General features: G+C 68.3%; 57 protein-coding genes, 1 tRNA gene and 1 pseudogene (1 of these 59 only partly in view). 33 read left to right on the forward strand and 26 right to left on the reverse strand.

The genetic code is table 11. From position 1 onward, the window contains the following. The first annotated feature begins 350 nt into the window (after positions 1-350). From DTS01S_RS20665 to DTS01S_RS20710, 10 genes and pseudogenes are all read left to right on the forward strand, one after another. Positions 351-1,082: a TorF family putative porin gene (locus DTS01S_RS20665; protein ID WP_016448601.1), complete on the forward strand. Its 732-nt coding sequence runs from the start codon at positions 351-353 to the stop codon at positions 1,080-1,082. Positions 1,083-1,105: 23 nt separating this feature from the next. Beyond that, the gene (locus DTS01S_RS20670) at positions 1,106-1,444 is read left to right on the forward strand and encodes a P-II family nitrogen regulator (protein ID WP_012202241.1); all 339 of its coding nucleotides are present in this window, start codon (positions 1,106-1,108) and stop codon (positions 1,442-1,444) included. A gap of 31 nt (positions 1,445-1,475) precedes the next feature. Then, positions 1,476-2,849, forward strand: a complete 1,374-nt coding sequence (amt, locus tag DTS01S_RS20675; protein ID WP_026062912.1) for an ammonium transporter — start codon at positions 1,476-1,478, stop codon at positions 2,847-2,849. Positions 2,850-3,046: 197 nt separating this feature from the next. Then, positions 3,047-3,418 (forward strand): annotated as a pseudogene (locus DTS01S_RS20680) (type II toxin-antitoxin system RelE/ParE family toxin). Further along, on the forward strand, positions 3,411-3,722 hold the full coding sequence (locus DTS01S_RS20685; protein WP_016448598.1) for a helix-turn-helix domain-containing protein: 312 nt from the start codon (positions 3,411-3,413) through the stop codon (positions 3,720-3,722). Before DTS01S_RS20680 ends, DTS01S_RS20685 begins: the two are co-directional and overlap by 8 nt. 136 nt (positions 3,723-3,858) lie before the next feature. Then, entirely contained in the window at positions 3,859-4,998 is a 1,140-nt protein-coding gene (gene glcE, locus DTS01S_RS20690) for a glycolate oxidase subunit GlcE (RefSeq protein WP_061288634.1), read from the forward strand. A 25-nt stretch (positions 4,999-5,023) separates the two neighbouring features. Continuing rightward, positions 5,024-5,806 carry a YoaK family protein gene (locus DTS01S_RS20695; protein ID WP_016448596.1) on the forward strand — a complete coding sequence of 261 codons (783 nt, stop codon included), beginning with the start codon at positions 5,024-5,026 and terminating at the stop codon, positions 5,804-5,806. 61 nt (positions 5,807-5,867) lie between these two features. Then, the gene (glcF, locus tag DTS01S_RS20700) at positions 5,868-7,118 is read left to right on the forward strand and encodes a glycolate oxidase subunit GlcF (protein ID WP_061288636.1); all 1,251 of its coding nucleotides are present in this window, start codon (positions 5,868-5,870) and stop codon (positions 7,116-7,118) included. Positions 7,119-7,202: 84 nt separating this feature from the next. Continuing rightward, on the forward strand, positions 7,203-8,069 hold the full coding sequence (locus DTS01S_RS20705) for a ProQ/FinO family protein (RefSeq protein WP_017407489.1): 867 nt from the start codon (positions 7,203-7,205) through the stop codon (positions 8,067-8,069). A gap of 309 nt (positions 8,070-8,378) precedes the next feature. Next, positions 8,379-8,897, forward strand: a complete 519-nt coding sequence (locus DTS01S_RS20710) for an AmiS/UreI family transporter (RefSeq protein ID WP_016448593.1) — start codon at positions 8,379-8,381, stop codon at positions 8,895-8,897. Between the two features lie 27 nt (positions 8,898-8,924). Here DTS01S_RS20710 and DTS01S_RS20715 read toward each other — a convergent pair whose 3' ends face one another. Beyond that, positions 8,925-9,824 (reverse strand): DMT family transporter, encoded by a 900-nt coding sequence (locus tag DTS01S_RS20715; protein WP_061288637.1) that lies wholly within the window; start codon positions 9,822-9,824, stop codon positions 8,925-8,927. Between the two features lie 63 nt (positions 9,825-9,887). Next, positions 9,888-11,189, reverse strand: a complete 1,302-nt coding sequence (lplT, locus tag DTS01S_RS20720; protein ID WP_016448591.1) for a lysophospholipid transporter LplT — start codon at positions 11,187-11,189, stop codon at positions 9,888-9,890. A 134-nt stretch (positions 11,190-11,323) separates the two neighbouring features. On the opposite strand from lplT, the gene alr reads away from it, so the two are divergent. Then, entirely contained in the window at positions 11,324-12,427 is a 1,104-nt protein-coding gene (gene alr, locus DTS01S_RS20725; RefSeq protein ID WP_016448590.1) for an alanine racemase, read from the forward strand. On the opposite strand, the gene DTS01S_RS20730 is transcribed toward alr, so the two are convergent. After that, a complete protein-coding gene (locus tag DTS01S_RS20730) occupies positions 12,428-12,868 on the reverse strand; it encodes a MarR family winged helix-turn-helix transcriptional regulator (RefSeq protein ID WP_016448589.1) in 441 nt (146 codons plus the stop codon). Positions 12,869-12,964: 96 nt separating this feature from the next. Between DTS01S_RS20730 and DTS01S_RS20735 the strand changes: the two genes are divergently transcribed. Further along, positions 12,965-13,780 (forward strand): siderophore-interacting protein, encoded by an 816-nt coding sequence (locus DTS01S_RS20735; RefSeq protein ID WP_016448588.1) that lies wholly within the window; start codon positions 12,965-12,967, stop codon positions 13,778-13,780. A gap of 68 nt (positions 13,781-13,848) precedes the next feature. On the opposite strand, the gene DTS01S_RS20740 is transcribed toward DTS01S_RS20735, so the two are convergent. Next, a tRNA-Met gene (locus DTS01S_RS20740) sits at positions 13,849-13,925 on the reverse strand. A gap of 142 nt (positions 13,926-14,067) precedes the next feature. Between DTS01S_RS20740 and radA the strand changes: the two genes are divergently transcribed. The 4 genes from radA to DTS01S_RS20760 all read left to right on the forward strand — a co-directional run bounded on the left by radA (position 14,068) and on the right by DTS01S_RS20760 (position 17,298). Further along, entirely contained in the window at positions 14,068-15,453 is a 1,386-nt protein-coding gene (gene radA, locus DTS01S_RS20745; protein ID WP_016448587.1) for a DNA repair protein RadA, read from the forward strand. A gap of 83 nt (positions 15,454-15,536) precedes the next feature. Further along, a complete protein-coding gene (locus tag DTS01S_RS20750) occupies positions 15,537-15,983 on the forward strand; it encodes a hypothetical protein (protein WP_016448586.1) in 447 nt (148 codons plus the stop codon). A gap of 44 nt (positions 15,984-16,027) precedes the next feature. Next, positions 16,028-16,966: a branched-chain amino acid transaminase gene (locus DTS01S_RS20755; protein WP_016448585.1), complete on the forward strand. Its 939-nt coding sequence runs from the start codon at positions 16,028-16,030 to the stop codon at positions 16,964-16,966. A 122-nt stretch (positions 16,967-17,088) separates the two neighbouring features. Further along, positions 17,089-17,298, forward strand: coding sequence for a zinc-finger domain-containing protein (locus DTS01S_RS20760; protein ID WP_012202256.1), 210 nt, complete (start codon positions 17,089-17,091; stop codon positions 17,296-17,298). A gap of 31 nt (positions 17,299-17,329) precedes the next feature. Here the strand turns inward: DTS01S_RS20760 and DTS01S_RS20765 are convergent, their stop codons facing one another. Further along, on the reverse strand, positions 17,330-18,190 hold the full coding sequence (locus tag DTS01S_RS20765) for a glycosyltransferase family 32 protein (RefSeq protein ID WP_061288639.1): 861 nt from the start codon (positions 18,188-18,190) through the stop codon (positions 17,330-17,332). Positions 18,191-18,320: 130 nt separating this feature from the next. Between DTS01S_RS20765 and DTS01S_RS20770 the strand changes: the two genes are divergently transcribed. The 4 genes from DTS01S_RS20770 to DTS01S_RS20785 are packed head-to-tail and all read left to right on the forward strand — an operon-like array spanning position 18,321 to position 22,682. Further along, positions 18,321-19,589 carry an O-antigen ligase family protein gene (locus tag DTS01S_RS20770; RefSeq protein WP_047468084.1) on the forward strand — a complete coding sequence of 423 codons (1,269 nt, stop codon included), beginning with the start codon at positions 18,321-18,323 and terminating at the stop codon, positions 19,587-19,589. Then, positions 19,586-20,707, forward strand: coding sequence for a glycosyltransferase (locus tag DTS01S_RS20775; RefSeq protein ID WP_013800191.1), 1,122 nt, complete (start codon positions 19,586-19,588; stop codon positions 20,705-20,707). Before DTS01S_RS20770 ends, DTS01S_RS20775 begins: the two co-directional genes overlap by 4 nt. Next, entirely contained in the window at positions 20,704-21,732 is a 1,029-nt protein-coding gene (locus DTS01S_RS20780) for a glycosyltransferase family 2 protein (protein ID WP_061288641.1), read from the forward strand. The genes DTS01S_RS20775 and DTS01S_RS20780 overlap by 4 nt, the downstream gene beginning before the upstream one ends. Then, complete coding sequence (locus tag DTS01S_RS20785; protein ID WP_061288643.1) at positions 21,729-22,682, forward strand: glycosyltransferase family 32 protein; 954 nt, start codon at positions 21,729-21,731, stop codon at positions 22,680-22,682. Before DTS01S_RS20780 ends, DTS01S_RS20785 begins: the two co-directional genes overlap by 4 nt. A gap of 22 nt (positions 22,683-22,704) precedes the next feature. On the opposite strand, the gene DTS01S_RS20790 is transcribed toward DTS01S_RS20785, so the two are convergent. After that, complete coding sequence (locus DTS01S_RS20790) at positions 22,705-23,124, reverse strand: hypothetical protein (RefSeq protein ID WP_061288645.1); 420 nt, start codon at positions 23,122-23,124, stop codon at positions 22,705-22,707. Further along, a complete protein-coding gene (locus DTS01S_RS20795; RefSeq protein WP_061288647.1) occupies positions 23,096-24,484 on the reverse strand; it encodes an MFS transporter in 1,389 nt (462 codons plus the stop codon). The genes DTS01S_RS20790 and DTS01S_RS20795 overlap by 29 nt, the downstream gene beginning before the upstream one ends. 89 nt (positions 24,485-24,573) lie before the next feature. Between DTS01S_RS20795 and DTS01S_RS20800 the strand changes: the two genes are divergently transcribed. Further along, entirely contained in the window at positions 24,574-25,485 is a 912-nt protein-coding gene (locus DTS01S_RS20800; RefSeq protein WP_061288649.1) for a LysR family transcriptional regulator, read from the forward strand. A gap of 338 nt (positions 25,486-25,823) precedes the next feature. After that, positions 25,824-26,261, forward strand: coding sequence for a hypothetical protein (locus DTS01S_RS20805; protein ID WP_012202265.1), 438 nt, complete (start codon positions 25,824-25,826; stop codon positions 26,259-26,261). A 15-nt stretch (positions 26,262-26,276) separates the two neighbouring features. On the opposite strand, the gene DTS01S_RS20810 is transcribed toward DTS01S_RS20805, so the two are convergent. The 3 genes from DTS01S_RS20810 to DTS01S_RS20820 all read right to left on the reverse strand — a co-directional run bounded on the left by DTS01S_RS20810 (position 26,277) and on the right by DTS01S_RS20820 (position 29,748). Continuing rightward, positions 26,277-27,503 carry an ATP-binding protein gene (locus tag DTS01S_RS20810; protein WP_016448576.1) on the reverse strand — a complete coding sequence of 409 codons (1,227 nt, stop codon included), beginning with the start codon at positions 27,501-27,503 and terminating at the stop codon, positions 26,277-26,279. Between the two features lie 8 nt (positions 27,504-27,511). Next, complete coding sequence (locus DTS01S_RS20815; RefSeq protein WP_016453613.1) at positions 27,512-28,273, reverse strand: response regulator transcription factor; 762 nt, start codon at positions 28,271-28,273, stop codon at positions 27,512-27,514. 104 nt (positions 28,274-28,377) lie between these two features. Next, a complete protein-coding gene (locus DTS01S_RS20820) occupies positions 28,378-29,748 on the reverse strand; it encodes an AmpG family muropeptide MFS transporter (RefSeq protein WP_407065216.1) in 1,371 nt (456 codons plus the stop codon). An 86-nt stretch (positions 29,749-29,834) separates the two neighbouring features. On the opposite strand from DTS01S_RS20820, the gene DTS01S_RS20825 reads away from it, so the two are divergent. From DTS01S_RS20825 to DTS01S_RS20835, 3 genes are all read left to right on the forward strand, one after another. Then, a complete protein-coding gene (locus DTS01S_RS20825) occupies positions 29,835-30,563 on the forward strand; it encodes a helix-turn-helix domain-containing protein (protein WP_061288651.1) in 729 nt (242 codons plus the stop codon). A gap of 72 nt (positions 30,564-30,635) precedes the next feature. After that, entirely contained in the window at positions 30,636-31,607 is a 972-nt protein-coding gene (locus DTS01S_RS20830; protein WP_061288653.1) for a DMT family transporter, read from the forward strand. Between the two features lie 81 nt (positions 31,608-31,688). Beyond that, positions 31,689-32,570 (forward strand): M48 family metallopeptidase, encoded by an 882-nt coding sequence (locus tag DTS01S_RS20835; protein ID WP_370671639.1) that lies wholly within the window; start codon positions 31,689-31,691, stop codon positions 32,568-32,570. 10 nt (positions 32,571-32,580) lie between these two features. Here the strand turns inward: DTS01S_RS20835 and DTS01S_RS20840 are convergent, their stop codons facing one another. The 5 genes from DTS01S_RS20840 to DTS01S_RS20860 all read right to left on the reverse strand — a co-directional run bounded on the left by DTS01S_RS20840 (position 32,581) and on the right by DTS01S_RS20860 (position 37,587). Further along, complete coding sequence (locus DTS01S_RS20840) at positions 32,581-34,038, reverse strand: aldehyde dehydrogenase family protein (RefSeq protein WP_046988067.1); 1,458 nt, start codon at positions 34,036-34,038, stop codon at positions 32,581-32,583. A gap of 23 nt (positions 34,039-34,061) precedes the next feature. Then, entirely contained in the window at positions 34,062-34,937 is an 876-nt protein-coding gene (locus DTS01S_RS20845) for a TauD/TfdA dioxygenase family protein (RefSeq protein ID WP_061288655.1), read from the reverse strand. Positions 34,938-35,034: 97 nt separating this feature from the next. After that, positions 35,035-35,790: an ABC transporter permease gene (locus DTS01S_RS20850; RefSeq protein ID WP_061288657.1), complete on the reverse strand. Its 756-nt coding sequence runs from the start codon at positions 35,788-35,790 to the stop codon at positions 35,035-35,037. Beyond that, the gene (locus DTS01S_RS20855) at positions 35,780-36,577 is read right to left on the reverse strand and encodes an ABC transporter ATP-binding protein (protein ID WP_061288688.1); all 798 of its coding nucleotides are present in this window, start codon (positions 36,575-36,577) and stop codon (positions 35,780-35,782) included. The genes DTS01S_RS20850 and DTS01S_RS20855 overlap by 11 nt, the downstream gene beginning before the upstream one ends. 14 nt (positions 36,578-36,591) lie before the next feature. Continuing rightward, the gene (locus DTS01S_RS20860; protein ID WP_061288659.1) at positions 36,592-37,587 is read right to left on the reverse strand and encodes an ABC transporter substrate-binding protein; all 996 of its coding nucleotides are present in this window, start codon (positions 37,585-37,587) and stop codon (positions 36,592-36,594) included. Positions 37,588-37,671: 84 nt separating this feature from the next. On the opposite strand from DTS01S_RS20860, the gene DTS01S_RS20865 reads away from it, so the two are divergent. Continuing rightward, positions 37,672-38,358, forward strand: a complete 687-nt coding sequence (locus DTS01S_RS20865) for a Crp/Fnr family transcriptional regulator (protein ID WP_013800207.1) — start codon at positions 37,672-37,674, stop codon at positions 38,356-38,358. Between the two features lie 13 nt (positions 38,359-38,371). Here DTS01S_RS20865 and DTS01S_RS20870 read toward each other — a convergent pair whose 3' ends face one another. Both DTS01S_RS20870 and DTS01S_RS29865 read right to left on the reverse strand, forming a co-directional pair. Continuing rightward, positions 38,372-39,010, reverse strand: coding sequence for an MBL fold metallo-hydrolase (locus DTS01S_RS20870; protein WP_012202273.1), 639 nt, complete (start codon positions 39,008-39,010; stop codon positions 38,372-38,374). Between the two features lie 86 nt (positions 39,011-39,096). Further along, positions 39,097-39,372 carry a zinc ribbon domain-containing protein gene (locus DTS01S_RS29865; protein WP_074922588.1) on the reverse strand — a complete coding sequence of 92 codons (276 nt, stop codon included), beginning with the start codon at positions 39,370-39,372 and terminating at the stop codon, positions 39,097-39,099. 325 nt (positions 39,373-39,697) lie between these two features. On the opposite strand from DTS01S_RS29865, the gene DTS01S_RS20880 reads away from it, so the two are divergent. From DTS01S_RS20880 to DTS01S_RS20890, 3 genes are read left to right on the forward strand one after another with little or no spacing between them, the layout of a single operon-like run. Beyond that, positions 39,698-40,813, forward strand: a complete 1,116-nt coding sequence (locus tag DTS01S_RS20880; RefSeq protein ID WP_061288660.1) for a Re/Si-specific NAD(P)(+) transhydrogenase subunit alpha — start codon at positions 39,698-39,700, stop codon at positions 40,811-40,813. A 1-nt stretch (position 40,814) separates the two neighbouring features. Next, entirely contained in the window at positions 40,815-41,159 is a 345-nt protein-coding gene (locus DTS01S_RS20885) for an NAD(P) transhydrogenase subunit alpha (RefSeq protein WP_061288662.1), read from the forward strand. Then, positions 41,156-42,580, forward strand: a complete 1,425-nt coding sequence (locus DTS01S_RS20890; protein WP_012202277.1) for an NAD(P)(+) transhydrogenase (Re/Si-specific) subunit beta — start codon at positions 41,156-41,158, stop codon at positions 42,578-42,580. Before DTS01S_RS20885 ends, DTS01S_RS20890 begins: the two co-directional genes overlap by 4 nt. A 70-nt stretch (positions 42,581-42,650) precedes the next feature. Here the strand turns inward: DTS01S_RS20890 and DTS01S_RS29870 are convergent, their stop codons facing one another. The 3 genes from DTS01S_RS29870 to DTS01S_RS20900 form a co-directional block, all read right to left on the reverse strand. Then, entirely contained in the window at positions 42,651-42,980 is a 330-nt protein-coding gene (locus DTS01S_RS29870) for a CcdB family protein (protein ID WP_074922594.1), read from the reverse strand. Further along, a complete protein-coding gene (locus DTS01S_RS20895) occupies positions 42,980-43,228 on the reverse strand; it encodes a type II toxin-antitoxin system CcdA family antitoxin (protein ID WP_043791083.1) in 249 nt (82 codons plus the stop codon). The genes DTS01S_RS29870 and DTS01S_RS20895 overlap by 1 nt, the downstream gene beginning before the upstream one ends. Positions 43,229-43,320: 92 nt before the next feature. Continuing rightward, entirely contained in the window at positions 43,321-44,124 is an 804-nt protein-coding gene (locus DTS01S_RS20900) for an exodeoxyribonuclease III (RefSeq protein ID WP_016448562.1), read from the reverse strand. Positions 44,125-44,134: 10 nt separating this feature from the next. On the opposite strand from DTS01S_RS20900, the gene pyrE reads away from it, so the two are divergent. The 3 genes from pyrE to DTS01S_RS20915 all read left to right on the forward strand — a co-directional run bounded on the left by pyrE (position 44,135) and on the right by DTS01S_RS20915 (position 48,277). Continuing rightward, the gene (gene pyrE / locus DTS01S_RS20905; RefSeq protein ID WP_016453598.1) at positions 44,135-44,836 is read left to right on the forward strand and encodes an orotate phosphoribosyltransferase; all 702 of its coding nucleotides are present in this window, start codon (positions 44,135-44,137) and stop codon (positions 44,834-44,836) included. 46 nt (positions 44,837-44,882) lie between these two features. Next, a complete protein-coding gene (locus DTS01S_RS20910; RefSeq protein ID WP_016453597.1) occupies positions 44,883-45,497 on the forward strand; it encodes a hypothetical protein in 615 nt (204 codons plus the stop codon). A 170-nt stretch (positions 45,498-45,667) separates the two neighbouring features. After that, positions 45,668-48,277 carry a membrane-bound PQQ-dependent dehydrogenase, glucose/quinate/shikimate family gene (locus tag DTS01S_RS20915; protein ID WP_061288663.1) on the forward strand — a complete coding sequence of 870 codons (2,610 nt, stop codon included), beginning with the start codon at positions 45,668-45,670 and terminating at the stop codon, positions 48,275-48,277. Positions 48,278-48,307: 30 nt separating this feature from the next. Here the strand turns inward: DTS01S_RS20915 and DTS01S_RS20920 are convergent, their stop codons facing one another. The 4 genes from DTS01S_RS20920 to DTS01S_RS20935 all read right to left on the reverse strand — a co-directional run bounded on the left by DTS01S_RS20920 (position 48,308) and on the right by DTS01S_RS20935 (position 50,684). Beyond that, complete coding sequence (locus DTS01S_RS20920; protein ID WP_016448558.1) at positions 48,308-48,661, reverse strand: hypothetical protein; 354 nt, start codon at positions 48,659-48,661, stop codon at positions 48,308-48,310. 76 nt (positions 48,662-48,737) lie between these two features. Continuing rightward, entirely contained in the window at positions 48,738-48,974 is a 237-nt protein-coding gene (locus tag DTS01S_RS20925) for a hypothetical protein (protein ID WP_016448557.1), read from the reverse strand. 122 nt (positions 48,975-49,096) lie between these two features. Then, positions 49,097-49,660 (reverse strand): nitroreductase family protein, encoded by a 564-nt coding sequence (locus DTS01S_RS20930; protein WP_061288690.1) that lies wholly within the window; start codon positions 49,658-49,660, stop codon positions 49,097-49,099. A 49-nt stretch (positions 49,661-49,709) separates the two neighbouring features. Next, positions 49,710-50,684, reverse strand: coding sequence for a hypothetical protein (locus DTS01S_RS20935; protein ID WP_061288664.1), 975 nt, complete (start codon positions 50,682-50,684; stop codon positions 49,710-49,712). Positions 50,685-51,042: 358 nt separating this feature from the next. On the opposite strand from DTS01S_RS20935, the gene serA reads away from it, so the two are divergent. Further along, a complete protein-coding gene (serA, locus tag DTS01S_RS20940; protein ID WP_061288666.1) occupies positions 51,043-52,272 on the forward strand; it encodes a phosphoglycerate dehydrogenase in 1,230 nt (409 codons plus the stop codon). A gap of 64 nt (positions 52,273-52,336) precedes the next feature. Here serA and DTS01S_RS20945 read toward each other — a convergent pair whose 3' ends face one another. Together DTS01S_RS20945 and DTS01S_RS20950 are read right to left on the reverse strand one after the other, a co-directional pair. Continuing rightward, the gene (locus DTS01S_RS20945; protein WP_254788004.1) at positions 52,337-53,473 is read right to left on the reverse strand and encodes an HPP family protein; all 1,137 of its coding nucleotides are present in this window, start codon (positions 53,471-53,473) and stop codon (positions 52,337-52,339) included. Between the two features lie 163 nt (positions 53,474-53,636). After that, positions 53,637-53,931, reverse strand: the 3' end of a protein-coding gene (locus DTS01S_RS20950; protein ID WP_061288670.1) for a serine hydrolase domain-containing protein. The gene runs 929 nt beyond the window's last position; 295 of the gene's 1,224 nt are visible here — the last part of the coding sequence; its start codon lies off the right edge, out of view; its stop codon occupies positions 53,637-53,639.

Genomic DNA, 53,931 nt, shown 5'->3' on the forward strand with positions numbered 1-53,931 from the left:
CAATTTCCCATCTTGGATACAGGCATGTATTTGAATGGCAGGCTATCCAATCAGGCATGTTCCAGAATCAGGCAATCCAGACTTGGCTGATCATGTGCTGTGGCAGGCGACCTGGGAATGCGCTGTACTGGGCATGAAAGCATTTGCACTTTTTTGGTGCATTTTTGGTGAGATACCATGTGAGCGACCGCTATCACCGTAACGGTGCAGAACTTCTGCACAAAGCCGGTGCATGGGAGGATGCTGCGGTGCTGCATTGGTAGGTCGGAAGGCGCCCCACCCAGCAGAAAAGACTGGCACGGTCCGTGCTTAACCCGGTTGTCACGAAATTTTTCAAACCGGAGGATCCCATGTCCCGTGCCAGCCTCAAGTCGCTCGCCATCGCCTGTGTCGCCATCGCTCCGCTCTGGGCCCACGCCCAGCTCACGGCCAATGTGTCCCTGACGACGAACTACAAGTTCCGCGGACAGGACCAGGACACGGGACGCAACAAGGCCGTCAAGCCTGCCCTGCAAGGCGGCTTCGACTACACCTTCGGCGACAGCGGCTGGTACATCGGCAACTGGAACTCCAGCGTGGACTGGCTGCCGGGCAACTCCCTGGAAACCGACTTCTACGGTGGCTACAAGTTCAAGGCCGGCGAGGTGGACCTGGACTTCGGGGCCCTGCAATACCTGTACTCGGGCAACTCCAGTGGCAACACCACCGAGCTGTATGGCGCGGCCACGTACGGCCCGTTCACGGCCAAGTATTCGCACACCGTATCCAAGGACTACTTCGGCTGGGCGGGCGAGAAAGCCGGCTCGGGCCTGTCGGGCCGCAATACCGGCTACCTGTGGCTGGGCTTCAGCAAGGAAGTCATGCCCAAGGTGACCGTGAAGGCCTCGCTGGGCTTCACGCGCTTTGCCAGCGACATCAAGGGCCTGGGCGTGCCCAACTATATGGACTACAGCGTGGGCGGTGCCTACGATTTCGGCGACGGCGTGTCGCTGGGCGCGGCCGTCACGGGTGCGAACAAGAAGTCTTACTTTGGTGACGTCAACAAGGCCCGCCTGATCGTGACGCTGACCAAGACCCTGTAACCGGACCTGAGGAGCTAAGCATCATGAAACTGGTGACCGCCATCATCAAGCCCTTCAAGCTGGACGAGGTGCGCGAGGCGCTCTCCGACATCGGCGTGCAGGGCATCACCGTGACCGAAGTCAAGGGCTTCGGCCGCCAAAAGGGCCATACCGAGCTGTACCGCGGCGCGGAATACGTGGTCGATTTCCTGCCCAAGCTGCGCCTGGAGGCCGCCGTGCCCGACGCGCTGGTGGACCAGGTGATCGATGCCATCGAGGCCGCTGCGCGCACCGGCAAGATCGGTGACGGCAAGATCTTCGTGCTGCCCATCGAGCAGGCCGTCCGCATCCGTACCGGCGAGACCGGCGACAGCGCACTGTGAGTTTCAACCCCACGTTTCCCGAAAGACTGCCATGACCAAACGACTTCTTTCCATGGGCCTGGGGCTGGGCCTGCTGGCCGCAGGCGCCGCTGCCCTGGCACAGGAGCCCGCCGCCGCTGCAGCCGTTGCCGATGCGGCCGCTGCAGCAGCCCCCGCCGCCGCGGCCGCAGCCGAGGCGCCGGCCCCCGCGCTCAGCGCCGGTGACACGGCCTGGATGCTGACCTCGACCATGCTGGTGATCCTGATGGTGATCCCGGGCCTGGCACTGTTCTACGGCGGCCTGGTGCGCACCAAGAACATGCTGTCCGTGCTGTGCCAGGTGTTCGTGATCTTCTCGCTGATCACGCTGCTGTGGGCCGTCTACGGCTACTCGCTGACCTTTGCGGGCGAAGGCAACTTCTTCGGCGGCTTCGGCAAGATCTTCCTCAAGGGCATTGCGCCCGACACGCTGGCCGGTGCACTGCCGACCATTCCCGAGTACGTGTTCGTGGCCTTCCAGTCCACGTTCGCCGCCATCACCGTGGCCCTGATCGTCGGCGCCTTCGCCGAGCGCATCAAGTTCTCTGCCGTGATCCTGTTCTCGGTGCTGTGGTTCACCTTCAGCTACATCCCCATGGCCCACATGGTCTGGGGCGGCGGCCTGCTGGGCAAGGACGGCGCGCTGGACTTCGCAGGCGGCACCGTGGTGCACATCAACGCCGGTATCGCCGGACTGGTGGGTTCCTACATGCTGGGCAAGCGCATTGGCTTCGGCCGTGAGGCCCTGCCTCCGCACAGCCTGACGCTGACCATGGTCGGTGCCTCGCTGCTGTGGGTGGGCTGGTTCGGCTTCAACGCCGGCTCGGCAGGTGCTGCCAACGGCATCGCCGGCCTGGCCTTCATCAACACCATCGTCGCCACGGGCGCCGCCACCATCTCCTGGCTGGCCGCTGAAGCCCTGCACAAGGGCAAGGCCTCGATGCTGGGTGCTGCCTCGGGCGCCGTGGGCGGCCTGGTGGTCATCACCCCGGCGGCCGGCCTCGTGGGCCCCATGGGCGCCATCGTCATGGGCCTGATCGCCGGTCCCGTCTGCCTGTGGGGTGTGTCCGGCCTCAAGAAGCTGCTCAAGGTCGATGACGTCTGCGACGTGTTCGGCGTGCACGGCGTGGGCGGCATCCTGGGTGCCATCCTGACCGGCGTGTTCTGCGCCTCCAGCCTGGGCGGCATCGAGCCGGCAAACTTCAACATGGGCCATCAAGTGTGGGTGCAGGTCAAGAGCGTGCTGCTGACCATCGTCTGGTCCGGTGTGGTGGCTGGCATCTCCTACAAGATCTGCGACTTGGTCGTCGGCCTGCGCGTCAGCGAAGAGTCCGAGCGCCAGGGCCTGGACATCACCACGCACGGCGAGGTGGCGTACTACCGCTGATCGGTTTACAGGGAGTTCATTGCGGATTGGCCTCGGTGCTTGCACCGGGGCCTTTTTTCATTGCCGCGCCGCAAACGCCCTTCAGCGGCTGAGGAAATCAGGAGGCCTGCTGCACGCCAACCGCCTTATGGTGAGTTCCGTTATAAGACGGATCTTTGGCCTATATGCCATTGACGGAATATATTCTGGAGGGAATAATGACCCAGCCCTGGGAGGTGGAGTAAACCGACGAGCTTGGCGACTGGTGGGCCGATCTGACGCAGGCCGAGCAGGAGTCCATCGATGCATCGGTTCGATTGCTGGAGGCAAGAGGGCCGAATCTCGGATATCCCCATACGTCCGGCATCGAGCGTTCAAGGCACCCGCACATGCGCGAGCTTCGCGTGCAGCACGAAGGCCGGCCCTATCGGCTGCTGTACGCATTTGATCCGCGCCGCTGTGCCATCTTGCTGATCGGCGGCGACAAGACGGGCGATGGCCGCTGGTATGAGGTGCATGTACCCATCGCCGACCGCTTGTACGACACGCACATCGAGACCCTGAAAAGAGAAGGACGGATCCATGGCTAGGAAATTCAACGAACTGCGCGCCGGCATGTCGCCCGAGGCACAGTCCCGTGCTGCGGCACGGGCCGAGGCCATGCTTGTGGAAATGCAGTTGCAGGAGCTGCGCAAGGCCCGCAACGTGACCCAGGTCGAAGTGGCCAGGGCCATGAGCGTGGAGCAGGCTGCCGTCTCCAAGCTGGAGCGCCGCGAGGACATGTACGTGAGCACGCTGCGCGAGTACGTCAAGGCCCTGGGCGGCGAGCTGAAGCTGGTGGCCTCCTTTCCCGACGCCGACATCCAGGTCCATCCTTTCGAGCCGGCACGATGAAGGCCGCAGGCGGCTGATTCGACTTGCGCCTTTGCCTTTTCGTCCCGGCTGTTTTGCGCCGCCCGCAGAACTTCAAGCGCGCCGTTCAAAAAATTCACGGGTCCGCACCGAGGCGCAAAAGGGCCCAGCCGCTACCATGCAGGCCATGGATTCAGCCCAAAGCCAACTCATCCAGATCGCCGAGCGCGTGCGCGCCGCGGCGGCCGACGCCACGCCGCTGCGCATACGCGGCGGCGGCACCAAGGATTTCCACGGACTGGCCCTGCAGGGCGAACTGCTGGACACGCGGACGCTGGCCGGCGTGGTCAGCTACGAGCCCAGCGAGCTGGTCGTGACCGTGCGCGCCGGCACGCCGCTGGCCGAGGTCGAGGCCCTGCTGGCCGCCCAGGGCCAGTGCCTGGCCTTCGAGCCTCCGCATTTCGAGGGTGCGGATGGCCGCGCCACCGTGGGCGGCATGGTGGCCGCCGGCCTGTCGGGCCCCTCGCGCGCCAGCGTGGGCGCCGTGCGCGACTTCATGCTGGGGCTGGAGATGATCAACGGCCAGGGCGAGCTGCTGCGCTATGGCGGCCAGGTCATGAAGAACGTGGCGGGCTACGACGTCTCGCGGCTGATGGCGGGCTCCTGGGGCGCGCTGGGCCTGATCACCGAGGTCAGCCTCAAGGTGCTGCCCGTGGCGCCGGCCGAGGCCACGCTGCGCTTCGAATGCACGCAGCAGCAGGCGTTGGACTGGCTCAATGCCTGGGGCGGACAGCCGCTGCCGCTCAATGCCAGTTGCTGGCTGCAGGAAGACAGCGCGGCCCAGGGCGTGCTGTACCTGCGCCTGCGCGGTGCGCGTGCCGCCGTGCAGGCGGCCTGCGGGCGCCTGGGGGGCGAGCGCATGCACAGCGCTGCGGCCGACTGGCAGGCCTGCCGGGAGCACCAGCTGCCCTGGTTCACCGCACGCGCACCGGGCCATGCGCTGTGGCGCCTGTCCGTGCCGCAGACGGCTCCGGCCCTGGCGCTGCCTGACGGCTGCACGGAGCCCCTGGTCGAATGGCACGGCGCACTGCGCTGGGTACAGGCGCCGCGTGCGCTGGGCCATGCGCTTCGCGCGCTGGCAAAAGCAGCGGGCGGATCGGCCACCTTGTTCCGCTCCGAGGCAACGGGGCAGCCCGGCGCCGAGCCCGATTTCGACGCCCAGGCGGCCGATGCCACGGCCGCGCTGCATGCGCGGCTCAAGCAGGCCTTCGATCCTGCGGGCATCTTCAACCGCGGCCGGCTGGCCGCCGCCTGGTAGGCCGGGCCAACGCCTGGCTCCGCCCATGCGCATGCGCCACCACCTGCACCTGCTCACGGACCGGCACCGCACGGTGGCCAGCAACCGCACGCTGGGCCTGCTGCTGGCCTTCAACGCGGGTGCGGTGAATGCGGGCGGCTTTTTGCTGGTGCACTCCTATACCTCGCACATGACGGGCTTTGTCTCGCTGCTGGCCGACAACCTCGTGCTGGGCAATACGGCGCTGGTGCTCAGTGCCTGCGGCGCGCTGCTGGCCTTTCTGTGCGGCGCGGCCGCGACGTCGCTGCTGGTCAACTGGGCGCGCCACCACCGGCTGCGCAGCAGCTATGCGCTGCCGCTGCTGCTGGAAGCCGCGCTGATGCTGCTCTTCGGCTTGCTGGGCGCGGCCATGCTGGCCTGGCCCACGCCGTTCGCCGTGCCGCTGGCCGTGCTGCTGCTGTCCTTCATCATGGGATTGCAGAACGCCACGGTGACCAAGATGTCGTCCTCGCAGATCCGCACCACACACATGACGGGCGTGATCACCGACCTGGGCATGGAGCTGGGTCGAGCCCTCTACTGGAACCGCCATGGCAGCCCGCCCGAGCACCGGGTCCACGCCAACCATGTGCGGCTGCGGCTGTTCGCAGGGCTGCTGTCCATGTTCCTGCTGGGCGGCATTGCGGGCGCGCTGGGTTTCAGGCACCTGGGCTTCGTCTTCGTCGTGCCGCTGGCCGTGGTGCTGTGCCTGCTGTCCCTGCCGCCGCTGTGGGCCGACCGTGCGCGGTTGCCCCTGCTGCTGGGCCGGCGAGCCGCGCCTCGCGCATGACCGCCGTGTCCGGCTGCCGTGCCTGACCGTTCCCCGATACCCATACAACAAGAGCCCCACCATGCAGACCCAACTCGCACCCCAGTACCGCGCCACGCCCGAGGGCCAGGAGGCCGAAGCCATTTTGCGCAAGTGCGTGCACTGCGGCTTTTGCACGGCCACCTGCCCGACCTACCAATTGCTGGGCGACGAGCTGGACGGGCCGCGTGGCCGCATCTACCTGATCAAGCAGGTGCTGGAGGGCGAGACCCCCACGCGCGCCACCCAGCAGCATCTGGACCGCTGCCTGACCTGCCGCAACTGCGAAAGCACCTGCCCCAGTGGCGTGCAGTACGGCCACCTGGTGGACATAGGCCGCAAGATCGTCGAGGAACAGGTGCCGCGCCCCTTCGGCGAGCGCGCCAGGCGCTGGGCGCTCAAGGAGGGGCTGAACTCGCCGCTGTTCGCCCCGGCCCTGAAGCTGGGACAGGCCGTGCGCGGCCTGCTGCCCGAAGTCCTGGCCGAGAAAGTGCCCCAGCCGCAGGATGCCGGCGCCTGGCCCGTGCGCGAGCATGCGCGCAAGGTGCTGCTGCTGGCCGGCTGCGTGCAGCCCGCGATGATGCCGCGCATCAACTACGCCACGGCGCGCGTGCTGGATGCGGCCGGCATACAGACCGTGATCGCTCCCAACGCCGGCTGCTGCGGTGCCGTGAAATTCCACCTCAACGACCAGGAAGGCGGCAAGGCGCAAATGCGCGCCAACATCGACGCCTGGTGGCCCCAGGTGGACAGCGGCGCGGTGGAGGCCATTGTCATGAATGCCTCGGGCTGCGGCGTCACCGTCAAGGAATACGGCCACCTGCTCAAGGACGATGCGCAGTACGCGGACAAGGCCGCGCGCATCAGCGCCCTCACGCGCGACCTGAGCGAGCTGCTGCCTGAGCTCCTGCCCGAGCTGGCCGAGCGCCTGCACGGCAGGGTGCGCGCGCCGGCCGCGCCCATGGCCTACCACCCGCCCTGCACGCTGCAGCACGGGCAAAAGCTGCGCGGCGGCGTGGAAACCCATCTGGCCAGGCTGGGCTTCGAGCTGCGCGTGGCGCGCACCGAGTCGCACCTGTGCTGCGGCTCGGCGGGAACCTACTCGGTGCTGCAGCCCGAACTCTCGCACCAGCTGCGCGACCGCAAGATCGGCGCACTGACCGAAGGCTTCGATACCCGGCGGCCTGCAGCCATCCTCTCGGCCAACATGGGCTGCATCGTCCACCTGCAAAACGGAACGGACGTGCCGGTGCGCCACTGGATCGAGGTGCTGGACGAGGCCCTGCCGGCCTGATGCCACCCGGGCAACACCCGCGCATCTGTGCCGCATGCGCGACGCCGTGGGGACTATGCCCGCGCAAGCCTTTGCAATGCTGGCATGATGCGGGGTTTCGTTTTCTCCAAGCCCATGTGCTCCGCCATGACTGAATCCGTGTCTGAACCGCAAGAACAGAACGCCGCGCTGCCGGCGGACGCCGCTGCCGGCACCGTGCCGCAGGCTGCCGCCAGCGCCGATGGCCAGGGCCGCAAGCGCTCGCGCCGCGGCGGACGTGGCCGCAACAAGGGCAAGGCCTCCGAGCCCGCCGCCGACGCCACAACCGACGCGGCCGGCAGTGCCGAGGCTCCCGCATCCAGGCCTGTGCGCACCCAGCACCCGCTGCTGGCGCAACTGGCCCAATGGCATCCGAACCTGTTCGGCGAGCAGCCCCTGCCGCTCAAGCGCGGCATCTTCGAGGACCTGCTGGCCGCCCATCCCGAAGCCATCGACCGCGACCAGCTCAAGCTGGCCCTGTCCCAGCACACACGTTCCAGCCGCTACCTCACCGTGGTGGCCAGCGGCCAGGCGCGCCATGACCTGCAGGGCCAATCGGTCGAGCCCATGGCGCCCGAGCATGTGCACCATGCGCTGATCGAGGTCTTTCGCCGCCGCCAGCACCGCTCGCCCGAGGACCTGGCGCCCAAGCTGCGCAACCGCATCATCGCCGCCTACGAGGCCTCGGGCCTGTCCCGCGACGACTATGCGGCGCGCGTGCAGGGCCGTGACGAGGCCACCAACGCCCTGGTGGCCGAGGCCCTGGCCGAAGCCGATGCGCGTTCTGCACGAGACGAAGCTCTGCTGCGCGCCTTCGAGGCCAGCGGCCAGACCTCCGAAGCCGGCTTTGCCGACATGTACGGCATGAACCCGCGCCAGGTGGCGCAGCAGCTGGAACGCGCCCGCCGTCGCCTGCAGACGCAGGCGGCCTGAGGTACCAAGGACCGGAGCCAAGGACCGGCGCCAAAGACCGGCAGCACCGCCTGCCGGCACACTCCACCGCCGCGTGCCCGGCAAGGGCCGCGCCGGTGCACCTGCCCTGGATCACAGGCGGCATCTCTGCAGCGGACCCTTCCGCCAGCACGCAGATGCCCACCAGGGGCGGGCCCGGGGATGAACTGTTTCACGGACGCCGCTGCACCCGGCCACGGGGCGGCGGCGCCTTGCCGTGCGCGCTCGTTCCCGTGGTCTGGCAAGGGCGCGCAAGGCACTTCAAAGCAAAAAAGCAAAAGGAGACTTGCGATGTGGCTGGGTTTGTCGTTGTTCTACGTGGGCGCCGTGCTGTGCCTGAATGGCCTGTGGATGCTGGGGCGCATTGCCGACCGGGAGATCTGGGTCATCAACGTGTTCGCGGGCCTGGTCTCGCTGATCATCGGCCTGGCCTCGGCCTTCGGGCCCGAGCCTGATGCGGCCTCTGTCAAGACCGGCGCGCTCACCCTGCTGTTCGCCTTCACCTACCTGTGGGTGGCCATCAACCGCTTCACGGGGGCCGATGGCCGGGGCCTGGGCTGGTTCAGCCTCTTCGTGGCGATCACGGCCGTGCCGGTGGCCATCGATTCGCTGATCGGCGCCCGCACTGCCATCGACTGGTGGATGGCCGCCAACTGGGCGGCCTGGGCCGTGCTGTGGGCCATGTTCTTCATGCTGCTGGCCCTGGGCCGCAACATCGGCCGCATGACGGGCACGCTGTGCATTGCGCAGGGCGTGCTCACGGGCTGGCTGCCGGGCTACCTGCTGCTGGCCGGGCAGCTCACGGGCTGATTGCGCAGCGTTGGTGCGGGCAGGGCGTCAAGCCCCACGCTGTCGTGCATGCGCCAGCGCAGACAGCAGCGCGGCCGCGATGATGCAGGCGCCGCCGAGCAGCGTGCGCGGCGTCAGCACCTCGCCTGCAATCAGCACCGAGGAGACGCTGGCGAACACCACTTCGGCCAGCATGACCACGGCCGTCACGCCGGCCGGCAGGCGCGCGGCGCCGAACTGCAGCGCCCAGTTGCCCAGCATCAGCAGCACGGCCAGGCCGGCGGCGATCAGCATCCAGCCGGCCTGCGGAGCCGGCAGCGGCGGCACCAGGCCCACGCTGCTGCCTGCAAAGGCGCTGAACAGGCCCATCGCCATGCAGCCGCTGAACATGGCCAGCATGCGCGCCTGCGCCGGCACGGCCTGCAGGCGGCGCAGCAGCACGTTGGTCAGCGCGAAGGTGAAGCCACCGAACAGTGCCAGGCCGTCGGCCAGCGACAGGCCGCGCAGCAGCCCGGGCGAGCCGCCGCTGAATGTGCCCTCGGGCACCAGCACCAGCGCCACCCCGCCGAAGGCCAGCAGCAGCCGCGTCAGCGCAGCGGGCGTGGGCCGCTCGCCCAGGAGCCTCCAGGCCAGCAGCACCGACCATGCGGGCATCAGATAGAACAGCAGCACCACGCGCACCACGTCGCCAATGGTCACGGCCCAGTTGAAGGCGATGTTGTTGCTGCCCGCGCAGGCGCCCAGCAGGATCAGGGCCGGGTACTGCAGCGCCTGGCGCAGGCTGGCCGGGCGCAGCGCCACCAGCCCCGCCAGCACCAGGGCATACATCAGCGCCGTGGCCCACAGCGGATGCAGGCCGGCCTCGTGCATGGCGCGGAACGGCCACCAGGCCAGGCCCCAGACCAGGGTGTTGAACAGCAGGGCGAGAACGGGCAGCGGGCTATGCATGGGGCAATGAAAAACGCCCGGGCAGGCAAGGCCTGCTCCGGACGCCGTGGGGACAAGGGCAGGCTAGTGGCAATCCTTGCGGGCAATCGCCAGCAGGCGCTCGACTTCCTCGGGATGCTGGCGCAGGTTGTTCCTGTGCCAGCGTCCGATCAGCCACATGATGCCGGCCACCACCAGGCCGAACACCGTGATGGCACCAAAGGCCGACAGCCCGAACTTGGTGGACAGCGCATAGAAGGCGCCCAGCGCCAGGATGCAGGCCTGCTCGTTGAAGTTCTGCACGGCAATCGAGCGGCCCGCGCCCATGAGGTTGTGGCCGCGGTGCTGCAGCAGCGCATTCATGGGCACGACCAGGAAGCCGCCCAGGCCGCCCAGCAGGATCAGGAAGGGAATGGCCACCCACACGCTGTGGATGAAGATCATGGCGATCACCAGCAGGCCCATGGTGATGCCCAGCGGAATGACGCGCGTGGCGTTGTCCAGCCGCATGCGCATGGATGCGAGGATGGCGCCTGCCGCCGTGCCGATGGCCACCACGCCCACCAGGGCCGATGCCTGGGAGGTGCCGTAGCCCAGGGCCGCCGCGCCCCAGGCCAGCACGATGTAGCGCAGATTGCCCGACACGCCCCAGAACAGCGTGGTCGTGGACAGCGAGATCTGGCCCAGCTTGTCCCCCCACAGCCGCTGGCTGCAGGTCCAGAAGTCGGGCAGCAGGGCCAGGGTGTTGGCCAGCAGGCTCTTGCTGGGGTCCTGGCGCAGCGGGCGCAGGATGGTGTCGGTCAGCGGAATGCGCAGGTTGAACCAGGCGGCCAGCGCATAGACGCCGACCAGCACGGCAATCGCCGCCTCGGCCGCAGTGTCCACGCCCGTGTCCAGCAGCGGCAGGTCGAAGTCCAGCAGATGGGTCGAGATGCCCGGGCTCAGCAACTGCCCGCCCACGAGCACGCCCAGGATGATGGAGGTGATGGTCAGCCCCTCGATCCAGCCATTGGCCTTGACCAGCTGGGAGGCGGGCAGCAGCTCGGTGAGGATGCCGTACTTGGCGGGCGAGTAGGCCGCTGCGCCCAGGCCGACCACAGCGTAGGCGATCAGCGGATGGTTGCCGAACAGCATCATCAGGCAGCCCACGATCTTGATCGCATTGCTGATGAACATCACCCGCCCCTTGGGCAGGGCGTCGGCAAAGGCGCCGACGAAGGGGGCCAGGATCACGTAGAACAGCGCGAACATGGGCACCAGGGCGGCGCGCTGCCACTCGGGGGCGCCATTGGTGCGCAGCAGTTCCACGGCGGTCACGAACAGGGCGTTGTCTGCCAGCGAGCTGAAGAACTGCGCTGACATGATGGTGTAGAAACCGCGCTTCATGGATAGGCAGATGGGGTCAGCCGCAGGGCTGCTGACCGGTTAAATAAGGGCCCCGTGGCAAGTGACTGGCGGTTATATCACGCGGCCTTTGGCCGGCAGTGCCAGAATCCCAAGCTTCTGACTGAGTGAAAACCATGCCGCGTCCCATTCTTGCCACCATCCATTCCGCCGCGCTTCGCCACAATCTGGAGCGGGTGCGGCAAGCGGTCCCCGATGCCAAATTGTGGGCCGTGGTCAAAGCCAACGCCTATGGCCACGGTATCGAAAACGTGTTCGAGGCCCTGCGCGGCGCCGACGGCTTCGCCATGCTGGACCTGGCCGAGGCCGAGCGCGTGCGCCAGCTGGGCTGGCGCGGCCCCATCCTGCTGCTGGAGGGCGTGTTCGAGCCGCGCGACCTGGAGCTTTGCTCGCGCCTGTCCATCTGGCATGCCGTGCATTGCGACGCCCAGATCGACTGGCTGGCCGCGCACAAGACGCAGAACGGCCACCGCGTCTTCCTCAAGATGAACTCCGGCATGAACCGCCTTGGCTTCACGCCCGAGCGCTTTCGCGCGGCCTGGGCCCGGCTCAATGCCTTGCCCCAGGTGGAGGAAATCTCGTTCATGACCCACTTCAGCGATGCCGACGCAGGCGCTGGCCAGTCGGGCATCTCCGCGCAGTTGCAGCGCTTTCACGACGCCACGTGCGACCTGCCCGGCGAGCGCAGCGTGGGCAACAGTGCCGCCACGCTGCGCCATGGCGACGATGCCCAGGTGCGCTGCGACTGGGTGCGGCCCGGCATCGTGCTGTACGGCAGCTCGCCCGACTATCCGCAGCACACGGCGGCCCATTGGGGCCTGCAGCCCACGCAGACCCTGAGCTCGCGCATCATCGGCGTGCAGCAGCTGGCTGCGGGGCAGAGCGTGGGCTATGGATCGCGCTTCACGGCCGAAGCTCCCGTGCGCCTGGGCACCGTGGCCTGCGGCTATGCCGACGGCTATCCGCGCCACTGCGGCACCGGCACGCCCGTGCTGGTCGACGGCGTGCGCACCCGCACCCTGGGCCGCGTGAGCATGGACATGCTGGCCGTGGACCTGACGCCCGTGCCCGATGCCGGCATGGGCAGCGAAGTCACGCTGTGGGGCCGCGCCGGCAACGGCGCCGTGCTGCCCATCGACGAGGTGGCCGAGGCGGCCGGCACGCTGGGCTATGAACTCATGTGCGCCGTCGCGCCGCGCGTGAATAAGACCGTCGATTGATCAGGGCGCGGCCTGGACGCTGTCCCTGGCCCGCTCCAGCAGCGCCATCATCTGCTGTTGCGCGGCAGGCTCCCAATCCTTGAGCAGCCGCGCCGCCAGCGCCTGGCGCGACTGGCGCAGCCGGTCGAACAGGGCCTGGCCCTGGGGGCTGAGGCTCAGGCAGCGCACGCGGCGGTCGCGGGCGTCCGGTTCGCGGTCCAGCCATCCCTGCTCCTGCAGCTGCGCCAGCATGCGCGCGAGCTGGGCCTTGTCCATGTGGCTGTGGTCGACCAGATCCCTTTGCGTGCGGCCCGGGTGCCGGCCCACGTACATCAGAACGCGCACCTCGTTGGGCGTCAGCCCGGGCTCCATGGACTCCATGTCCTCGCGCATGCGCGAGCGGAACAGGTGCAGCAGCTCGTGCATGGCCTCGAAGATATCGGCGGGCAGGGAGGCATTCATGGCAGGGTCTTGTGGAAATATGTTGACAAAGTCAACGGATGACAGAGAATTGGTGGACTAAATCAACATTCTAGGCCGTCACAGGCCGTTTCGCCAATGAACTTGCCCAATCCAGCCAACTCTGCCGTGGCGCCTGCCCCCGTCGTCCACCGTGTCCGCCATCCCTTCCGCGCCCGCCATGTGCAATTGCTCTCGCGCGAGCAGCCCAGCCCCGGCTTTGTGCGCCTGACCCTGGGCGGACCCGAACTGGAGGACTTCGTCAGCTCGGGCTTTGACGACCACGTCAAGCTCATCCTGCCGCAGGCCGGGCGCGAACTGCCCGCGCTTCCCGTGCTGCTCGATGGCCGCCCCACCTTCGTGGAGGACGAGCGCCCCACCTTGCGCGACTACACGCCGCTGCGCTACGACGCTGCGCGCCAGAACCTCATCATGGATTTCGCACTGCACGATGCCGGCCCCGCCACCGAATGGGCGCTGACCGCGCCCCTGGGCCAGTGGGTGGGCCTGGCCGGGCCGCGCGGCAGCCTGGTGATCTCGGCCAACCTGCCATGGCATTGGCTGTTCGGCGACGAGACCGCCATGCCCGCCATCGAGCGGCGCCTGGCCGAGCTGCCCGCCGGCAGCCGCGCCGTGGTGCGCGTGCAGCTGCGCAACCCTGCCGACCGCCGCCAGTGGAAGAGCACGGCCCAGCTGGACTGTGCCTGGGTCGAATCGCTGGCCGACGCCGTGCAGGCGCTGGAGCTTCCCCAGGACGACGACGGATATATCTGGGCGGCGGGCGAGCACAGCGCCATGGCCGAGCTGCGGCGCCTGCTGCTGGCCAAGGGCGCCGCGCCCAAGCGCATGCGCGTGGCCTCGTACTGGAAGCAGGGCCAGGCAGACCACCATGAAGACCTAAACGATCCCAGCTGACCTGCGTGGAGAAAAGCAAGAAAGGCACAGACGAAAAAAAGCCCACCGAAGTGGGCTTTTTTTCGTGGTGGTTGCGCGAGAAGGATTTGAACCTCCGACCTTTGGGTTATGAGCCCAACGAGCTACCAGACTGCTCCATCGCGCGGTAATTCCGCAGTAATTTCGTTTCGCCGCATTTTGTGCAGCGAAGAAGGCAACTATAACCGATATCTCTTTGTCACGCAACTGCGTTAGACAACAGGCAGGCGGGCGGGGCGGCAGCCACCGCTCGGTATAGTGCCCAACCCATGGCCAAAGACAAAACCACGTTCATCTGCAATGCCTGCGGCGGCTCCAGCCCGCGCTGGCTGGGCAAGTGCCCGGCCTGCGGGGCCTGGAATTCGCTGATCGAGGCCGTTGCCGAGCCTGCGGGCGCGGGCAAGAACCGGCTCAGCCAGCCGCAGGGCTATGCGGGCCTGGCCAATGCCCAGGCCGTGATGCCGCTGTCGGCCATCGAGGCCCAGGACGTGGCGCGCACGCCCAGCGGCATCGAGGAGCTGGACCGCGTGCTGGGTGGCGGCATTGTCGAAGGCGGCGTGGTGCTGATTGGTGGCGACCCCGGCATCGGCAAGTCCACCCTGCTGCTGCAGGCCATGGATGCGCTGCACCGCGTGGGCTTGCCCACGCTGTATGTCACGGGCGAGGAAAGCGGTGCCCAGGTCGCGCTGCGCTCGCGCCGCCTGGGGCTGGAGGCCAGCCAGGTCAATGTGCTGGCCGAGATCCAGCTGGAGAAGATCCTCGCCACCATGGAGGCCACGCAGCCGGCCGTGGTCGTCATCGACTCCATTCAGACCGTGTACTCGGACCAGCTGTCCTCGGCGCCGGGCTCGGTGGCCCAGGTGCGCGAATGCGCGGCCCACCTCACGCGCGCGGCCAAGACCACGGGCATCACCGTGATCCTGGTCGGCCATGTGACCAAGGAAGGCGCCCTGGCCGGCCCGCGCGTGCTGGAGCACATGGTGGACACCGTGCTCTACTTCGAGGGCGACACGCACAGCAACTTCCGCCTGGTGCGCGCCATCAAGAATCGCTTTGGCGCCGTCAACGAGATCGGCGTCTTCGCCATGACGGAGAAGGGCCTCAAGGGCGTCACCAACCCCAGCGCCATCTTCCTGTCCCAGCACAGCGAGCCCGTGCCGGGCTCCTGCGTGCTGGTCACGCTGGAGGGCACGCGGCCCATGCTGGTGGAAATACAGGCCCTGGTCGACCAGGGCGGCCCCGCGCCCCGGCGCCTGTCCGTGGGCCTGGACCGGGACCGGCTGGCCATGCTGCTGGCCGTGCTCAGCCGCCATGCGGGCGTGGCCTGCGCGGACCAGGATGTCTTCGTCAACGCCGTGGGCGGCGTGCGCATCAGCGAGCCTGCGGCCGACCTGGCCGTGATGCTGTCCATCACCTCCAGCCTGCGCGGCCGCGCCCTGCCCAAGGGATTCCTGGCCTTTGGCGAAGTGGGCCTGGCCGGCGAAGTGCGCCCCGCGCCGCGCGGCCAGGAGCGCCTGAAGGAAGCCGCCAAGCTCGGCTTCACCATGGCCGTGGTGCCCAAGGCCAATGCGCCCAAGAAGGCTATCCCCGGCCTGACCGTGCATGCCGTGGAGCGCGTGGACGAAGCCATGAACATCGTCCGAGGGATGGGCTGAGGCACTGCCTTGCCGAGCGCATTGCGGGGGCATACGCACTGTCCGCAGCGGTCCTGCGGCGCCTCCATAAGACAATCGGCGCCATGAATTTGCGCAATATCCTGATTCCCCTGGGTCTGCTCGTACTGCTGGTGGCTGCGCACCAGTCCTATGGCTGGATGGGCGTGGTTGCCGTGGGCGGCGGCATCATGATGTGGCTGCTGCTGCATTTCACGCGGCTGATGTCCATCATGAAGAAGGCCTCGGACCGTCCCATGGGCTATGTGGGCAGCGCCGTGATGCTCAACGTCAAGCTCAAGCCCAAGGTCTCGCTGATGCACGTGGTGGCCATGACGCGCTCCCTGGGCGAGCGCCTGTCCGAAGACGGCCAGCATCCCGAGATCTACCGCTGGACCGACGGCACGCAATCCCATGTGACCTGCGAGTTCATGCATGGCCGGCTCGTGAAGTGGACCCTGGTGCGCCCCACGCCCGAACCCGAACCGCAACCCGAGACGGTGGCGGCCCCCGAGGCAGCCCCCGCGCCCTAAAATAGCGGGTTGGTGTTCTGTTCAATACCCCCAAGGATGTTTCTATGAGCCCCGTTGTTCCCTCGATGGCCGATCGTGACGGCAAGATCTGGATGGATGGACAGCTGGTGGACTGGCGCGATGCCAAGATCCACGTGCTGACCCACACGCTGCACTACGGCTGCGGCGCATTCGAGGGCGTTCGGGCCTACAAGACCGAACAGGGGCCGGCCATCTTCCGCCTGGAAGACCACACCAAGCGACTGTTCAACAGCGCCAAGATCCTGCGCATGCAGATCCCGTTCACCCAGGAAGCGGTGAACCAGGCCCAGGTGGAGGTCGTGCGTGCCAACCAGCTGGAATCGTGCTACCTGCGCCCGCTGACCTGGATCGGCGACCGCAAGCTGGGCGTCTCGCCCAAGGGCAACACCATCCACCTGATGGTGGCTGCCTGGGCCTGGGGCGCCTACCTGGGCGAGGAAGGCATGCAGCGCGGCATCCGCGTGAAGATCTCCAGCTTCACGCGCCACCATGTGAACATCACCATGAGCCAGGCCAAGGCGGTGAGCAACTACACCAACTCCATCCTGGCCAACACCGAGGCGCTGGACGACGGCTACGACGAGGCCATCCTGCTGGACGCCTCGGGCTTCGTCTCCGAAGGCTCGGGCGAGAACATCTTCGTCATCAAGGACGGCGTGGTCTACACGCCCGACCTGTCGGCCGGCGCGCTCAACGGCATCACGCGCAATACCGTGATGCACATCTGCAAGGACCTCGGCCTGGAGGTGGTGCAAAAGCGCATCACGCGCGACGAGCTGTACATCGCCGATGAAGTCTTCTTCACCGGCACGGCCGCCGAAGTCACGCCCATCCGCGAGGTGGACCGCATCGAGATCGGCGCGGGCAGCCGCGGCCCCCTCACCGAAAAGATCCAGCAGGCCTTCTTTGACATCGTCAACGGCCGCAACCCCAAGTACGCCCATTGGCTGACTCGGGTCTGAAAAAAATGACCCCCCACGCTACCCTTGCTTTGCAAGGTCCACTGCCCCCCGAGGGGGTGCTTTTCATCTTGGGGCGGCCCGGCGATGAAAATGACAGATACCCACGAAAGAGATAAGCAAGCATGACAACGAATGCCACCGTCGAACTGGCGGCCAAGGACCTCAACGCCCAGGGCGGCGTGTTCTGCCCCAGCCCCAAGGCCGACATGAAGCTGTGGAACAGCCATCCCAAGGTCTACCTGGACGTGGCCCACACCGGCGAGGCCAAGTGCCCCTACTGCGGCACGCTGTACCGCTTGAAAGCCGGCGAAGTCTTCGCAGGCGGGCATTGAGCAAAGCGGGCCTCGGCCCGCTTTGCGTGTCTCAGCGCGCCGAAAGCGCGCGGCTCCAGATGCTGTCTGGTGCAGCACCTCCGTGCAAAGCCAGCATGTCCGTGAAATGGCGCCGTTCCCCGCCGCGCAACTTGACGATGGGCGCCGCCACCTGCGGCGCCTTCGCCAGGCACAGCTGGGGGTAGAGCAGGTACCACTTCCAGCGCAGGGCGCGGTGGTAGAAGAAGGCGGTGTCCTCGGCCTTGAACAGCGTGAGCCGGGCATCGGGCAGCCGGCGCATCACCTGCTGGGCCGTCACATGGATCAGAAGGTAATTTGGATCGGGGATGCCCTGCAGCACCTCGGCGGCGTCGGGCCGCGACTGCAGGCGCTGCAGGTAGGCCGCAGGGCCCTCCACGATCAGCGCCTGGTGAAACTCCTTTTGCCATTCCGATACAAAGCGCGAGCCGGCCGGAGCGCAGAATGACCAGCTTTCGATCACGGGGTAGCGCCTGTCCCTGGTGAAGCCCTCAAGGTAGAAGCCGGCCAGCTCGGCAGCGCCTGCGCCGGCGCCCATCCAGTCCAGCGGCGCGGTCAGCAGCGTGGTGGCATCGAACCAGTAGCCGCCGTGGTGCGCCACCAGATACAGGCGCAGCCAGTCCGATTGCTTGGTGGGGTGGAGTTCGGCAAACGCCGCGGGAAGGTCGCCGCAGGCCACGTACTGGCCCAGGCTCTCTGGTGTCACGACGATGACCTGGTGATCCGGGCATTGCCGCCGCCAGCTGTCCACGCACTGCTGGACGAAAGGGTCCAGGCCGGACTGGTTCCAGTACGTCCAGATCGTCTTCGGGATGTCCGCTGCAAGACCATCGGCTGCCGGGGGCGATGGGGGCAGCTGCAACGGCGCGGGCATGGTGTAATCTGCGCCGATTTTGGAAGGGGCTGCCCAGCGATGGAGCAGCCTAAATAAGACCGCAGGAATTTTTTTCATAGCGGATGGAAAGCGGAATGCCCGCATTTTGGGGCAGAAAGTCGCGGTCTTGATGAGATTTGACAAGTCGAAGCTGCCAGGGCTCCTCACGACCCTGGCCGCTGTTCTGGTGCCCGGACTGGCCTTGTGGCTGCGTTCGGGCTATTCCTATGGCGCGGGCCTCATGGCCCTGGGCGCCCTGTGTTTTCTGCCCCGCTGGGTCCGGTACAGGCAGTCGCCTGGCACCTGGCTGCTGGTGGCACTGTTCATGGGCATGGCGGTGATGTGGTACCACCTGTCCGTGCTGGACGGGGGCACCGGGCAGTTCGACCGCCCCGTGAAATTCATCCTGGGCGCGGTCAGCCTGCTGTTCGCCATGTGCTACCCGCCCACGGCGCGGATCTTCCTGTGGGGCATACCGCTGGGCAGCGCAGGCGCGGGCTTCATGGCCCTGTGGCAGGTCTGCGTGCTGGGCATGGAGCGGGCCACGGGCTACACCAATGCCATCCAGTGGGGCAACATGGCCTTGCTGCTGGGCTGCTTCTCCTGCATCTATGCCATGTCCTTCTGGCACCAGCGCTCCCTGCTGTGGCGCCTGCTGGTGCTGGCGGCCGCTGCAATGGGTGCGCTGGCTTCGCTGCTGTCGGGCTCGCGGGGGGGCTGGCTGGCGCTGCTGCCGATGTTCCTCATGCTGATGGTGCTGGTGCGCATGTACCGCCCGCAGTACTTCGGGCGCCTGTTGCTGGGCTGCGCTGCAATCGTGGTGGCGCTGGCCACCGTGATGGCCTTCATACCCCGCGTCAGCGAGCGCGTCGACGAGGTCTACCTGGATGTGAGCAACTACCTTCATGCCGGCAACTCCGACACCTCGCTGGGCACCCGGCTGGAGCAGTACCGGCTGGCCGTGCAGATGATCGGCGAGAAGCCCCTGCTGGGCTGGGGCATGCAGGGCTATGTGGACGAGATGCACCGGCGCGTGGACGCGGGTGACTATGGACGCTCCATCCGCGAATACAACTTCATCCACAACGACTTCCTGGACATCTGGGTCAAGCTCGGCGTGCCGGGCGTGCTGCTGCAGGCGGCACTGTTCATCTCGCTGCTGTGGCTGTTCTGGCCCTCGCGGCGGCGCATGGCGCTGTGGCCTGCGGACAGCACCCCCTGGCGCGAGGCCCTGCTGCTGCGTATCCTGGGCAGCCTGATGCCAGCCATGTACCTGGCGTTCGGCATGTCACAGCAATTTTTCGTGCACAACAGCGGCATCGTCTTCTTCGTCTTCCTCGTGGTGGCCCTGTGGTCATCGCTGCATGGCCTGGAAAGGGCCAGCGGAGCCGTGCGGTGACGGAGCGCGCCACCACCGCCCGGCCCCGGGTGCTGCACTTCGTGACGGGCGGCTTCTCGGGTGCCACCCAGGTGGCGGTGGATCTGGTGTCGGCGCACCGCGCGTCGGGCCGCTTCGACGCCCGGCTGGTGCTGCGGCGCAAGCGCAATACCTCCGATGAACGCGTGCAGAAGCTGCGCGACGGCGGCATCGATGTCGACGTGGTGGCCGGCTGGTCCCATGCCGCCACCGTCTGGCAGCTGCGCCGCATCTGCCTGGACTTCCGGCCGGACATCGTGGTCGCCCATGGGTTCAGCGACCACCTGTGGGGCCGCTTTGCCGCGCTGTGGGCCGGCGTGCCCTGCCTGGTGCATGTGGAACACAACTCGCGCGAGCGCTACACGCGCTGGCGGCTGGCGCAGGCCCTGTGGCTGACCGAGCGCACGGCCGCCATCGTCGGCTGCTCCGAAGGCGTGCGCCAGAGCCTGCAGGACCGTGGATTTCCTGCGGCCAAGCTCATGGCCATCAGCAACGGCATCCGGCCCGAGCCCTATCTGCAGGAGCCGCCCCCCTTGCTGCAGCGCCGCCCGGACATCGTCATGGCCGCGCGCTTTGCGCGGCAAAAGGACCATGCCACCTTGCTGCGCGCGCTGGCCGTGCTGCGCCAGCGCGGCCTCAAGCCCACGCTGACCCTGGCCGGCGGCGGCAAGGCGCGCGCCCAGCAGGCGGCGCAGCGGCTCAGCGCCGAACTGGGCCTGCAGGACCAGGTGCAATTCATCGGCATGTGCAACGACGTGCCCGGCCTGCTGCGCGCGCACCGCGTCTGCGTGCTGTCCACGCACTACGAAGGCATGCCCCTGTCCCTGCTGGAAGGCATGGCGGCGGGCTGCGTGGTGGTGGGCAGCCGCGTGGTGGGCGTGCAGGAAGTGGTGCGGCCCGGCGACAACGGCCTGCTGGCCGCGCACGCCGACCCTGAATCGCTGGCCGACGCCCTGCAGCAGGCGCTGCAGGATGACGAGGCCGCCGTGCGCATGGCCGCCACCGCGCGGCAGGAAGCCCTGTCGCACTACAGCCTGCAGCGCATGACCGGCCAGTACGAAGACCTGTTCGCCCGCCTGCTGCAGGGGGAGCGTCCGTGACCTGGCTCAGCATCCTGGTGCCCGTCTATAACGTGGTGCCCTACTTGGAGGAATGCCTGCAGTCCGTCATGGACCAGGCCGATGCCGGCGTGCAGGTGCTGGTGCTGGATGACTGCTCCACCGATGGCTCCTGGGCCCTGATGCAGCAGCTGGACCAGCGCTGGCCCGGCCGCCTGCAGCTCATGCAGCACGAGCGCAACGCCGGCCTGAGCGCGGCACGCAACACCATGATCGAGGCGGCCACGGGCGACTACCTGTGGTTTTTGGACTCCGACGACAAGCTGCTACCCGGCGCGATTGCCGGGCTGTCGGCCATCGTGAAACAACATGCGCCCGATGCCGTGCTCTGCGACTTCTCCGTCTGGCGCGAGGCCCCGCGCCTCAAGCACCGCCTGCGCGGCGAGGCGCACCGGCACAGCTTCCAGGGTCCTACGCTGCAGCGCTCGCAGGACCGGGGCGCCCTGCTGGCCGGCCTGCTGCGCACGGGCCAGCTGCATGCCTGGTCCAAGATCTCGCGCCGCAGCCTGTGGGATGCCGGCCTGCGCTTTCCTGCAGGCCGCTATTTCGAAGACATGATGACCATGCCGCAGATGGCGCTGCGCTGCAGCAGCTTCTACTACCACCCCCAGCCCTGGGTGGCCTACCGGCAGCGTGCCAACTCCATCCTTGCGTCCATGACGCCTGCCAAGGCCGCAGACCAGTCCGCCGCCCTGTGGCCGCTGGCGCAGGCCGTGCAAGCCCTGGAGGATGATGCGCTGCGCAACGACGGGCGCCTGCACTTCGCCTGGGCGCACCAGGCTGCGCGCAACCTCATCGGCGCCCTGCGCTTTCTCGACCGGCAGCGGGACATGCCGCCTGCGCAGCGGCAGGCACTGGCGCAGCAGTTCCTGGCGGACTTCGGCCGCATCTCCCCGCTGTCCCTGCCGGCCCTGCGCCAGGCCTATGTGCGCAGGGGCTGGGTGCTGCGCGCCTGGAAGCTGCGCCGCTGGGAGCAGTGGGCACGCCAGCAAGGAGCCCCTGCATGAGCGCCCTGAAACTGAAAACCCGGGGCGAGCTGTGGCTGGCGGCCGGCATGCGCCGCTTCTACGCCACCTTCGCACGCCGCCTGGAGCAGGGCCCCGCGCCTGACTTCCGCAGCCACGACATCGGGCCTGCGGCGCCCGTGCCCGTCTCCACGCCCATACCCCGCATCATCTGGGCCTATTGGAACGGCGACTCGGTGCCGCTGCTCATACAGCGCTGCTTTGACAACTGGGCCCGCCTGAACCCCGGCTACAGCCTGCGCATCCTCAACGACGCGCAACTGCCGCAATACGTGCCGCAACTGCCCGGCAACCTGCAGCAGCTGCCCGTGGCCAAGCGCTCGGACTGGCTGCGGCTGGAATTGCTGCACCGCCATGGCGGCATCTGGCTGGACGCCAGCACCATCCTCACCGAGCCGCTGGACTGGCTGCTGGAGCAGCAGCAGCGCAGCGGCGCCGACCTCGTCGCCTACTACCTGGAGCGCTACACCCGCGACCCGCAGGTGCCCGTGGTCGAGAACTGGCTCATGGCCGCGCCCCCGGGCAGCGCCTTCATCGCGGCCCTGCACAAGGAATACGTGGAGCAGGTCCTGCCGCAGACGGGCGAGGCCTATATCGCCCAGCTCCAGCAGGCCGGCGATTACGAACAACTGCGCCAGGGCATCGACATGCCCGCCTACCTGAGCATGCACCTGGCCATGCAGCGCGTGCTGCGCGCCGGTGGCAGCTACCGGCTGCGGCTGGCCAAGGCCGAGGACGGACCCTTCTTCCTGCACGTGCAGGGTAACTGGGGCCGCACCCCGCTCAAGATCCGCCTGATGTTCTCGCGCGCCGAACAGGCGCCCGTGCCGCTGATCAAGCTGCGCGCCCCCGACCGCAAGAAGCTGGACTTCTATCTGGAGCGCGGCCTCTACGTGCCCGGCAGCATCGCCGACCGCTACCTGCGGGGCTGAGCGGCGAGCGCGGACTGGGCCATCAGCCCATTGCCGTCTCATGCAGGTAGTGCCACAGCACCCCTTGGCCCGCACGTTTGAGGATCACGACTGATCGGCGCGAGGTCTCCACGCCGTCCAGGCGATGGGTTTCCAGATAGCGCATGGCCAGGCCGGCCGTGTCCCGCCATACGGGCTGCATGTCGCAGACGCATATCTCCAGCCCTGGCCGCTGGCCGGCCGCGCGCCGGAACATCTGTTCCACATCGTCCAGGCCGACGAGCCTGCCCATGGTGGTCACCATGCTGAACTCCGGGCTGAACTGCGGCATCAGCGCCTGCAGCGCCTCCTGTGCACCCGCTGGTTGGGTGAAGACGGTGTGGATCAGCTCATGCACCTGGTGGATGCTGCGTTCGGCGATGCCGATGTCAATGTCACGGTCGATGGGCTTGTTGTCTTGCATGGTGGTCCTCGGGGGTGTGCAGCGATCGCAGGTGCAGCAGGGGCACAAGCCCTGCCAGCGACGCGATCAGAAACGTCATGTGATAGGCCCGGCCTGCGTCCAGGCGGGTGGCGAGCATGTTGAAAACCATCAGGAAGAACGCGGCGCCCACGCTGAAGGCCATCTGCCGGTTGATGTTCCAGATCACGCTGGCCTGCTGCGTCTGCCGGCCATCGAAGTCCAGCAGCGCCGTCGTCTGCGCGGTATTGGCACCCAGGCCGCCGCCCAGGCCCATCAGCCCGTAGGCGGCCACCAGCAGCCAGGTGTCGGCAGGGGCCGCCACGGCGGCCAGCGCCGCAATGCCCAGGCTGTGCAGCACCATGCTGGCGATGAACAAGGGCCGTGCGCCCGCGCGGTTGTACAGCCGGCCGCCCACCAGCATGGACACCAGGGCGCCGCCTGCGTAGACCATCATGAATCGGCCTGTGGCCTGCGCGCTCAGGTGCAGCATGTCCTGCAGGTAGAAGATGTTGAGCAGGTTCACGCCCGTGAACACGCCGGGAATGGCGTGGTAGACGGCCACCGACATGCGCAGGCGCGGGCTTTTGAGCAGTTGCAGTTCCACAATGGGGTGGGCCGTCTTGCGGGCATGGATGGCATACAGCACCGTGAAGGCCAGGCCCGCCGCCATGCCCAGCCAGGCCAGCGCCAGGCCCTGGCCCGAGCCTTGGCCTGCGCCATAGAGCGACATGCCCAGCAGCCAGGCGGCCAGCGCGGCGCTGACCAGCACCAGGCCCCTGAGGTCGGGCCGCTGCCGGGCCGTGGCCGGTGCATCGCGCACCCACAGCCAGGCCAGGCCTGCGGCGGCCAGGGCCAGCGCAATATTGGAATGGAACACCCAGCGCCAGGAGCCGTGGTCCACGATCATCCCGCCCAGCCAGGGCGAGAGGGCCGGTGCGATCAGCGCCACGGCCATGACCAGCGTGGAGACACGCGCGCGCTCCGGTCCCTGGAACCGGTTGAAGGCCAGGGCCTGGCCCACGGGAATCACCAGGCCGCCCGCCATGCCCTGGATGAATCGCCAGCCCACCAGCTGGCCGAAGCTGCCCGCCTCGCCGCAGGCCCAGGCGGCCAGGGCGAAGGCCAGCATGGAGCCCGCCATCAGCCCGCGCGCGCCCCAGCGGTCGGCCAGCCAGGGGGCGAGGGGAATGGCCAGCGTCAATCCCAGCATGTAGGCATTGGCCACCCAGGCCCCGGCCGAGATGCCCACATGGAACTCGGCCGCAATCGTGGGCAGCGCGACGGCGGGCATGAAGATGTTGATGCAGTCGACGAAGAAACCCATCAGGAAAACGGTGGCCAGGCGGTATCGGTATGTCATCTTGCGCTTTCTGGAGGGGCAAGACTAAAGAGCGCGGGCGGCCACGTCGATGGGGCTATGCTGGACTCTTTGTTTGACTGGATTGAACAATGACCCCCACAAGCACGGCCATGCACACGCTGCTGCACCGCGCGCAGACGTTTCTGGCCGTGGTGGATTTCGGCTCGTACACCAGGGCGGCGGACTTCCTGGGCATCAGCAAGGCCATGGCCAGCCTGCACGTGAAATCGCTGGAAGAGGCGCTGTCGGTGGCCCTGCTGGTGCGCAACACCCGCAGCATCGCCCTGACGGAAACCGGGCGGGAGTTCTACGACGAGTTCAAGGGCATCGTCCGCGACGTGGGCAGCGCCTTCGACAACGCCATGCACAGCGGCAACCGCATCGCGGGCCGGCTGCGCATCAGCACCACCAGCGAATACGGGGAGAAGTACATTCTTCCGCTGATCCCGGCCTTCCTGGAGCGCTACCCGGGCATCTCGGTGGCCTATGACGTCAACTCTTCACTGAGCGACCTGGTGGCCGAAAAGCTGGACCTGGTCGTGCGCCTGGGCCACCTGGCGGACTCCAGCTTCAAAAGCCGCAGGCTGGCCGGCTACGACATCGTGCTGGTGGCCTCGGCCGCCTTCCTGCGCAGCCATCCCGTGCGCAGGCCCGAAGACCTGGCAGACCTGCCCTGGATTGCCAACAGCAACCTCGCCCATCCCACGGCCTGGACGCTGCGCACTGCCGGCGGCCAGGGCGTGGACGTGGTGGGCCGGGCGGCCCACCAATCCAACTCCTCCACCGCCATCCGCGCCCTGGCCCGGTCCTCGCTGGGTGTGGCGGTGCTGCCTGCGTGGTTTGTGGAGGACGACCTGGCCGGCGGCGTGCTGCAGCGCGTGCTGCCGGACCACGCCCTGCCGCCCCAGCCCATCAGCGTGGTCTTTCCCGACAGCAGCCACCTGCCGCGCAAGACCCGCGTGTTCATCGACTTTCTGTGCGAGCACCTGGGCCGGGATTGAGGGCTCGGCTGGCCGGCCGGCCCTGGCCCCGTTAAACTGCCCGCAAGCCGAAAGGCCCGGTGCGTAGAAACACCTTTGAACCAGCGTGCAGCCCCCACCGTAAAGCGGGGCTTTGTCATACCCAATTTCAGGATGTGCGCTTGCGCACGTCCGCAAGTTATGGGGTGTGGTGGGGGCTACCCGTAAGGATGTCCGCATGGCTGGTTCCATGTTTCTAACCGCCACACTCCACCCGTTGTGCGTAGAAACGCAGCGCGTGGTTCTTCAGTCTCAACCAGGAGCTGCAGCCATGAACGTATTCACCTTGTCCGGCCTTTTCCGACAGGAGGGCTGACCCCATGACATCCCGCAAAAACACTGCCGGCGCGGCAGTGCAGGCGCAGCCTTTGCCCAAGCGGTCGCAAGCCGCAAGGCCTTCCGACTGGCCCAGCGCGTGGCAGGCCATGCATGTCTGTCTGGTCGTCATCGAGGGGCGGCTGGTCACCCTGGCCGAGGTCTGTGGCAAAAAGCCCGACCGCAAGGCCCGCCAGTTCGACGTGGAATGCGCGGTGGAGCTGGCGCTGGCGCACATACGCCGCATGCGCGCCGACCCGCCGGACAGCCACCAGGCGTTCGAGCAGCAGTGGCACCTGGCGTCCTGCGCCATCGAACTGGCCGATGGCGCCTACCGCTTCCCCCGCTCGCGCTACGGCCGCCTGCTCAAGCGCACCCGCTGGCATTTCGACCTGCTCAGGGATCTGGTGGAACGTGTGGAGTGGCAGCACCGGCGCGGCTGAGCCGCAGGCGGCAGCTCAGGCCAGCGGCAGCCGCAGCACGAAGCAGGCGCCCGGCTGGCCGTCGGCGCGGCCTTCGCAGTGCACGCTGCCGCCGTGGCGCTGGGCGATGGAGCGCACCAGGGCCAGGCCCAGGCCCACGCCGCCCGAGCGCTCGCTGGCGCCGGGCAGGCGGAAGAACTTCTCGAAGATGCGCTCGCGGTGGGCCGGCGCCACGCCGGGGCCATGGTCGCAGACGCGGATCTCGGCCATGGCGTCCTGGCGCGCAAGCTCCAGCGTGATGGCGCCCTGGCTGTAGCGGCGCGCGTTCTCCAGCAGGTTGCGCACGGCACGGCGCAGCAGCTTGGAGATGCCGGGCACTTCCAGCGCGTCGGTGGACTGCAGGTCCAGATCGGCATCCACGCGCGCGCATTCCTCGGCGGCCAGGCCGATCAGGTCCACGGGCTCGATCGTGCCCACGTCGCCCTCATAGGTCTCCAGCCGGCTGGCCAGCAGGATCTCGTCCACCAGCTGGTCCAGCTCGCTGATGTTGCGCTGGATCTCGGCGCGCGCGCGGGCGCTGGCCGGGTCGTCGCCCATGAATTCCAGGCCCATGCGGATGCGCGTCAGCGGCGAGCGCAGCTCGTGCGAGGCATTGGCCAGCAGCGATTTGTGCGAGGTCACCAGGGTCTCGATGCGCGCGGCGGCGGCGTTGAACTGGTGGGCCAGGTCGGCCACCTCGTCGCTGCCGTGCTCGGGCACGCGCACCGACAGGTCGCCCTCGCCAAAGCGCTTGACGCCGCGCTGCAGGTTCTCCAGCCGCTTGAGCAGGCGGCGGATGATGGGGAACACGCCCACGGCCACGGCCACGCCCACCAGTCCCAGCAGCCAAAGGAAGCCGAAGGGCGGGCGCAGCCAGAAGGCGGCTGCACCGTCGTGCGGCGGGCGGTCGCCGCGCGGCGGGCGCGGCGCCATGTGCAGCATGTAGGTCTGGCCGTCCGTGCCTTCGATCTCGAAGCGCAGGCCCTCCTCGGGCGGGCCGGGCAGGCGCCGCGCACGGCCCTGGGCGATCACGTTGCCCTGGCCGTCGCGCATGGCCACGTCGCGCGAGGGCGGCGAACTGGCGCTTTGCACGTTCTGCGCGTTCTGCTCGGCCGCGATCTGCCAGGCCCAGGCCACCGTCAGCGTGAGCACGGCCACGCCGCCGACCACGGCCAGCCAGATGCGCAGGTACAGGCGCTGGGAGAAGAGGGACAGCAGCTTCATTCGCTTGGCTAGTCTTGTTGTTTGGCGAAGACGTAGCCCACGCCGCGCACCGTCAGGATGCGCTTGGGCGCCTTGGGGTCGGCCTCGATGGCGGCGCGGATGCGGCCCATGTGCACGTCGATGGAGCGGTCGAAGGCCTCCAGCTCGCGGCCTCGCACGGCCTCCATGATCTGGTCGCGCGTGAGCACGCGGCCCGCGCGCTCGGCCAGCGTGACCAGCAGGTCGAACTGGTAGGAGGTCAGCTCGCAGGGCTGGCCCGCCACGGTGACGCTGCGCGCGTCGCGGTCGATCTCCAGGCTACCGAAGCGCAGCGCCGTGGCCGGCTGGCCTGCGGCCGAGCCCTCGCCGCCGCCGCCGCGCCGGCGCAGGATGGCGCGGATGCGCGCCAGCAGCTCGCGCGGCTCGAAGGGCTTGGGCAGGTAGTCGTCGGCGCCGATCTCCAGGCCGATGATGCGGTCCATGGGGTCGCCCTTGGCCGTGAGCATCAGCACCGGCACCTGGGCTGCGGGGCCGGGCAGGGCGCGGATGCGCCGGCAGACCTCCAGGCCGTCCATGTCGGGCAGCATGAGGTCGAGGATGACGAGGTCGGGCAGGTCGGCGCCGGCCACGCCGTCGGCGGGCTGCAGCTGCTCCAGGCCGCTGCGGGCGTCGCCCATGTGCGTGACCTGCAGGCCGTTGTTGCCCAGGTAGTCACCCACCATCTGCGCGAGGCGGGTGTCGTCTTCGATCATCAGAAGATGGTGCGTACTCATGGAGGGCAGTGTATTCATGCTGGGGCCTGGCGTCGTATTGCGACGATGCTCGCAGCGCCCCGTCAGCCGTGCTTGTCGCTTGCGTAAAGTTCGGTAAAACAGCGCAGCCTGCGGCCAGCCGCTCAACTGCCGCGTTGCGCGGGCCGCACCGCATGCACGCGCGAGGCCAGCGCGATCAGCACCAGCACGGGCAGGCCCAGCAGGGCCGTGGCCTGGAAGAAGCTCACGTAGCCATGCGCATCGACAAAGGCGCCCGAGAAGCCGGCCAGCCACTTGGGCGCCAGCAGCATCATGGAGCTGAACAGCGCGTACTGCGTGGCCGAGTACTGCACATTGGTCAGCCCTGACAGGTAGGCGATGAAGGCCGCCGAGGCGATGCCGCCGGCCAGGTTGTCCGCGCTCACCACCCAGACCAGCGCATTCACGTCATGGCCGCGCGTGGCCAGCCAGGCGAACAGCAGGTTGGTGGCGGCCGACAGCGCGGCGCCCAGCATCAGCACGCGCATCACGCCCCAGCGCATGGCCAGCGCCCCGCCCAGGAAGGCGCCCGCCAGCGTCATGATCACGCCGTACACCTTGGTCACGGCGGCCACCTCGTCCTTGGTGAAACCCATGTCCACGTAGAAGGGGTTGGCCATGATGCCCATGACCACGTCGCTGATGCGGTAGATGGCGATCAGGCCCAGCACCAGCAGCGCCTGCCAGCGGTAGCGGCCCAGGAAGTCGGCGAAGGGCTCGACCAGCGCGCCGCGCAGCCACTCGGCCGCGTTGCGGGCAGGCGCCAGCGGGCGCGGCACCGGTTCCGGCGAGAGCAGCACGGTCAGCATGCCCACGGCCATGGAGGCGGCCATGGCCAGGTAGGCCACCTGCCAGGCGCCGCTCTGGTAGCCCGCCATGCCCGCCACCTCGGCGCGGGCGGCCAGCCACAGCACGCCGGCGCCGGCCCAGATCATGGCCAGCCGGTAGCCGGTCTGGTAGGTGGCGGCCAGCGCGGCCTGGCGCTCGGTATCGGCCGATTCGATGCGGTAGGCATCCAGCGCAATGTCCTGCGTGGCCGAGCCGAAGGCCACGGCCAGCGCGCACCACACCAGCGGCGTGAGCGAGACGCGCGGATCATTGAACGCCATGCCGCACAGCCCGGCGACGATGAGCATCTGCGCGAACAGCAGCCAGCCGCGCCGCCGCCCCAGCCAGCGCGTGAGCAGCGGCAGCGGCATGCGGTCCACCAGCGGCGACCAGACCCACTTGAAGGCATAGGCCAGGCCCACCCAGCTCAGGTAGCCGATGGTGGTGCGGTCCACGCCGGCCTCGCGCAGCCAGAACGACAACGTGCCCAGCACCAGCAGCAGCGGCAGGCCTGCCGAAAAACCCAGGGCCAGCATGCGCAGGCTGGCCGGCTCGGCATAGACGCGCAGGGTCTGGGCCCAACTGCGGCGGGGCGCTTCAGTGGGGGTGGAAGGGGCGGAGGAGGTGGTGGTGGACGGCTCGGTCATGTTGGGCTGCGGCAGGCTGCGGCCATTATCGGGCCCATGGTGGCGCGGACTGGCGCGCGCTACCATCGCGGGCACAGGATGCCGCCATGGCCTACACCCTCTCTTCCCTCCACAGCGATGCCGCCGCGCAAGACGGCGCGGCCGATGCCACCGATACCGCCTTCGCGCCGCACAGCTCGGTGCGCAGCTACAGCGGCGAGCACCAGGCCCATGCCCACGGCCATGCGCAAATCCTCTATGCCCTGCAGGGCCGCATGGAGCTGGAGGTGGGCGGGCGCAGCGCCTTTGTGGACGCCGTCAGCGGCATGCTCATCCCCGCCGGCGTGGACCACGGCTACCTGGCGGCGCCGCGCTCGCGCGTGTTCGTCATCGATGCGCCCAGCGGCCCGGGGCTGGACCGGATGCGGCGCTTTTCCGTGCCGCCCGCCCTGCGCGGCCGGGAGTCGGAAGGCCCGGCCACAGAGCAGCTGGCCCAGGTGCTGCAGGCGCCCGGCCTGCTGGCGCGCCGGGGGCTGGACCTGCAGCAACTGACCACGAGCGTACAGGCCGCATTGCACGAGGACTGGTCCACGGCCCGGCTGGCCGCCCTGTGCCATATGAGCGCCCAGCGCTTTCACGCGCGCTTCGTGGAGCTGGCGGGCCAGCCGCCCCAGGCCTGGCTGCGCGGCCTGCGCCTGGATGCGGCCGAGCGCGGGCTGGCGCGGGGCCTGCCCCTGGAGGCCACGGCGCTGCGCTGCGGCTATGCCTCGGCCAGCGCGCTGGCCTATGCGCTGCGGCGCGACCGGGGCGTGACGGCGCGGCAACTGCGCGGCTAGCCCGTTCACAGTCTTGCGGACTACGAGCGTTTCTCGACAAATGCCCGGCCGCGCCAGGCGCAACATGGCGCCATGGTTCGCAATTCTTCCGCTTCTTCCTCCGCCGTCGGCATCGCCTTCGTTTCGGTGGCTGCCGTGCTGTGGGGCACGACGGGCACGGCGCAAAGCCTGGGCGCAGGCGGGCTGTCGCCGTTCTGGGTGGGCGCCGCGCAGTTGGCGGTTTCCAGCCTGTTCCTGGGCGCGCTGCTGGCGGTCTCCCATTGGAGGCTGCGCGGGCGGGCCGGGCAGGGCGGGGCACCCGTCCAGCCGCTGCTGCCCAACCCGGTGCACCTGGGGCTGCGCCCGGCCTGGTTTCTGCTGGCTTCCATGGGAATCGGCGGCTACAGCATCTTCTTCTACGAGGGCGTGACGCTCACGGGCGTGGCCGTGGGCACGGCCGTGGCCATTGGCAGCGGCCCCATCTGGGCCGGGTTGATGCAGGCGCTGGTGCTGCGCGCGCCCCTGTCGGCCCTGTGGTGGGCCGGCACGCTGGTGAGCGTGGCGGGAGGCGCGGCCATGGTGATGGCCCGGGGCGGCGCCACGCTGTCCTGGAGCGGCCTGGCCCTGTGCCTGCTGGCGGGGCTGTCGTACGCGGGCTATGCGCTGATCAACAAGCGCCTGGTCACCCACATGTCGCCGCGCGTGGTGAATTTCTATGTCTTCACCGGGGCGGCCTGCATGGCGGTGCCGATTGCGCTGGTGCAAAGCGGCCTGCCGCAGTGGAGCCTGGCGGCCGTGCTGGTGGTGGTCTACCTGGGCGTGGTGGTGTCGGGCCTGGCGCACATGCTGTTTTCCATCGGGCTGCGCAGCATCTCCGGCCCCACGGGCGTGACGCTGAGCCTGATCGAGCCCGTGGCGGCCTTCGTGCTGGCGGTGTGGGTCGTGGGCGAGCGGCAGCCGCTGCAATCGTGGCTGGGGCTGCTGGCCGTGCTGGCCGGGCTGATGCTGGTGATCGGCGCCGAGATGCGCTCGCAGCGGGCCGTGATGGCCGCGCAGATGGCGTGACTCTTTGTAGGCCGGCGCCGCTCTTCACGATGCGCTGTTCTCCGCATGTTGCAGGCATGCACGGCCGCTAGACTTGGCGGCATGCAGCAGCCATCCCATCTCTCCTCCGAATCCTGTGCCCCGTCCGCCTGGGGCTGTGCCTGCGCGCCCTGGCGCGCGCGTCGCGGTTTCTTGCTGGCCGGCAGCGCGGCGGCCCTGGGCTTGGCCACGGCGCCGGTGGCGGCCCAGGTGCAGGTGGGCGGTGCCTCGGGCCTGCGCAAGCTGGTGCCGGCCGAGACGCTGGAAGGCGCCGCCACCGACCAGTACCAGCAACTGCTGGCCAAGGCCCGCGCCCAGGGCGCACTGGCCGGCGACAGCAACCCGCAGCTGCAGCGGCTGCGCGCCATTGCCCGGCGGCTGATCCCCTACACCGCCCAATGGAACCCGCGTGCCAATGCCTGGCGCTGGGAGGTGAATCTGATCGGCAGCAAGGAGATCAATGCCTTTTGCATGCCGGGCGGCAAGATCGCCTTCTACACCGGCATCATCGACCAGCTGCAGCTGACCGACGACGAGATCGCCATGATCATGGGCCACGAAATGGCCCATGCGCTGCGCGAGCACTCGCGCGAGCAGCTGGCCAAGAACCAGGCCACCAGCATCGGCATTTCGCTGGGCGCCCAATTGCTGGGCCTGGGCGACCTGGGCAATGCGGCGGCCCGCCTGGGCGGCCAGCTGCTGTCGCTGAAATTCAGCCGGGGCGATGAGAGCGAGGCCGACCTCGTGGGCCTGGAACTGGCTGCGCGCGCCGGCTACAACCCCCAGGCCTCGGTCTCGCTGTGGCGCAAGATGGGCCAGGCCACGGGCGACCGCGGCGGCCTGGAATTCCTGTCCACCCACCCCGCAGGCCCCGAGCGCATCCGCGAGCTGGAGCGCAACATCCCGCGCGTGGAAGGCCTCTACGAGGCCGCACGGCGCGGGTAGGCAGCCGCCTTCAGGCGGCGGCTTTTTGCTTGGGTTGATAGCCCATCACGGCCTTCACTTCAAGGTACTCCTTGAAGCCGTGCTCGCCCCATTCCCGGCCCGTGCCCGATTGCTTGTAGCCACCGAACGGCGCGCCGAAGTCCGGCCCCGCGCCGTTGAGGTGGACCATGCCGGTGCGCAGGCGCGAGGCCACGCGGCGTGCGCGCTCCAGGCTGCCGGACTGCACATAGCCCGACAGGCCGTAGGGCGTGTCGTTGGCCTGGGCGATGGCCTCCTCCTCCGTGTCGTAGGGCAGGATGACCAGCACGGGGCCGAAGATCTCCTCGCGCGCAATGGTCATGTCGTTGCGCACGTCGGCAAACACCGTGGGCCGCACGAAGTAGCCGCGCGCAAGGCCCTCGGGGCGGCCCGTGCCGCCGGCCACCAGGGTGGCGCCTTCGGCGATGCCGGCCTCGATCAGGCCCTGGATCTTGCGGAACTGCGCCTCGCTGACCACGGGGCCCATGTGCATGGCGCCCGTGTCGGCCAGTGCATCGCCCACCTTCATGCCTTCGGCAGCGGCCTTGGCCGCGGCCACGGCGCGCGCATGCAGGGCGCGCGGCACGAACATGCGCGTGGGCGCGTTGCAGCTCTGACCGGAGTTGGTGAAGCAGGCGTTCACGCCCTGGGTCACGGCCTTTTCGATGTCGGCATCGTCCAGCACGATGTTGGCCGACTTGCCGCCCAGTTCCTGCGTCACGCGCTTGACGGTATCGGCCGAGGCCTTGGCCACGGCAATGCCCGCGCGCGTGGAGCCGGTGAAGGTCATCATGTCGATGCCGGGGTGCACGGACATGGCCTCGCCCACCGAGGGGCCGTCGCCGTTGACCAGGTTGAACACGCCGGCCGGCACGCCCGCTTCGTGCAGGATCTCGGCCACCAGGATGGCGTTCAGCGGCGCGATCTCCGAGGGCTTGAGCACCATGGTGCAGCCCGCCGCCAGGGCCGGTGCCACCTTGCACATGATCTGGTTGATGGGCCAGTTCCAGGGCGTGATCATGCCCACCACGCCCACGGGCTCATGCACGATGCCGGTGGTGCCGCGCACGCTCTCGAACTCGAATTCCTTGAGCACCTGCAGGGTCTGCTTCAGGTGCCCCGCGCCCACGGTGGCCTGGGCCGCGCGCGACAGCCACAGCGGCGCGCCCATCTCCAGCGAGATGGTCTGCGCCACCTCGTCGATGCGGCGCATGTAGACCGCCAGCACCTTGTCCAGCAGGGCCAGCCGCTCGTCGCGCGTGGTTTGCGAGAAGCCGTCGAACGCGCGGCGTGCGGCGGCCACGGCTGCATCGACATCGGCGGCCGAGCCCATGCTGATGCGGGCCGCCACCTCCTCGGTGGACGGATTGATCACATCCAGCGTGCGCGGCACGGCCGGGGGAACCCATTGGCCGTCGATATAGAACTGCAGGTGCTCTTGCGTGCTCATGAAGCTGTCTCCGTGTCTCGTTGTCATTGGGTGGAAGGGGTGTCGAAGGTGACGCGCTGGTTCACGCGGTAGTGGGGCCAGTAGTCGGCCACAGCATAGTGCTGCGTGCTGCGGTTGTCCCAGATGGCGATGCCGCCCGCGTCCCATTGATGATGCACCATGAACTCCGGCTTCTTCAGCCAGTCCAGCAGGAAGGCGAGCACGCCGCGCGCCTCGTGCCGGTCCACCCCCGTGATGTGGCGCGTGAAATCGGCATTGACGAAGATGCACTTGCGGCCTGAATCGGGGTTGGTGCGCACCACGGGATGCGTCACGGGCTTGAACTGGCGCAGCGCCTCGAACAGCGCCTCCTCGCCCTTGCGGCCCAGGTATTCCCGGAAGCCCGATTCCTCCCAGGTATGGACCGCCTGCAGGCCTTCCAGGTACTGCTGCATGCCGGGCGAGAGCCAGTCATAGGCCTTGCTGGTGCTGGTCCAGCAGGTGTTGCCGCCGGCCGGCGGCGTGGTCACGATCTGGATCACGGTGCCCAGCGGCGGCTGCTGCTTCCAGCTGATGTCGGTGTGCCAGTTGTCTATGGCGGGCGGGCGGTCCTTGTCGGAGATGATCATCTCCACGTCGGGCATGCCGCTCTTGCGCTCGAAGTACGAGCCCTTGGACAGCGGGCCGAACACCTGCGCCAGCGCCACATGCTGCTCGGCCGTGATGGCCTGGGGCCGGAAGAAGATGACCTCGAAGTCGTACAGGGCCTGTCGCAGTTCTGCCTGCACCTCGGGGGACAGGGGCCGGGTCAGGTCCACGCCCTCGATCCAGGCCGCGAAGTTGGGCATGCGCGGCACGGGGCGGATGTGGTGGTAGCGGGCGTCGATGTCGAACAGCTGCATGGGGGCGGCATTGGCCATGGGGTACTCCTTGGAGGAACGGATGGAACGGATGGAACGGATGGAACGGATGGAACGGATGGAAGGGGAGGAAGGTGGGGAGAGAGGGCTGGCGGGCTCACTGCCAGTGCAGCAGCCGCCTCTCGGCCCAGGAAATGAAGCGCACCATGCCCACGCCCAGCAGGGCCAGCACCAGCAGCAGCGCCATGACGCCATTGATGTCGAAGGTGGAGCCCAGGTAGGCCAGGGTCTGGCCCAGGCCCTTTTCGCTGGCGATGATCTCGGTGCCCACCACGCCCAGCAGGGCATAGATCAATCCCAGGCGCAGGCCCGAGAAGATCACCGGGACGGCGCCGGGCAGCGTGACCTCGAAGAAGGTGGTGGCGGCGCTGGCGCCCAGGGTGCGGCACAGCGTGACGTGGTCCTGGCTGACGCCCCGCATGCCTGCCACCGTGGCCGACAGCACGATGAAGAAGGTCAGCGAGCAGCCCACGGCGATCTTGCTGCCCAGCCCCAGCCCGAACCACAGGATGAACAGCGGCGCCAGCGCGATGCGCGGCATCACGTTCAGCGCGTTGAAGTAGGGCTCCGCAAAGCGCTCGATGGCCGGCCAGCGCACGAAGGCCAGCCCCGTGGCGAAGGCGGCCACGCTGCCCAGTACGAAGGAGCAGCCCACGGCGGCCAGCGTCCAGCCCAGGTCGGACCAGAACCGGGCCGTGCCCGCATGGTTCCAGAGATAGGCGGCCACGCCGCTGGGCTGGCCGAAGAAGGTGGGGTCCAGCCAGCGGCGCGCGGCGGCCCATTCGGCCAGTCCCAGCACGAGACAGATGAACAGCGCATGCAGCGCCAGCCATTGCAGACGGTCAGCCTTCATGGTGCACCCATCCCGATTCAAGCTGCGACCACAGGGCCGCATAGAGTTCATGGAAGCGCGGCGACTTCTGCAGGTCGCGGATGGAGCGCGGGCGCGGCAGGTCTATGGGCAGGTCGGCGATGATGCGGCCCGGGCGCGAGGACATCACCACCACGCGGTCGGAGACGGCCACGGCCTCGGCCAGGTCGTGGGTCACGAACAGCACGCTGTGGCGGTGCTGCTGGCACAGGCGCAGCAGCAGGTCCTGCAGCTGCAGCTTGGTCTGCGCGTCCAGGGCGCCGAAGGGCTCGTCCATCAGCAGCAGCTGCGCGTCCAGCGCAAAGGTGCGCGCCAGTGCCGTGCGCTGGCGCATGCCGTGGGACAAGGCCTTGGGCAGGGCCTGCGCATGGTCGGCCAGGCCCACCTCCTGCAGCATGCGCAGTGCGCGCTCCGTGCTGTCGGCCGTGCCTTCGCCGCGCACGCGCGCGCCGAAGGCGGCGTTCTCCAGCGCCGTGCACCAGGGCAGCAGGCTGTCGCGCGCCAGCATGTAGCCCACGCGGGAACTGCCCAGGCGCGGTGCCTCGCCCAGCACGCGCAGCGTGCCGGCGCCGGTGTGGGCCACCAGGCCCGCGCAGAGGTTGAGCAGGCTGGTCTTGCCGCAGCCGCTGGGCCCGACCAGCGAGACGAATTCGCCCTCGGCCACCTGCAGCGCAATGTTGTCCAGCACCTGCGTGCGGCCGTCGAAGCTCAGGTGCAGGCCGTCGGCGGCAATGGCCTGCGGCGGCAGTTGCGATCCATTGGAAGTCATGGCGCGCGCCCCCTTCACTGCGCCAGCAGGGGCGCGGTGTCGATCAGCCGGCTGATCTGCCCCGTGCGCTGCAGGTAGCGCGCGGCATGCTGCAGGGCCTTGGGGTCCACCGCAAACTGCATGGAAGGAATGGCGTTGCGCAGCGCCACTTCCAGGATCCGTTCGCCGCCGGTCGTGTTGATGCGGAAGCTGTCCTGCGCGACTTTGAGCAATGCATCGAAATGGGCCGGTTCGCGGGCATAGTCGGCCGCCTCGTTCATGGCGCGGCGCAAGCCCTCCACGGCCTGGGCGTTCTTGCGCAGGAAGTCGGCGCGCACCACCTGCAGCACGCCGGCGCCGTTGGTGTCCACGACATCGGCCGGACCCTCGCCCCTGCGCGGATCGACGACGATGCGGCAGGCCTGGCTGACCTCGCAAAAGCCGTCCATGGGCGAGAACAGCATCAGGCCATCGACCTGCCTTTGCGCAATCGCCGGAAAGGCGGTGTTGGGCGAGCCCACGGCGACGATGGTGACGTCGTCCGCCTTCATGCCGGCGCCCTGCAGCAGGCTCACGAGCTGGAACTCGGCCGCGCTGCCGCGCGCCGTCACGCCGATGCGCCGGCCCTTGAAGTCCTGCATCACGGCGGGATAGCCCTGGCCGGCATGCGCCATGGGCAGGGCCGCCGAGGCCATGAGGAAGAACGTCGGCGCGCTGGCGCCGCTGCCGATCACCTTGAGGTCGGCGCCCTTGTTGACCGCCTGACGCAGCACCTCTGGCGGCGTAAACGCCACTTCGAGGTCACCGGCCAGCAAGGTCTGCAGCGCCAGCGGCGCCTGCGGGATGGGGCGCAGTTCGCAGCGTATGCCGTGCTTCTCGCACAGTCCCCGCGCGTTGGCCACGCGCACCAGGAAATTGCCGATGCCGGGGTAGTCCTGGATGCGCAGCGTGGGCGTCTGTGCCAGGGCTGCCTGGGTCGAGAGCAGGGCGAACACGAAGGCGGATACCAGGGCGAGCGTGGTGCGGATCATGGGGCGGGCTCCATACGTGTGGGTATGGGGCCGATTACAAGGACGGTGCTATGCGCCAATTGCCGCGAAAGGGACAATGATCGGGTGAACACCAAGCTCGGTTCCCCCAACACCTCTTTGGCGCAGGCGCGCAGCGAGCGCTATCGCGTGGACCTGCTGGCCGAATTGCCGGCCGCATCGGCACGCGGGCTGCGGGCCATAGGCTCCAGGCGCCGCTACCGCGATGGACAGTTCGTGCAAAAGCGCGGCGATGCGGCCGACCATGCGCTGGTGCTGCTGTCAGGGCGCTTTCGTGTCGTGGCCTTCACCGTGGGCGGCACCGAGCGCATGACGCGCTGGCTGGAGGCCGGGGAGATCACCGGCATCAGCTCGGTGCTGGGCAATGCGCCCGTGCCCGTGGACCTGGTGGCCGATGGCGATGTCGAGGTGCTGGTCCTGCCGCGCCAGCCGCTGCTGGACTTCCTGGAGCGCGATGCGCCCGCATGCCTGGCTGTGGCGCGCCTGCTGAGCCTGCGCGTGAACGGGCTGCTGGACACCATCTTCATCAGTTCGGAGGACACGCTGCATGCCCGGGTCTGGGCCACCTTGCAGGTGCTGGCGGCAGAGAACGGCCAGCCCCTGCCCGGCGGCCGCACCCTGCTGCGCATATCGCAGGGTGATCTGTCGCATGTGGTGGGCGCCTCGCGCCAGCGCGTGAACGAGGAGCTGCGCAAGCTGCAGGCGGGCGGCAGCGTGCGTCTGGGCTATCGGTGGATCGAGGTGCTGGGCTGAGGCAGCTGCAGGCTCAGGTCCCGCCCACGTAGGGGTTGCTCTTGCGCTCGCGGCCGAAGCTGCTTTCGGGGCCGTGGCCCGGGATGAACACGGTCTGGTCGCCCATGGGCCACAGGCGCTGGACGATGCTGTCGATCAGCTGCTGGTGGTTGCCCTGGGGAAAGTCGGTGCGGCCGATGCTGCCCGCGAACAGCACGTCGCCCACGAAGGCGCGGTCGATCTGCGGCGCATGGAACACCACGTGGCCGGGCGTATGGCCGGGGCAGTGGCGCACCTGCAGCGTCTCCTGGCCGATGCTCACCGTGTCGCCATCGTGCAGCCAGCGCGTGGGCGTGAAGGGGTCCGAATGCGGGAAGCCGAACATGGCGCCCTGCTGGGGCAGCGCATCGATCCAGAACTGGTCGCCGGGATGGGGGCCGATGATGGGCAGCTGCTGTGCATCGGCCAGCTCGCGCGTGCCGCCCGCGTGGTCTATGTGGGCGTGCGTGAGCCAGATGGCCTTGAGCGCCAGGCCCAGGCGCTCTATCTCCCAGCCGATCTGCTCCAGGTCGCCGCCCGGGTCGATGACGGCGGCTTCCATGGTCTGGTCGCACCAGACCAGCGAGCAGTTCTGCTGGAAGGCGGTGACGGGGATGGTGTGGTACTGGAGCATGGGCGGCGTGGGTGCTTCTGGCGAAAGCGCCCATTATTCCCGCTCCTTCCCCTGATGGCAGCGCAGGGCCGCCTCCGCTTGCGCCGTCAGGTGGTCGGTTGGCCGCATTGCCCGCAGAACCGCGCACCGGCCGGATGGCTGGCGCTGCAGCTCCTGCAGGCCTGCGGCAGCACCGCGCCGCCGCACTGCGGGCAAAAGCGCGAGCTGGAGGCAATCGATGCATGGCAGCCGGGGCAGACCGCCGCCACGGCCGCAGGCGGGTATGCGCCGCCGGCGTGATGCCCGCCGATATGGACGCCGATATTGCCGCCGTGATGGCCGCCGCGCGCGTGTTGTCCGAACAGTCTTTGCAAGAGTCCCATGGTGCCTTCCTTCGCACTGCGCGGCTGCGCCGCTGCAGTCGCTCAAAGGTGCATTGGGACACGGCAGCGGTGCGCCGGGTCGTGGATGGCGATCATTTAATGTGGCTGTCATTTCGCGGCAATCCGACGTCTTGTGACGGACAGGCGACATCCTCGCGGGCAGACCCCGTGGCTGCCGCCACGCGGCCGTGATACAAGCTAGCCGTGCCGCCAAGCCAGCCTGCCGTCATGCAGGCGCGCAAGGATTTTTTCGAGGATGGGCCGGGCCGCCGCCTGCGCAATGCAGCGCAGGGCGGGTACCGGCATCACGCGAGGGAGAACCGGTATGTTGATTGGCGTGCCTGCCGAGACCATGGCAGGAGAAACCCGGGTGGCCGCGACCCCCGAGACCGTCAAGAAGCTGCGTGCGCAAGGCCATGTGCTGCGCGTGCAGTCGGGAGCGGGAGTGGCGGCCAGCGTGCCCGATGCCTTGTTCGAGGCAGCGGGCGCCGAGATCGTCGATGCGGCAGGCGCCCTGGGCGCCGATCTTGTGCTCAAGGTGCGCATTCCTTCGGAGGATGAGCTGCCCCTGGTCCGCAAGGGCGCAACGCTGGTCGGCATGCTGGACCCCTTCCAGCCCGCAGGCCTGCAGCGCCTGGCCGATGCGGGCATCACGGCCTATGCGCTGGAGGCGGCTCCGCGCACCACGCGTGCGCAGAGCATGGACGTGCTGTCCAGCCAGGCCAATATCGCCGGCTACAAGGCCGTGATGATTGCGGCCAACCAGTACCAGCGCTTCTTTCCCATGCTGATGACGGCGGCCGGCACGGTGAAGGCCGCGCGCGTCGTGGTGCTGGGCGTGGGCGTGGCCGGCCTGCAGGCCATTGCCACGGCCAAGCGCCTGGGCGCCGTGATCGAGGCCAGCGATGTGCGGCCCAGCGTGCGCGAGCAGGTCGAGTCGCTGGGCGCGAAGTTCATCGACGTGCCCTACGAGACGGCCGAGGAAAAGGAGGCCGCCGAAGGCGTGGGCGGCTACGCCCGCCCCATGCCGCAAAGCTGGCTGGACCGGCAAAAGGCCGAGGTCGCCAAGCGCGTGGCCCAGGCCGACGTGGTCATCACCACGGCGCTGATCCCGGGCCGGCCCGCTCCCGTGCTGGTCACGGCCGAGATGGTGCAGGCCATGAAGCCCGGCGCCGTCATCGTGGACCTGGCGGCAGAGCGCGGCGGCAACTGCCCGCTGACCCAGGCCGGCATGACCGTGGTCACGCATGGCGTGACCATCGTGGGCCTGACCAACCTGGCGGCGCTGGTGGCGGCCGATGCCTCGGCCCTGTATGCACGCAATGTGCTCGATTTTCTCAAGCTCATCATCAACAAGGATGGCGCCCTGCATGTGGACATGGAGGACGACATCGTGGCCGCGTGCCTGATGGCCCATGAAGGCCAGCTGCGGAGGAAATGACATGGAAGCCGTATCCCCCACCATCATCCATCTCATCATCTTCGTGCTGGCCATCTACGTGGGCTACCACGTGGTGTGGACCGTCACGCCCGCGCTGCACACGCCGCTGATGGCGGTGACCAATGCCATCTCGGCCATCGTCATCGTCGGCGCCATGCTGGCGGCGGCGCTCACGGAAACGGGCCTGGGCAAGACCGTGGGCGTGCTGGCCGTGGCGCTGGCCGCGGTCAACGTGTTCGGCGGCTTCCTGGTCACGCGGCGCATGCTGGAGATGTTCCGCAAGAAAGAGCGCAAGAGCGCTCCGGCCAAGGACGGCAAGGATGCCAAGGCGGAGGGCCAGTCATGAGCATGAACCTCGTCACGTTGCTCTACCTGGTGGCCAGCGTCTGCTTCATCCAGGCGCTCAAGGGGCTGTCGCATCCCACCACGTCCATACGGGGCAACCTGTTCGGCATGGCCGGCATGGTGATCGCCGTGCTGACCACGGCGGCGCTCATCGTGCAGCTGGCCGGCGGCAATGCATTGGGGCTGGGCTGGGTGCTGCTGGGCCTGCTGGTCGGCGGCACGGCCGGTGCCGTCATGGCCCAGCGCGTGGAGATGACCAAGATGCCCGAGCTGGTGGCCTTCATGCACAGCATGATCGGCCTGGCGGCGGTGTTCATCGCCGTGGCCGCCGTGGCCGAGCCCTGGGCCTTTGCCATCACGGCCAAGGGCGGCGCCATCCCGGGCGGCAACCGCGTGGAGCTGGCGCTGGGCGCCTTCATCGGCGCCGTGACCTTCACGGGCTCGGTGATCGCCTTCGGCAAGCTCAGCGGCAAGTACAAGTTCCGCCTGTTCCAGGGCGCGCCCGTGCAGTTCAAGGGCCAGCATGCGCTCAACGCCGTGCTGGGGCTGGCAGCAGCCTTCTTCGTCTTCGGCTTCTGGCACAGCCAAAGCTGGATGGACATCGTGCTGGTCATCGCCCTGGGACTGCTGCTGGGCGTGCTGCTGATCATTCCCATCGGCGGCGCGGACATGCCGGTGGTCGTGTCCATGCTCAACAGCTACTCGGGCTGGGCGGCGGCGGGCATCGGCTTCTCGCTGAACAACAGCATGCTGATCATTGCGGGTTCGCTGGTGGGCAGCTCGGGCGCCATCCTGAGCTACATCATGTGCAAGGCCATGAACCGCTCGTTCTTCAGCGTGATCCTGGGCGGCTTCGGCGGCGAGGCCACCAGCGCGGCGGCAGGCTCCCAGCAGCAGCGCAACGTGAAAAGCGGCAGCGCCGACGATGCGGCCTTCGTCCTGGGCAATGCCGAGACCGTGGTCATCGTGCCCGGCTACGGCCTGGCCGTGGCGCGTGCCCAGCACGCGGTCAAGGAGCTGGCCGACAAGCTCACCGAGCGCGGCGTGACGGTGAAGTACGCCATCCACCCGGTGGCCGGCCGCATGCCCGGCCACATGAACGTGCTGCTGGCCGAGGCCGAGGTCCCCTACGACCAGGTCTTCGAGATGGAGGACATCAACAGCGAGTTCGGCCAGGCCGACGTGGCCATCATCCTGGGCGCCAACGACGTGGTGAACCCCGCCGCGCACGTCAAGGGCAGCCCCATCTACGGCATGCCCATCCTGGAGGCCTACAAGGCCAAGACGGTGATCGTCAACAAGCGCTCCATGGCGGCCGGCTATGCGGGCCTGGACAATGAGCTTTTCTACATGGACAAGACCATGATGGTCTTCGGCGACGCCAAGAAGGTGGTGGAGGACATGGGCAAGGCGCTGGAGTGAGGCATGCGCCCGGGCTGAAGTCCGAGGAGGGCAGGGCCCAAGCCCTGGCCTCCTTGAAAACGATCTTGGGTCAGCCCCCGGACCGGGTCAGCAATTCGTCCAGCGCATCGGCGATGGCTTGGCCTTCATGCTCCAGTGAGGCCACCACTTCACCCAATTGATCCAGGGCGACTGAAACCATGTCCAGGGCATGCAGGACGACCGGCACGCCTTCAATGACAAACACAGGATTCATCCTCGCACCCACGGTTGGAGTGCCGTGCGGCAGCAGATTCTGCCGAACCAGTGGAACCACGACGCGACGGCGGTAGCGGTCAAACAGCGAGGACTGGACCACGACGACGTAGGGAATCGAGTCGCGCAAGGCTCCCTTGTTGCGATGAACGTCGAATTGCGCCACTAGAGCGTCGAGTGCTCGTCTGCGAACGAACCCACCGCGATGTTGACCGCGTTCCAGTCGCTGGCGCAGGCGTCGGCAAGCCGTTGGCGCTCACGCTGTGCGCCCTCCTGCCTGGCAACGTATTCGGCCAGCAGGGATTCCATGGTGGCCGAGAGATTGTCGGTATAGGCCTTGGCCTGCGTCACCAGATCTGCATTGATCGTGAGATGGATTGGCCGCTTGGCGCTGGAGACAGCAATGGATTTCATCTCGGAACCCTCAGATAAAGATCATGCGCACAGTGTCTGTATGAGAGCGCGACGAGTCAAACCGCCGCGACCCAAGGCCCTGCTTGAACGTCTCACAGCTTCATGTCGTAGCCGATGGTCACCGGCGCATGGTCCGAGAACTTCACATCCTTGTAGATGTTCTCGGTGCGGGCCAGCGCGGCGGTAGCGGGGGTGGCCAGGTGGTAGTCCAGGCGCCATCCCACGTTGTTGGCGTAGGCCTGGCCGCGGTTGCTCCACCATGTGTAGCAGGTGTCGGTGGTGTCGGGCTGGAGCAGGCGATAAACGTCCACCAGGCCGCCAGTCGGCTCAGTTTTGTTCAACAATTTTGTCATCCACTCGCGTTCCTCGGGCGTGAAACCGCTGTTTTTCTGGTTGCTGCGCCAGTTCTTGAGGTCGATCTGCTGGTGGGCGATGTTGATGTCGCCGCAGAGGATGAACTCGCGTTCGCCCTTCATGCGCATCAGGTGGGCGTGCATTTCGGCCAGGAAGCGGAACTTGGCCGTCTGGCGCAGTTCGCCGGAGCTGCCGCTGGGAAAGTAGGCGCTGATGATGGACAGCTTGCGCGATGGCGTGTCGAAGCGCGCCTCCACGTAGCGGCCTTCGGCGTCGAATTCGTGCGAGCCGAAGCCGACCACGACGTCGCTGGGCTCGTGGCGGCTGTAGACGCCCACGCCCGAGTAGCCCTTTTTCTCGGCGTAGTGGAAGTGGCCGCGCAGGCCGGCCAGCAGCTCGAAGCGTCCGGTCATGTCGGCGGCCTGGGCCTTGATTTCCTGCACGCAAATACAATCCGGCGCAGTGGCCTCGATCCAGGCTTCGACGCCCTTGGTCGAGGCCGAGCGGATGCCGTTGAGGTTGAGGCTGGTCAATTTGAACAAGGATGAATCCATGGTGGTGAGTAATCTGCAGGCCGATGACGCAGGCCGTCTGGCGCAGGAATTTGTGCAATTCGCCGTTGACGCAGGGGTGCTGCGTTTCGGCGAGTTCAAGACCAAGGCCGGGCGCATGAGCCCGTACTTCTTCAATGCCGGCCTGTTCGATGACGGCGGCAAGATGGGCCGTCTCGCCGAATTCTATGCAAAAGCCATTGCGGCCAGCGGCATCGAGTTCGACATGATCTTCGGCCCGGCCTACAAGGGTATCCCGCTGGCGGCCACCGTGGCGGTGGAGCTGGCCCGCATGGGCATCAACAAGCCCTTTGCGTACAACCGCAAGGAAGCCAAGGACCACGGCGAGGGCGGCACCCTGGTGGGCGCGCCGCTCAAGGGCCGCGTGCTGATCGTGGACGACGTGATGAGCGCCGGCACGGCCGCGCGCGAGTCCATCGCCATCATCCGCGCCGCCGGTGCCACGCCGCATGCCGTGGCCATCGCGCTGGACCGCCAGGAAATGGCCACGGAAAATGGCCAGGACGTGCCCCACAGCGCCGTGCAGTACGTGCGCAACCAGCTGGGCATGCAGGTCTGCACTATTGCAAAACTGGCAGACTTATTGCTTTATCTTGAGATTCAAGGTGGCAGCGCAGGCAGCGGCCACCATGAGCGCGTGCTGGCCTACCGCCAGCGTTATGGAGTCAACGACAAGGGGTGAGCGGTTGATGAAGCGGGCGATGCATGCACGATCCTTGCTGTGTGCCATGGGCTTGGCCACGCTGGGCTGCGCCGTGCTCGCCCAGGATGTGCCCCTGGGGCCGGGCATCTATTCATGCACCGACGCCCGTGGCCGCCGCCTGACGGCCGACCGCCCGATTGCCGAATGCGTGGACCGCGACCAGCGCGTGCTGGGCAACTCCGGCGTGGAGCTGCGCCGCGTGGGCCCCACGCTGACCGACAACGAACGCGCCGAACTGGACGCCCAGCGCCGCCGCGACCAGGCAGAGCAGCGCCGCATGCGCGAGGAGCGCTCGCGCGACAAGGCGTTGATCACGCGCTACCCCAACCAGGCCGCCCACGATGCCGAGCGTGCCGAGGCCATCTCCCAGGTCGATCAGGTCATCTCCGTGGCGCGCCAGCGCCAGCAGGAACTGCAGACGCGGCGCACGGCCCTGAATGCCGAGATGGAGTTCTACAGGAAAGACCCCGCCAAGGCGCCGGCATCGCTGCGCCGCCAGCTCGACGAGAACACGGCCTCGCAGGAGGAGCAGCAGCGCTTCGTCCAGCAGCAGGACCAGGAAAAGCGCCGCATCCAGGAGCGCTTCGATGCCGAGCTGCAGCAGCTGCGCCAGCTGTGGGCTGCGAGCGCACGCCGCTGAGGCAGGCCCAACGCCGCGCCCGCCGCCGCGTTCTTTCTTCTTCCTGCCCCTCCTTTCCTTCCTCCTTCTCGTTGCACGCTTGCTGAGTCGAATTCGTCCTGCATGCGGCGCCCGCATGCAGGGCTAGGCTTTGCGCATCGAGTCTGCGGGCTGACATCAAGGGAGGCAGCATGACGGTGTGGCGTTGGTTGATGGCCTTGCTGCTGTGGGCAGCCGGGGCCTGGCTGTCCTGGGGCGGCGCCCAGCTCCTGCTGGCCGGCGGCAGCGGCTACTACGTGATCGCCGGCCTGCTGCTGCTGGTGGTGGGGTGGGGCGTGGCGCGCCGTTCGGCCATGGCGCTGTGGCTGTTTGCGCTGTGGCTGCTGGGCACCGCGCTGTGGGCGGTCTGGGAGATAGGGTTGGACTGGTGGCCGCTGGCGGGGCGCCTGGGGGTGCCCTGGTTGATGGGCCTGCTGCTGGTGCTGCCCTGGTCGGTGCGTGCGCTGCGCCATGAGCCCGACATGGGCCAGAACCGGGGCCTGGCACCGGCCCATGCGGCGCTGGCGCTGGTGGTGCTGGGCACGGCCATTCTTGCGGGCCTGTCCTTCGGGCGCCAGCGCGATGCCCATGAAACCCAGGGCCAGTTTGCGGGCGCGGCCGCCGCTGCGTCGGACCTGCCTGCCGACGGCCAGGTCACGGCCGTGCAGAACATGTCCATGGTGGCCTCCGAGGCCGGCGGCCTGCGCAGCCCGCCGGTGCTGCAGGGCGATGCCACCGATGCCGTGCCCGATGGCGAATGGCATGCCTACGGCCGCACCGGAGCGGGCCAGCGCTATTCGCCGCTGCGCCAGATCGGCCCGCACAACGTGCGGCTGCTGCAATTGGCCTGGGAGTTCCGCACGGGCGATGTGCGCGGCAAGCCCGGCGATCCCGAAGAAACCACGTTCGAGGTCACGCCGCTGAAGATCGGCGAGCGCCTGTTCCTGTGCACGCCCCACCAGTCGGTGATTGCGCTCGATGCCACCACGGGCAAGCAGCTGTGGCGGCGCGACCTGCCCATGCCCAAGGGGCTGGCGCTGCAGCACCTGACCTGCCGGGGCCTGTCCTACCAGTCGGCGCAGGCGGCCGCGCAGTTCGATGCGGCGGCAGGGCAGACGCATTCGGCGGTGGCGCCGGCTGCAAGGAAGGCCGGCGCACAGGCGGCACAGGCGGTACAGGCTGATCCGGCTTCCTCGGTCTCCCCGGCCCCTTCCTCCGATGATGGCCGCTGTACCGCCAAGCTCTTCATGGCCACGGCCGACGGCAAGGTGGTCGCCCTCAATCCCGCCGACGGCCAGACCTGCGGCAACGTGGCGGGCGGCCAGGGCCAGATCGACCTCTGGCAGGGCATGCCCGAGCGCAAGCCGGGCTCGTACTACTCGACCTCGCCGGTGGTGGTGGCGCGCGACCGCATCATCGTGGGCGGCACGGTGCTGGACAACCATTCCACGCGCGAGCCTTCGGGGGTGATCCGTGCGTTCGACATCCGCTCGGGTGCGCTGCTGTGGGCCTGGGACCCGGGGCGGCCAGCGACCAGCACGCCGCTGCCCGAAGGGCAGACCTATGTGCCCAGCTCGCCCAACAGCTGGTCCATCTCCAGCGTGGACGAGACGCTGGGCCTCGTCTTCGTGCCCATGGGCAATGCGCCGCCCGACCAATGGGGCGGCCGGCGCAGCGCCGAGGCCGAGCAGTATTCGTCCTCCGTGGTGGCTCTGGACATCGCCACGGGCGCCGTGCGCTGGGTGTTCCAGACCGTGCACCACGATCTCTGGGACTATGACGTACCCTCGCAGCCCAGCCTGATCGACCTGGAGATCGGCGGCCACAGCGTGCCCGCCCTGGTGCAGCCCACCAAGCAGGGCGAGCTGTTCGTGCTGGACCGGCGCACGGGCCAGCCGCTGCTGCCCGTTACCGAGGTGGCTGCGCCGCAGGGCGCGGCACGCGGCGACCGCACGGCGCCCACGCAGCCGCATTCGCAGCTGAGCTTCAATCCCCCGGCCCTGACCGAACGCGACATGTGGGGTGCCACGCCCTTCGAGCAGCTGTGGTGCCGGCTGGCCTTCCACCGGCTGCGCTACGAGGGGCGCTTCACGCCGCCCTCGGAGCAGGGCTCGCTGATCTATCCGGGCAACTTCGGCGTCTTCAACTGGGGCGGCGTGGCCGTGGATCCGCGCCGGCAGGTGGTGTTTGCCACGCCCACGCGGCTGGCCTTCGTCTCCACCCTGGTGCCGCGTGCGGACGATACCTCGCTGCTGGTGCAGGATGGCGGACCGCCCAAGGACGGCCTGCCCGCGCTCAACGAAAATTTCGGCGCACCGTTTGCGGTGCGGCTCAAGCCCTTTGTCTCGCCGCTGGGCATTCCCTGCCAGGCGCCGCCCTGGGGCTTTGTGGCGGGCGCCGACCTGCGCACGGGCCAGATCGTCTGGCAGCGCCGCAACGGCACGCCGCGTGACCTGAGCCCGCTGCCGCTGGGCTTTCGCATGGGCGTGCCCGGCATTGGCGGCCCGGTGGTGACCGCTGGCGGCGTGGCCTTCTACTCGGGGGCTCTGGACAACTATGTACGCGCCTACGACGTGGACAGCGGCCGCCAGCTCTGGCAGGACCGCCTGCCCGCAGGCGGCCAGGCCACGCCCATGACCTACCTGGGCACGGACCAGCGCCAGTACCTGCTGGTGGTGGCGGGTGGTCATGGTTCGACCGGCACCAAGGCTGGCGACAGCGTGCGTGCCTATGTGCTGCCCAAGGAGGTGGCGGCGCCCTGAGCGCTCAGCGCCGTGGGGGTCTGCGCCGGCTCATGCCGATCCGGCCCGGCCCAGCATGCGCAGCACGCGCGTGACCAGCAGCGCGGCCACCCAGGCCAGTCCGCCGATCAGCAGCGGCAGGCGCAGCAGCGCGCCTTGCTGGGCGAACAGCATCAGCGCGTCTGCCTTCCACAGCGCGGCATAGCCCGTGTACAGGCCGTAGGCCAGCCAGGCCAGGGCGCCCAGGGCGAACAGGGCCGCCATGCGCCGGGCGCTGCGGCCATCGCGCGAATCCGCGGGCAGGGCGCGCGTGCCGTGCCAGACCCAGCCGATGGAGGCGAGCACCAGCAAGGCACTGGCTGCCACGGACAGCTGCAGCCAGGTATGGGGGGAGAGTGAGGACATCAAAAGGAAACTGCGCGCCGACACCGTGCCGGCCGCAGCGAGTGTAGCTGCGCCGTGCTTTGCGCCGCCTGCGCGCTCAGGCCGGCTGCCAGACGGTGGCGCCGTGGCCCTGGCCGCCGCTGCCGGGGACGGAATGGATGCCCAGCACGGCTGCATGGCGCTGCAGCAGGGCGTCGAACTGCTCGATGCTTTCCGCCGTGGCCGGGGCGTCGTCGTATTCGCTGGCCACCTGGTCCGTGGTGAAGGAGCTGGCGCCGAACTTCTGGACGATGTTGCGCAGCTTGTCGAGGTTGGGGCTGGAGGATGGTGTCATGGCAACTCCTTGGGGTCATGGACGCCTGCTGCGCCGCAGGCCTGTGGGCCAGTGTAGCCCCGGGGCCTGGGCAGGCCATCCGGGGCATCCCCGCAAAGCGGCGTAGGACTTGGAACCCGCCGTCAGCCGCCCGTGGCCACGGGGCCGGCGCTCAGCACTTCGGCCAGCGGCTTGCGCGGCGTGGGCACCTCGCGCTCGCGCAGATCGTCGGGCAGGGCGGCTGCATCGCCGCGCCAGCCCACGGCGATCACCACCTCGGGCTCCAGGTGCTCGGGCAGGCGCAGCACCTCGCGTGCAGCGTCGGCCGAGAAGCCGCCCATGGCGTGCGTGGCCAGGCCCATGGCATGGGCTTCCAGCGCCAGGTAGCCCCAGGCGCAGCCCGCGTCGAAGCTGTGCTTGCCGGGCGAGGCCTGGCGGTCGGACATCAGCACGATCAGCGCGCCCGCCTCCAGGCACCAGCGGCGGTTGAACTCGTTGGGGATGGTGCTGAAGGCCTGCCAGTTCGCATCGCCGCGCAGCGCATAGGCAAAGTGCCAGGGCTGCTTGTTGCTGGCCGAAGGCGCCCAGCGCGCGGCGTCGGCCAGCTGCTCGACCTGGGCCTGGCTCAGTGCCTCGGGCCTGAAGGCGCGCGGCGACATGCGGCCCAGGAACTGCGGATGGATGGGGGTGGTGGTGTCGCGTGTCATGCGGATAGGCGGCAAGCAGAAAGGAAAGCGGCAACGATAGCGCAAGGCCTCAGGGCTGGCGCGGTGCCTGGCCATGCTGCTGGCTGATCACGCGCAGGTGGCGCTCCATGCGGATGAAGACCAGCACCATCACCACCAGCACCAGGAATGACATCAGCATGCTCCAGAAGGCCGTCTCCACGGCGCCGAAGCGTTCCTTCCAGGAGCTGCTGCCGTGGCTGTCCTCGCCGCGCAGCGCGCGCGCCGCATTGTCCAGGGACAGCGTGTAGTTCAGCAGCACCGTGGACAGGATCTGCTGGGCCGTCTGCGCCTGCAGCCGCGGCTCCAGCGCGGCATTGCCGAAGACCTGCTCCAGCGCGGCGGGCAAGCCCTGCACATAGGCCGCATAGGCGCCCTTGCCGTGTTCCAGCTCGGCGGCCTGGGCACGCTCATGGATGGCGGCGGCGGTATCCACGGGATCGACCATCCAGCTGTCTTCCTCGTCGGCGGAGGCGGCTGCGGCAGCCGCTGCATCGGCCGCCGCATCGGCCGCCGCATCCACCGCCCCGGCATCGCCTTCGCGCTGGCCGCGCTCCTGGATGCGGCGCTGCACATCGGCCTCGGACGGCAGGGCGTCGCCTTGCAGCAGCGGGTGCAGCGGTGCCAGGCCCCGGGCCTGGTGGTCCCGCTCGGTGCGCTCGCGCCGCGCAGGATCCTTGTTCACGAAGGCGCGCACCAGGGCGTCGGCCTTCTGGAAGGCGGGGCGCAGCGCCGGATCGGCCAGGCGCTTTTCCATGGCGGGTTCGCCGCCGCCCGCGCCCAGGTCACGGCTGGTTTCGTCCACGACGAACTGCAGGTCGGGCCTGGCGTCCTTCCAGTTCAATTCCTGGGCCACGGCCTGGGGCGCCTCGGCCTTGCCGGGCCTGAAGCTCTCCCAGGTCCACAGTGCCATGCCCATCAGCACGAGCAGGGAGAACACCAGCAGCACCACGCGCACCACCTGCACCAGCAGGTCCTCGATCCTGCGCAGCATGTTTGTAATCATCGGATTCCTCGGTTGGTTCGTAAAACAAGGGCGCGTCCGGCCCGCCTGCAGGCCTGTTCTGTTGCTATTGATTTGAAAGCACCGGACGCAGACGCGCGAATTCTAGGAAGGCTGCCGCGCACGGGCGCACCGGTTCTCAATGTTTTACATTTCGCGCCAATCTCGAAGTGTGCATGTGCTCCCGTGGCATGCGCCGTCCTGCAATGGGTGTCTGCCGGATGGCGGGATATTCATGGCCGCAGGGCGCATGGTTCTCCCGCTTGCGGGCGCGCTGGCTTTGGGCCTACCGGCTGTAGCGGCTTCCCGAATCCGCTGTAATGCTCGCTTTGATTTCTGACTGACTAGAGAGGGCTTGCCCATGACCAAAACGTCGCTGGATAAATCGAAGATCAAGTTCCTGCTGCTCGAAGGCATCCATCCTTCCGCACTCGAAGTGCTGCGCAACGCGGGCTACACCAATGTGGAGACCGTGACGGGCGCGCTGGAAGGCGAGGAGCTCAAGCGCAAGATCGCCGACGTGCACTTCGTCGGCATCCGTTCGCGCACGCAGCTGACGGCCGACGTGTTCGCCGCCGCGCAAAAGCTCGTGGCCGTGGGCTGCTTTTGCATCGGCACCAACCAGGTGGACCTGGACGCGGCGCGCGAGCGTGGCGTGGTGGTCTTCAACGCGCCTTACTCCAACACGCGCTCGGTGGCCGAGCTGGTGCTGGCCGAAGCCATCCTGCTGCTGCGCGGCGTGCCCGCCAAGAACGCCTCCGCCCACCGCGGCGGCTGGCTCAAGAGCGCCGAGAACTCCTACGAAATCCGCGGCAAGACGCTGGGCATCGTGGGCTACGGCTCCATCGGCACCCAGCTGTCGGTGATGGCCGAGTCGGTGGGCATGCAGGTGCTCTTCCATGACGTGTCCACCAAGCTGCCGCTGGGCAATGCGCGCCAGGCCGCATCGCTGGCCGATCTGCTGGCCGGCAGCGACATCGTCACCCTGCACGTGCCCGAGCTGCCCTCCACCCAGTGGATGATCGGCGCCAAGGAAATCGCGGCCATGAAGCCCGGCGCCATCCTGATCAATGCCTCGCGCGGCACCGTGGTGGAAATCGAGCCGCTGGCCGAGGCCCTGAAGGCCGGCAAGCTGCTGGGCGCCGCCATCGACGTGTTCCCCACCGAGCCGCGCAGCAACAAGGATGAATTCGTCTCGCCCCTGCGCGGCCTGGACAACGTCATCCTGACCCCGCACGTGGGCGGCTCCACCATGGAGGCCCAGGCCAACATCGGCCTGGAAGTGGCCGAGAAGCTGGTCAAGTACAGCGACAACGGCACCACCACCTCGGCGGTGAACTTCCCCGAAGTGGCCCTGCCCGCCCACCCCGGCCAGAACCGCATCCTGCACGTGCACCACAACCAGCCCGGCGTGCTGTCGGCCATCAACCAGGTGTTTGCCGAGAACGGCATCAACATTGCCGGCCAGTACCTGCGCACCGACGAGAAGGTGGGCTATGTGGTGATCGACCTGGCGGCCCAGTCCTCGGGCCTGGCGGTCGAGAAACTGACCCAGGTTCCCGGCACCATCCGCTGCCGCCTGCTGTTCTGATGGCCAGGTTTCAGGATGCTGCGCTTGGGCGCACTTCCTGAAACTGGCGCATTGCCGGCTCGCCCTATCTGCCCGGCTGCAGCAGAAGCCGCATCAGGTCCGTGCGCGTGATCAGGCCGGTCAGCCGGCCTTCGCGCATCACGGGAATGCAGGGCACGCTGTGCCGGGCCAGGGCGTCCAGCAACTGGCCCACGGGCGTGTCTTCGTCCACGCTGAGTTCAGGCGCATGAACCAGCTGGGGCAGCTCCGACAGGCGGGGCGCGGCCCGGCTCTTGCCGGGCAGGCGCTGGCCCAGCCAGTTCAGCAAAGAAGGCTTTGCCGCAGATTCGGCCGGGCGCACGGGACTCATCCACAGCCACTCGTACAGCTCGGCACGGGAGACCGTGCCGGCCAGGCCGCCATCGGCGTCCAGCACCGGCAGGCTCTTGGCCGGGTGCGCGCGAAAGCGTGCGTCCACGGCGTGCACGTCGTCGTCCAAGGAGCAGCTCACGGGATCGCGCGTCATCAGCTGGGCGCAGCGCACGCCGCCCAGGCGGTGCTCGATGGCGGTTTCCTCGGCGGCGGCCAGCAGCTCGGCCAGGTCGTCGGCTTCCAGGTTGTTTTCCTGGCCGAAGCGCAGCAGCAGCGCCTCCAGATCGGCATGGGACAGGCCCAGGCGCGAGGCATGGCGATGGGCCGAATCGGCGGGCGAGGCCTTGGGCGCCGTGTCGGCATGGTGGGGATAGCGCCGGCCCGTGGCGCGGTGGAGCGCCGTGGCCGCCAGGACCAGCGCCAGCGTCAGCGCGCCCACGGGCACGAAGGGCAGCATCCAGCCGGCGGCCAGCGAGGCCTTGGCATTGAGCACCGTCAGCAGGGCCATGGCGCCACCCGGCGGATGCAGCGAGCGCGTCAGCAGCATGCAGCCTATGGCGCCACCCACGGCCAGCGCAGGCGCCAGCTGGGGCGGGCACCACTGCAGCACGAACAGGGCCCAGAGCGCAGACACCGTATTGCCCACCACGCAGGACCAGGGCTGGGCCAGCGGGCTGGTGGGCACGGCGAACAGCAGCACGGCCGTGGCGCCCAGCGGCGCGAACAGGCGCAGGGGAAGATCCCAGGTGCCCGCATGCGCCAGCCAGACCAGGGCCGTGGCCAGCCCCATGCCCACGATGGAGCCCATGGCCACGCGCCACATGTCCGCAGGCGCGGGGCGTGGCACCACCGGCCCCCATGCTTTTCTGTTCCAGCCCATGGCCTTGTTGTCTTGTTGTCTTTGCCTGCGCGGCCCTGGGGCAGGGCTGCAAAAGCGCGTCATTTTAGGAAGGGACGCCGCTCTTGCTCGCAGCATGGGCTTTGCACCCTTTCGGTGCAGCGCGCCTGCCGGCTCAGTCCACCACGGACTGGTACACGCCCTCGCGCATCACCCAGCGGTAGGGAATGCGCTGAGCCATGGACTGCATCATGAGGATGGCGAACAGGTCCTCCTGCGGATCGATCCAGAAGAAGGTGCCGTAGATGCCGCTCCATGAAAAGTCGCCCACGCTGCCCGGCAGCGGGTTGAGGCCCGGCGCCGTGCGCACCGCAAAGCCCAGGCCGAAGCCCTGGCCCACCTCGGGCGAGGGCAGCTGGGCGCCGAAATACGCCATGTCCGGCCCCATGCGCACGCTGGCGGGCAGGTGG

Source organism: Delftia tsuruhatensis NBRC 16741 (genome assembly GCF_001571325.1).
Classification (GTDB): domain Bacteria; phylum Pseudomonadota; class Gammaproteobacteria; order Burkholderiales; family Burkholderiaceae_C; genus Comamonas; species Comamonas tsuruhatensis.

Excerpts from the sequence above, each read along its gene's own strand:
- DTS01S_RS20935 (WP_061288664.1), bottom strand. The coding sequence starts at position 50,684 with ATGATTACAAACATGCTGCGCAGGATCGAGGACCTGCTGGTGCAGGTG.
- DTS01S_RS20895 (WP_043791083.1), bottom strand. The coding sequence starts at position 43,228 with ATGAAATCCATTGCTGTCTCCAGCGCCAAGCGGCCAATCCATCTCACG.
- DTS01S_RS20880 (WP_061288660.1), top strand. The coding sequence starts at position 39,698 with ATGTTGATTGGCGTGCCTGCCGAGACCATGGCAGGAGAAACCCGGGTG.
- DTS01S_RS20915 (WP_061288663.1), top strand. The coding sequence starts at position 45,668 with ATGACGGTGTGGCGTTGGTTGATGGCCTTGCTGCTGTGGGCAGCCGGG.
- DTS01S_RS20705 (WP_017407489.1), top strand. The coding sequence starts at position 7,203 with ATGATGCGGGGTTTCGTTTTCTCCAAGCCCATGTGCTCCGCCATGACT.
- DTS01S_RS20790 (WP_061288645.1), bottom strand. The coding sequence starts at position 23,124 with ATGCAAGACAACAAGCCCATCGACCGTGACATTGACATCGGCATCGCC.
- DTS01S_RS20850 (WP_061288657.1), bottom strand. The coding sequence starts at position 35,790 with ATGAAGGCTGACCGTCTGCAATGGCTGGCGCTGCATGCGCTGTTCATC.
- glcF (WP_061288636.1), top strand. The coding sequence starts at position 5,868 with ATGCAGACCCAACTCGCACCCCAGTACCGCGCCACGCCCGAGGGCCAG.
- DTS01S_RS20695 (WP_016448596.1), top strand. The coding sequence starts at position 5,024 with ATGCGCATGCGCCACCACCTGCACCTGCTCACGGACCGGCACCGCACG.
- DTS01S_RS20750 (WP_016448586.1), top strand. The coding sequence starts at position 15,537 with ATGAATTTGCGCAATATCCTGATTCCCCTGGGTCTGCTCGTACTGCTG.
- DTS01S_RS20860 (WP_061288659.1), bottom strand. The coding sequence starts at position 37,587 with ATGATCCGCACCACGCTCGCCCTGGTATCCGCCTTCGTGTTCGCCCTG.
- DTS01S_RS20735 (WP_016448588.1), top strand. The coding sequence starts at position 12,965 with ATGAACTTGCCCAATCCAGCCAACTCTGCCGTGGCGCCTGCCCCCGTC.
- DTS01S_RS20920 (WP_016448558.1), bottom strand. The coding sequence starts at position 48,661 with ATGTCCTCACTCTCCCCCCATACCTGGCTGCAGCTGTCCGTGGCAGCC.
- radA (WP_016448587.1), top strand. The coding sequence starts at position 14,068 with ATGGCCAAAGACAAAACCACGTTCATCTGCAATGCCTGCGGCGGCTCC.
- DTS01S_RS20845 (WP_061288655.1), bottom strand. The coding sequence starts at position 34,937 with ATGGCCAATGCCGCCCCCATGCAGCTGTTCGACATCGACGCCCGCTAC.
- DTS01S_RS20820 (WP_407065216.1), bottom strand. The coding sequence starts at position 29,748 with ATGACCGAGCCGTCCACCACCACCTCCTCCGCCCCTTCCACCCCCACT.
- glcE (WP_061288634.1), top strand. The coding sequence starts at position 3,859 with ATGCAGGCCATGGATTCAGCCCAAAGCCAACTCATCCAGATCGCCGAG.
- alr (WP_016448590.1), top strand. The coding sequence starts at position 11,324 with ATGCCGCGTCCCATTCTTGCCACCATCCATTCCGCCGCGCTTCGCCAC.
- DTS01S_RS20760 (WP_012202256.1), top strand. The coding sequence starts at position 17,089 with ATGACAACGAATGCCACCGTCGAACTGGCGGCCAAGGACCTCAACGCC.
- DTS01S_RS20805 (WP_012202265.1), top strand. The coding sequence starts at position 25,824 with ATGACATCCCGCAAAAACACTGCCGGCGCGGCAGTGCAGGCGCAGCCT.
- DTS01S_RS20785 (WP_061288643.1), top strand. The coding sequence starts at position 21,729 with ATGAGCGCCCTGAAACTGAAAACCCGGGGCGAGCTGTGGCTGGCGGCC.
- DTS01S_RS20795 (WP_061288647.1), bottom strand. The coding sequence starts at position 24,484 with ATGACATACCGATACCGCCTGGCCACCGTTTTCCTGATGGGTTTCTTC.
- DTS01S_RS20810 (WP_016448576.1), bottom strand. The coding sequence starts at position 27,503 with ATGAAGCTGCTGTCCCTCTTCTCCCAGCGCCTGTACCTGCGCATCTGG.
- DTS01S_RS20835 (WP_370671639.1), top strand. The coding sequence starts at position 31,689 with ATGCAGCAGCCATCCCATCTCTCCTCCGAATCCTGTGCCCCGTCCGCC.
- DTS01S_RS20665 (WP_016448601.1), top strand. The coding sequence starts at position 351 with ATGTCCCGTGCCAGCCTCAAGTCGCTCGCCATCGCCTGTGTCGCCATC.
- lplT (WP_016448591.1), bottom strand. The coding sequence starts at position 11,189 with ATGAAGCGCGGTTTCTACACCATCATGTCAGCGCAGTTCTTCAGCTCG.
- DTS01S_RS20710 (WP_016448593.1), top strand. The coding sequence starts at position 8,379 with ATGTGGCTGGGTTTGTCGTTGTTCTACGTGGGCGCCGTGCTGTGCCTG.
- DTS01S_RS20855 (WP_061288688.1), bottom strand. The coding sequence starts at position 36,577 with ATGACTTCCAATGGATCGCAACTGCCGCCGCAGGCCATTGCCGCCGAC.
- DTS01S_RS20765 (WP_061288639.1), bottom strand. The coding sequence starts at position 18,190 with ATGCCCGCGCCGTTGCAGCTGCCCCCATCGCCCCCGGCAGCCGATGGT.
- DTS01S_RS20755 (WP_016448585.1), top strand. The coding sequence starts at position 16,028 with ATGAGCCCCGTTGTTCCCTCGATGGCCGATCGTGACGGCAAGATCTGG.
- DTS01S_RS20885 (WP_061288662.1), top strand. The coding sequence starts at position 40,815 with ATGGAAGCCGTATCCCCCACCATCATCCATCTCATCATCTTCGTGCTG.
- DTS01S_RS20730 (WP_016448589.1), bottom strand. The coding sequence starts at position 12,868 with ATGAATGCCTCCCTGCCCGCCGATATCTTCGAGGCCATGCACGAGCTG.
- DTS01S_RS20830 (WP_061288653.1), top strand. The coding sequence starts at position 30,636 with ATGGTTCGCAATTCTTCCGCTTCTTCCTCCGCCGTCGGCATCGCCTTC.
- DTS01S_RS20910 (WP_016453597.1), top strand. The coding sequence starts at position 44,883 with ATGGGCTTGGCCACGCTGGGCTGCGCCGTGCTCGCCCAGGATGTGCCC.
- DTS01S_RS20715 (WP_061288637.1), bottom strand. The coding sequence starts at position 9,824 with ATGCATAGCCCGCTGCCCGTTCTCGCCCTGCTGTTCAACACCCTGGTC.
- pyrE (WP_016453598.1), top strand. The coding sequence starts at position 44,135 with ATGGTGGTGAGTAATCTGCAGGCCGATGACGCAGGCCGTCTGGCGCAG.
- DTS01S_RS20890 (WP_012202277.1), top strand. The coding sequence starts at position 41,156 with ATGAGCATGAACCTCGTCACGTTGCTCTACCTGGTGGCCAGCGTCTGC.
- DTS01S_RS29865 (WP_074922588.1), bottom strand. The coding sequence starts at position 39,372 with ATGGGACTCTTGCAAAGACTGTTCGGACAACACGCGCGCGGCGGCCAT.
- serA (WP_061288666.1), top strand. The coding sequence starts at position 51,043 with ATGACCAAAACGTCGCTGGATAAATCGAAGATCAAGTTCCTGCTGCTC.
- DTS01S_RS20770 (WP_047468084.1), top strand. The coding sequence starts at position 18,321 with ATGAGATTTGACAAGTCGAAGCTGCCAGGGCTCCTCACGACCCTGGCC.
- DTS01S_RS20825 (WP_061288651.1), top strand. The coding sequence starts at position 29,835 with ATGGCCTACACCCTCTCTTCCCTCCACAGCGATGCCGCCGCGCAAGAC.
- DTS01S_RS20670 (WP_012202241.1), top strand. The coding sequence starts at position 1,106 with ATGAAACTGGTGACCGCCATCATCAAGCCCTTCAAGCTGGACGAGGTG.
- DTS01S_RS20930 (WP_061288690.1), bottom strand. The coding sequence starts at position 49,660 with ATGACACGCGACACCACCACCCCCATCCATCCGCAGTTCCTGGGCCGC.
- DTS01S_RS20800 (WP_061288649.1), top strand. The coding sequence starts at position 24,574 with ATGACCCCCACAAGCACGGCCATGCACACGCTGCTGCACCGCGCGCAG.
- DTS01S_RS20815 (WP_016453613.1), bottom strand. The coding sequence starts at position 28,273 with ATGAATACACTGCCCTCCATGAGTACGCACCATCTTCTGATGATCGAA.
- DTS01S_RS20685 (WP_016448598.1), top strand. The coding sequence starts at position 3,411 with ATGGCTAGGAAATTCAACGAACTGCGCGCCGGCATGTCGCCCGAGGCA.
- amt (WP_026062912.1), top strand. The coding sequence starts at position 1,476 with ATGACCAAACGACTTCTTTCCATGGGCCTGGGGCTGGGCCTGCTGGCC.
- DTS01S_RS20840 (WP_046988067.1), bottom strand. The coding sequence starts at position 34,038 with ATGAGCACGCAAGAGCACCTGCAGTTCTATATCGACGGCCAATGGGTT.
- DTS01S_RS20870 (WP_012202273.1), bottom strand. The coding sequence starts at position 39,010 with ATGCTCCAGTACCACACCATCCCCGTCACCGCCTTCCAGCAGAACTGC.
- DTS01S_RS20925 (WP_016448557.1), bottom strand. The coding sequence starts at position 48,974 with ATGACACCATCCTCCAGCCCCAACCTCGACAAGCTGCGCAACATCGTC.